50 protein-coding genes and 1 pseudogene (2 of these 51 only partly in view) are annotated in these 57,671 nt (G+C 61.2%); 26 read left to right on the top strand and 25 right to left on the bottom strand.

Annotated features, from left to right (window positions below):
• The 9 genes from ACVC7O_RS04930 to ACVC7O_RS04970 all read right to left on the bottom strand — a co-directional run.
• A protein-coding gene (locus ACVC7O_RS04930) for an L-rhamnonate dehydratase (protein WP_458324974.1) crosses the window boundary here: on the bottom strand, nt 1-150 show its start. It extends 1,026 nt beyond the left edge of the window; the window shows 150 of its 1,176 coding nt (coding positions 1-150); it begins with the start codon at nt 148-150; its stop codon lies beyond the left edge, outside the window.
• A 3-nt stretch (nt 151-153) separates the two neighbouring features.
• Nucleotides 154-1,650: a tripartite tricarboxylate transporter permease gene (locus ACVC7O_RS04935; RefSeq protein ID WP_458324975.1), complete on the bottom strand. Its 1,497-nt coding sequence runs from the start codon at nt 1,648-1,650 to the stop codon at nt 154-156.
• Nucleotides 1,651-1,656: 6 nt separating this feature from the next.
• The gene (locus ACVC7O_RS04940) at nt 1,657-2,097 is read right to left on the bottom strand and encodes a tripartite tricarboxylate transporter TctB family protein (RefSeq protein WP_458324976.1); all 441 of its coding nucleotides are present in this window, start codon (nt 2,095-2,097) and stop codon (nt 1,657-1,659) included.
• Nucleotides 2,098-2,170: 73 nt separating this feature from the next.
• Nucleotides 2,171-3,115 (bottom strand): Bug family tripartite tricarboxylate transporter substrate binding protein, encoded by a 945-nt coding sequence (locus ACVC7O_RS04945; RefSeq protein ID WP_458324977.1) that lies wholly within the window; start codon nt 3,113-3,115, stop codon nt 2,171-2,173.
• Nucleotides 3,116-3,360: 245 nt separating this feature from the next.
• A complete protein-coding gene (locus ACVC7O_RS04950; RefSeq protein WP_458324978.1) occupies nt 3,361-4,842 on the bottom strand; it encodes an L-lactate permease in 1,482 nt (493 codons plus the stop codon).
• A gap of 3 nt (nt 4,843-4,845) precedes the next feature.
• Nucleotides 4,846-5,847, bottom strand: a complete 1,002-nt coding sequence (locus ACVC7O_RS04955; protein WP_458324979.1) for a 2-hydroxyacid dehydrogenase — start codon at nt 5,845-5,847, stop codon at nt 4,846-4,848.
• Between the two features lie 76 nt (nt 5,848-5,923).
• Nucleotides 5,924-6,136, bottom strand: a complete 213-nt coding sequence (locus tag ACVC7O_RS04960; RefSeq protein ID WP_458324980.1) for a hypothetical protein — start codon at nt 6,134-6,136, stop codon at nt 5,924-5,926.
• A 185-nt stretch (nt 6,137-6,321) separates the two neighbouring features.
• Nucleotides 6,322-7,626 (bottom strand): NADH:flavin oxidoreductase/NADH oxidase, encoded by a 1,305-nt coding sequence (locus tag ACVC7O_RS04965; protein ID WP_458324981.1) that lies wholly within the window; start codon nt 7,624-7,626, stop codon nt 6,322-6,324.
• Nucleotides 7,627-7,985: 359 nt separating this feature from the next.
• Nucleotides 7,986-10,187, bottom strand: a complete 2,202-nt coding sequence (locus ACVC7O_RS04970; RefSeq protein WP_458324982.1) for a hypothetical protein — start codon at nt 10,185-10,187, stop codon at nt 7,986-7,988.
• Between the two features lie 69 nt (nt 10,188-10,256).
• Here ACVC7O_RS04970 and ACVC7O_RS04975 point away from each other — a divergent pair, with 69 nt between their 5' ends.
• Nucleotides 10,257-11,294 (top strand): substrate-binding periplasmic protein, encoded by a 1,038-nt coding sequence (locus ACVC7O_RS04975; RefSeq protein ID WP_458324983.1) that lies wholly within the window; start codon nt 10,257-10,259, stop codon nt 11,292-11,294.
• Between the two features lie 145 nt (nt 11,295-11,439).
• On the opposite strand, the gene ACVC7O_RS04980 is transcribed toward ACVC7O_RS04975, so the two are convergent.
• A complete protein-coding gene (locus ACVC7O_RS04980) occupies nt 11,440-12,321 on the bottom strand; it encodes a LysR family transcriptional regulator (protein WP_458324984.1) in 882 nt (293 codons plus the stop codon).
• 71 nt (nt 12,322-12,392) lie between these two features.
• Between ACVC7O_RS04980 and ACVC7O_RS04985 the strand changes: the two genes are divergently transcribed.
• Complete coding sequence (locus tag ACVC7O_RS04985; RefSeq protein WP_458324985.1) at nt 12,393-13,721, top strand: YncE family protein; 1,329 nt, start codon at nt 12,393-12,395, stop codon at nt 13,719-13,721.
• A gap of 294 nt (nt 13,722-14,015) precedes the next feature.
• On the opposite strand, the gene ACVC7O_RS04990 is transcribed toward ACVC7O_RS04985, so the two are convergent.
• Nucleotides 14,016-14,567: a fasciclin domain-containing protein gene (locus ACVC7O_RS04990; RefSeq protein WP_458324986.1), complete on the bottom strand. Its 552-nt coding sequence runs from the start codon at nt 14,565-14,567 to the stop codon at nt 14,016-14,018.
• A 161-nt stretch (nt 14,568-14,728) separates the two neighbouring features.
• Here ACVC7O_RS04990 and ACVC7O_RS04995 point away from each other — a divergent pair, with 161 nt between their 5' ends.
• The 5 genes from ACVC7O_RS04995 to ACVC7O_RS05015 all read left to right on the top strand — a co-directional run bounded on the left by ACVC7O_RS04995 (nt 14,729) and on the right by ACVC7O_RS05015 (nt 18,027).
• A complete protein-coding gene (locus ACVC7O_RS04995) occupies nt 14,729-15,442 on the top strand; it encodes a cytochrome b/b6 domain-containing protein (protein ID WP_458324987.1) in 714 nt (237 codons plus the stop codon).
• A 1-nt stretch (nt 15,443) separates the two neighbouring features.
• Nucleotides 15,444-16,235, top strand: coding sequence for a molybdopterin-dependent oxidoreductase (locus tag ACVC7O_RS05000; protein ID WP_458324988.1), 792 nt, complete (start codon nt 15,444-15,446; stop codon nt 16,233-16,235).
• A 98-nt stretch (nt 16,236-16,333) separates the two neighbouring features.
• Nucleotides 16,334-16,867, top strand: a complete 534-nt coding sequence (locus ACVC7O_RS05005) for a hypothetical protein (RefSeq protein WP_458324989.1) — start codon at nt 16,334-16,336, stop codon at nt 16,865-16,867.
• Between the two features lie 48 nt (nt 16,868-16,915).
• The gene (locus ACVC7O_RS05010) at nt 16,916-17,515 is read left to right on the top strand and encodes an RNA polymerase sigma factor (RefSeq protein ID WP_458324990.1); all 600 of its coding nucleotides are present in this window, start codon (nt 16,916-16,918) and stop codon (nt 17,513-17,515) included.
• Complete coding sequence (locus tag ACVC7O_RS05015; RefSeq protein ID WP_458324991.1) at nt 17,512-18,027, top strand: cupin domain-containing protein; 516 nt, start codon at nt 17,512-17,514, stop codon at nt 18,025-18,027. The genes ACVC7O_RS05010 and ACVC7O_RS05015 overlap by 4 nt, the downstream gene beginning before the upstream one ends.
• Here the strand turns inward: ACVC7O_RS05015 and ACVC7O_RS05020 are convergent.
• The gene (locus tag ACVC7O_RS05020) at nt 18,024-18,470 is read right to left on the bottom strand and encodes a prepilin peptidase (RefSeq protein ID WP_458324992.1); all 447 of its coding nucleotides are present in this window, start codon (nt 18,468-18,470) and stop codon (nt 18,024-18,026) included. The genes ACVC7O_RS05015 and ACVC7O_RS05020 overlap by 4 nt on opposite strands.
• A 235-nt stretch (nt 18,471-18,705) precedes the next feature.
• Between ACVC7O_RS05020 and ACVC7O_RS05025 the strand changes: the two genes are divergently transcribed.
• Together ACVC7O_RS05025 and ACVC7O_RS05030 are read left to right on the top strand one after the other, a co-directional pair.
• A complete protein-coding gene (locus ACVC7O_RS05025; RefSeq protein WP_458324993.1) occupies nt 18,706-20,313 on the top strand; it encodes a DUF4331 domain-containing protein in 1,608 nt (535 codons plus the stop codon).
• 25 nt (nt 20,314-20,338) lie between these two features.
• A complete protein-coding gene (locus tag ACVC7O_RS05030) occupies nt 20,339-20,560 on the top strand; it encodes a hypothetical protein (RefSeq protein ID WP_458324994.1) in 222 nt (73 codons plus the stop codon).
• 55 nt (nt 20,561-20,615) lie between these two features.
• On the opposite strand, the gene gspK is transcribed toward ACVC7O_RS05030, so the two are convergent.
• From gspK to gspL, 7 genes are all read right to left on the bottom strand, one after another.
• Nucleotides 20,616-21,449, bottom strand: coding sequence for a type II secretion system minor pseudopilin GspK (gene gspK / locus ACVC7O_RS05035; protein ID WP_458324995.1), 834 nt, complete (start codon nt 21,447-21,449; stop codon nt 20,616-20,618).
• Nucleotides 21,446-21,946, bottom strand: coding sequence for a PulJ/GspJ family protein (locus ACVC7O_RS05040; RefSeq protein ID WP_458324996.1), 501 nt, complete (start codon nt 21,944-21,946; stop codon nt 21,446-21,448). The genes gspK and ACVC7O_RS05040 overlap by 4 nt, the downstream gene beginning before the upstream one ends.
• Nucleotides 21,943-22,929 carry a penicillin-binding protein activator gene (locus tag ACVC7O_RS05045; protein WP_458324997.1) on the bottom strand — a complete coding sequence of 329 codons (987 nt, stop codon included), beginning with the start codon at nt 22,927-22,929 and terminating at the stop codon, nt 21,943-21,945. The genes ACVC7O_RS05040 and ACVC7O_RS05045 overlap by 4 nt, the downstream gene beginning before the upstream one ends.
• Nucleotides 22,930-23,043: 114 nt before the next feature.
• The gene (locus ACVC7O_RS05050) at nt 23,044-24,078 is read right to left on the bottom strand and encodes a type II secretion system F family protein (RefSeq protein ID WP_458324998.1); all 1,035 of its coding nucleotides are present in this window, start codon (nt 24,076-24,078) and stop codon (nt 23,044-23,046) included.
• A 158-nt stretch (nt 24,079-24,236) separates the two neighbouring features.
• Nucleotides 24,237-25,691 carry a GspE/PulE family protein gene (locus ACVC7O_RS05055; RefSeq protein ID WP_458324999.1) on the bottom strand — a complete coding sequence of 485 codons (1,455 nt, stop codon included), beginning with the start codon at nt 25,689-25,691 and terminating at the stop codon, nt 24,237-24,239.
• On the bottom strand, nt 25,688-26,128 hold the full coding sequence (gspM, locus tag ACVC7O_RS05060; protein WP_458325000.1) for a type II secretion system protein GspM: 441 nt from the start codon (nt 26,126-26,128) through the stop codon (nt 25,688-25,690). The genes ACVC7O_RS05055 and gspM overlap by 4 nt, the downstream gene beginning before the upstream one ends.
• A complete protein-coding gene (gene gspL / locus ACVC7O_RS05065) occupies nt 26,125-27,294 on the bottom strand; it encodes a type II secretion system protein GspL (protein ID WP_458325001.1) in 1,170 nt (389 codons plus the stop codon). The genes gspM and gspL overlap by 4 nt, the downstream gene beginning before the upstream one ends.
• A gap of 86 nt (nt 27,295-27,380) precedes the next feature.
• Between gspL and gspG the strand changes: the two genes are divergently transcribed.
• The 10 genes from gspG (at nt 27,381) to ACVC7O_RS05115 (ending at nt 34,980) form a co-directional block, all read left to right on the top strand.
• Complete coding sequence (gspG, locus tag ACVC7O_RS05070; protein ID WP_458325002.1) at nt 27,381-27,854, top strand: type II secretion system major pseudopilin GspG; 474 nt, start codon at nt 27,381-27,383, stop codon at nt 27,852-27,854.
• Nucleotides 27,851-28,324, top strand: a complete 474-nt coding sequence (locus ACVC7O_RS05075; RefSeq protein WP_458325003.1) for a prepilin-type N-terminal cleavage/methylation domain-containing protein — start codon at nt 27,851-27,853, stop codon at nt 28,322-28,324. Before gspG ends, ACVC7O_RS05075 begins: the two co-directional genes overlap by 4 nt.
• Before the next feature lie 5 nt (nt 28,325-28,329).
• On the top strand, nt 28,330-28,704 hold the full coding sequence (gene gspI, locus ACVC7O_RS05080) for a type II secretion system minor pseudopilin GspI (RefSeq protein WP_458325004.1): 375 nt from the start codon (nt 28,330-28,332) through the stop codon (nt 28,702-28,704).
• Nucleotides 28,701-29,564, top strand: coding sequence for a type II secretion system protein N (locus ACVC7O_RS05085; protein WP_458325005.1), 864 nt, complete (start codon nt 28,701-28,703; stop codon nt 29,562-29,564). The genes gspI and ACVC7O_RS05085 overlap by 4 nt, the downstream gene beginning before the upstream one ends.
• Before the next feature lie 5 nt (nt 29,565-29,569).
• Nucleotides 29,570-31,468, top strand: coding sequence for a type II secretion system secretin GspD (gene gspD, locus ACVC7O_RS05090; protein ID WP_458325006.1), 1,899 nt, complete (start codon nt 29,570-29,572; stop codon nt 31,466-31,468).
• The gene (locus tag ACVC7O_RS05095) at nt 31,468-32,067 is read left to right on the top strand and encodes a sigma-70 family RNA polymerase sigma factor (protein WP_458325007.1); all 600 of its coding nucleotides are present in this window, start codon (nt 31,468-31,470) and stop codon (nt 32,065-32,067) included. Before gspD ends, ACVC7O_RS05095 begins: the two co-directional genes overlap by 1 nt.
• Nucleotides 32,064-32,723: an anti-sigma factor gene (locus tag ACVC7O_RS05100; RefSeq protein WP_458325008.1), complete on the top strand. Its 660-nt coding sequence runs from the start codon at nt 32,064-32,066 to the stop codon at nt 32,721-32,723. Before ACVC7O_RS05095 ends, ACVC7O_RS05100 begins: the two co-directional genes overlap by 4 nt.
• Entirely contained in the window at nt 32,716-33,477 is a 762-nt protein-coding gene (locus ACVC7O_RS05105; RefSeq protein ID WP_458325009.1) for a hypothetical protein, read from the top strand. The genes ACVC7O_RS05100 and ACVC7O_RS05105 overlap by 8 nt, the downstream gene beginning before the upstream one ends.
• Nucleotides 33,478-34,265: 788 nt before the next feature.
• Nucleotides 34,266-34,661 (top strand): hypothetical protein, encoded by a 396-nt coding sequence (locus ACVC7O_RS05110; RefSeq protein ID WP_458325010.1) that lies wholly within the window; start codon nt 34,266-34,268, stop codon nt 34,659-34,661.
• A gap of 73 nt (nt 34,662-34,734) precedes the next feature.
• Entirely contained in the window at nt 34,735-34,980 is a 246-nt protein-coding gene (locus ACVC7O_RS05115) for a transposase (protein WP_458325011.1), read from the top strand.
• A 31-nt stretch (nt 34,981-35,011) separates the two neighbouring features.
• On the opposite strand, the pseudogene ACVC7O_RS05120 reads toward ACVC7O_RS05115, so the two are convergent.
• Nucleotides 35,012-35,961, bottom strand: a pseudogene (locus ACVC7O_RS05120) (IS3 family transposase).
• A gap of 478 nt (nt 35,962-36,439) precedes the next feature.
• Here ACVC7O_RS05120 and ACVC7O_RS05125 point away from each other — a divergent pair.
• The 5 genes from ACVC7O_RS05125 (at nt 36,440) to ACVC7O_RS05145 (ending at nt 43,000) form a co-directional block, all read left to right on the top strand.
• Entirely contained in the window at nt 36,440-37,375 is a 936-nt protein-coding gene (locus ACVC7O_RS05125; RefSeq protein ID WP_458325012.1) for a ParB/RepB/Spo0J family partition protein, read from the top strand.
• 455 nt (nt 37,376-37,830) lie between these two features.
• Nucleotides 37,831-39,480: a type I secretion system permease/ATPase gene (locus ACVC7O_RS05130; RefSeq protein ID WP_458325013.1), complete on the top strand. Its 1,650-nt coding sequence runs from the start codon at nt 37,831-37,833 to the stop codon at nt 39,478-39,480.
• Nucleotides 39,477-40,784 (top strand): HlyD family type I secretion periplasmic adaptor subunit, encoded by a 1,308-nt coding sequence (locus ACVC7O_RS05135; protein ID WP_458325014.1) that lies wholly within the window; start codon nt 39,477-39,479, stop codon nt 40,782-40,784. The genes ACVC7O_RS05130 and ACVC7O_RS05135 overlap by 4 nt, the downstream gene beginning before the upstream one ends.
• Nucleotides 40,785-40,788: 4 nt before the next feature.
• Nucleotides 40,789-41,586: a metallophosphoesterase gene (locus tag ACVC7O_RS05140; RefSeq protein ID WP_458325015.1), complete on the top strand. Its 798-nt coding sequence runs from the start codon at nt 40,789-40,791 to the stop codon at nt 41,584-41,586.
• A gap of 97 nt (nt 41,587-41,683) precedes the next feature.
• Nucleotides 41,684-43,000: a polysaccharide biosynthesis/export family protein gene (locus ACVC7O_RS05145; RefSeq protein WP_458325016.1), complete on the top strand. Its 1,317-nt coding sequence runs from the start codon at nt 41,684-41,686 to the stop codon at nt 42,998-43,000.
• 2 nt (nt 43,001-43,002) lie between these two features.
• Here the strand turns inward: ACVC7O_RS05145 and ACVC7O_RS05150 are convergent, their stop codons facing one another.
• On the bottom strand, nt 43,003-45,135 hold the full coding sequence (locus ACVC7O_RS05150; protein WP_458325017.1) for an AAA family ATPase: 2,133 nt from the start codon (nt 45,133-45,135) through the stop codon (nt 43,003-43,005).
• Between the two features lie 420 nt (nt 45,136-45,555).
• Between ACVC7O_RS05150 and ACVC7O_RS05155 the strand changes: the two genes are divergently transcribed.
• Entirely contained in the window at nt 45,556-46,203 is a 648-nt protein-coding gene (locus tag ACVC7O_RS05155; protein WP_458325018.1) for a sugar transferase, read from the top strand.
• Here ACVC7O_RS05155 and ACVC7O_RS05160 read toward each other — a convergent pair.
• Genes ACVC7O_RS05160 through ACVC7O_RS05175 form a run of 4 tightly spaced genes read right to left on the bottom strand, consistent with a single transcriptional unit; the run spans nt 46,200 to nt 50,650 of the window.
• The gene (locus ACVC7O_RS05160) at nt 46,200-47,369 is read right to left on the bottom strand and encodes a polysaccharide pyruvyl transferase family protein (RefSeq protein ID WP_458325019.1); all 1,170 of its coding nucleotides are present in this window, start codon (nt 47,367-47,369) and stop codon (nt 46,200-46,202) included. The genes ACVC7O_RS05155 and ACVC7O_RS05160 overlap by 4 nt on opposite strands.
• Nucleotides 47,366-48,211, bottom strand: a complete 846-nt coding sequence (locus ACVC7O_RS05165) for a sulfotransferase domain-containing protein (RefSeq protein ID WP_458325020.1) — start codon at nt 48,209-48,211, stop codon at nt 47,366-47,368. Before ACVC7O_RS05165 ends, ACVC7O_RS05160 begins: the two co-directional genes overlap by 4 nt.
• Nucleotides 48,204-49,514, bottom strand: coding sequence for a lipopolysaccharide biosynthesis protein (locus tag ACVC7O_RS05170; protein WP_458325021.1), 1,311 nt, complete (start codon nt 49,512-49,514; stop codon nt 48,204-48,206). Before ACVC7O_RS05170 ends, ACVC7O_RS05165 begins: the two co-directional genes overlap by 8 nt.
• Nucleotides 49,511-50,650: a glycosyltransferase gene (locus ACVC7O_RS05175; protein ID WP_458325022.1), complete on the bottom strand. Its 1,140-nt coding sequence runs from the start codon at nt 50,648-50,650 to the stop codon at nt 49,511-49,513. The genes ACVC7O_RS05170 and ACVC7O_RS05175 overlap by 4 nt, the downstream gene beginning before the upstream one ends.
• 873 nt (nt 50,651-51,523) lie before the next feature.
• Here ACVC7O_RS05175 and ACVC7O_RS05180 point away from each other — a divergent pair.
• On the top strand, nt 51,524-57,671 hold the start of the coding sequence (locus ACVC7O_RS05180) for a malectin domain-containing carbohydrate-binding protein (protein WP_458325023.1). Its footprint extends 11,645 nt past the window's final position; only the first 6,148 of its 17,793 coding nucleotides appear in the window; it begins with the start codon at nt 51,524-51,526; its stop codon lies beyond the right edge, outside the window.

Here is a 57,671-nt window from a genome sequence, read left to right on the forward strand (position 1 = left end):
GGTGAGCCACTGGTGAAACCGGAAGGAGGCCATCGCATCGCCCGCCATGCCCAGTGCATCCGACGCATTTGTGCAGAAGTTGCCCTGAGGCGGGACGGTGGGCCCTGTCCAGTTCCAGACGCGTGTGCGGACAGATTTGATCCTGGTCATGATTTACTCTCCGGTCGAAGTCAGCGGATCGCGTTGTTTGAACAGACGTAAGACGAACGGTCCGAACAAGGCGAGGATGGTCAGCATAAAGAACAACAGCGTGAGCGGGCGGGTGAACATCAGCCACCACTGATCGTCGAGCATGATCAGGGACTGGCCGAGCCTCTTCTCGAGCATCCCGCCGAGGATGAGCCCGATCGCCAGCGGCACCACCGAATAGCCGAAGCGGCGCATGAAGTAGCCGATCACGCCGGAAGCCAGGGCGATGTAGACATCAAGCATCGACTGATCGAGCGCGTAGGCGCCGACAATCGAGAAGGTGAAGACAATGGGCCAGAGGATCTGCACCGGTACGAAGGTCACCCGGGCAAAGAGTTTGGCACCAAAGAGGCCCACGAAGATGAACATCACATTCACCAGCAGCATCGCCCAGAAGATCGCATAGGCGAACTCGGCCTGTTCGGTGAACATCGTAGGCCCGGGCTGGAGCCCATGCACCATGAGACCCGCGAGGATGACGGCTGCCGTCGGGCTACCCGGGATGCCGAGCGCCAGGGTGGGAACCATCGCGCCGCCGGTGGCGGAGTTGTTGGCCGCTTCGGAGCCGGCAATGCCCTCGACCGAGCCTTTGCCGAATTCTTCCGGCGTTTTCGACCAGCGCCGTGCCTCGTTGTAGCCGATCATCGACGCAACCGTGGCGCCTTCGGCGGGCAGGATGCCGATGAAGGTGCCGATGCCGGAGCTGCGCAGGATGGTCTTCCAGACCTTGCGGTAGTCAGCGCGCGAGGGCAGCTTGATCGCCTTCATGAAGACCTGTTTGCGTTCGACGTTCAGCCGCTCGGCCTGCACCAGCAGTTCGGAGATGCCAAAGATACCGATCATCACGGGCACGAAACCGATGCCCTCGGACAGCTCGTTAAAGCCGAAGGTAAAGCGCTCGACGGTGGTCAGAAGGTCCTTGCCCACGGTGGCGAGCAGCACGCCCAGCGCCCCGGCGATGATGTTCTTGAGCGGTGTGCCGTCCCCGATGGTCGCCAGCATGGAGATGCCAAAGACCGTGAGCGCGAAGTATTCCGGCGGGGCAAAGTTGTAAGCCATGCGCGCCATCAAGGGGGCCGCCATCATCAGGCAGACCACCGAGATGATCCCGCCGATGGTCGAGGATACGGTGGCCATGCCCAGGGCGCGACCCGCCTCGCCCCGCTGCGCCAGCGGAAAGCCGTCAAGGCAGGTCGTGGCGCTGGCCGAGGTGCCCGGCGTGTTGATCAGGATCGCCGTGATCGCCCCGGCAAAGGTCGCCGCGCAATAGATGGTCGTCAGGATCGCGATGGCCGGGACCGGGTCCATCGTGATGGTGAAGGGCAGCAGCAGTGCGGCCCCGGTTGTCGCATTCAGCCCCGGCAGGGCGCCGATGATCACACCGCCCAGCGTGGCCGCGAAGAGCAGCACCAGTAGCCCGGGTTCCAGAAGGACGGTGAGACCTGAAAAGAGCGCTTCCATGAGGTTTTACCCGTACCAGAGGTTGGTCAGGAGGCCGCGGGGGAAGCGGATCCTGAACACACTGTCAAAGAGCAGGAAGATGAGACCGGGGCTGAGGATGCTGACCAGCCCGATGCCCCAGAGGCGTCGCTCGCCCCAGAGCCAGGCCAGCGCGCCCGCAAAAACGCCGAGGCCGAGGAAGAGATCGATCTGCGCCAGCGCGGAAAACACGACGAAGAGGCCAATGCTGGTCCAGACATTGAGCCCGATGGGATCGTGTTCGATGGGACGGTCGAAGATCATGACCAGAACGGAGAGGGCAATGATCAGCAGCAGGACCATCTGGGGGAAATCCGACGGCTGCATTCCGCGCAGCAGGATCGGCGGGACCCGGTCGAATTGTGTGCTGAACCAGTAGGCCAGCAGGCAAAAGGCAATCGTGCCGCAGGGGACCGCATAGCGTGTCATCGCATCTGCTCTCAAAGAAAGAGGGTGGGGACCGATCCGCAGCCAAATCTGCGAATCGGTTTTAATGCTTGGCTTATTCGATGAAGCCCAGTTCGCGCAGGGCGGCATCCATATCCGCCTGCATTGAGGTCAGCTGGTTGCCCCAGACCTCCGACCCGGCGACGGAGCTCGCATCCAGGCCCACCGAGGTCAGGAAACCCTGATAGACGGTGTGGTTCATTGCGTTGACCAGCGCCCCTTCGATCTTCGCGGCCACGTCATCGGGCGTGTCGGCGTGTACCACGAAGCCGCGCACGGTGGAGAAGTTGGCATCAATGCCAAGTTCCTGCGCCGTGGAGACATCGGGCAGGCCGCTCATGCGCTCTGGTGCCAGCACCACGATGGGACAGATGTCCCCCGCATCAATCTGCGATCCAGCTTCGGCGAGGTTCAGAACCGCGACGTCGACCGCACCGGCGACAAGCTGTGTCGCGAGTTCGCCACCGCCTTCAAACGGCACGATTTTCGGTGTGGCCAGCTCACCGCGGCGGGCAAACATGAAGGCCGAGACGTCGTCGATACCACCCAGATGCGTGGTGCCATAGGTCAACGGCTCGTCCTTCTGCGCGGCCACGAAGGCCTCGGCCGACTCGTAAACGCCGCAGCGTGTCATCAGGATTTGGGGATCATCCGTGCCGCGTGCAATCGGCCGCACGTCGTCCAGCGTCATGTCCGTTTTGCCAAGCGCCACCGTTGCGGAGTGACCGATTGTGAAGGTCAGGATGCTGTGACCATCGGCCTCCTGCGTCAGATAATAATCCATGGCCGAGGCGCCGCCGCCCCCGCGCTTGTTCACGACGACCATGTCTGTGTCGAGTTCGCGCCGCGCGCGGATCATCATCATCCTTGTGGTGACGTCGGTGCCGCCGCCATTCCCGGCGTGGGTTACAACCTCGATGGTTTTTGATGGGTATTCCTCGGCGACGACATCCCCGCCGATCACCGCAGCAGCTGCTGCAAGAGCCAAAAACTTTTTCATAGTGTCCTCCCTTTCACTCAGCGCCTCCCGCGCTTGGCGAATCAAGTATCATGGTATTTGGTATTTTGGAATACCAAATACTGTTTGGGATATCGGTCACGGATTTCTGCCTGCCACAGTCGGTTTACTTAGTGAGGGGATCGCGCTGACAAGCATCGCGCTGCCCGGCCAGATGATGGGACCAATCAGGCGTCAATGACGGCGAAAGCCTCAGCAGTTTCGCAAGGGTGCGCCCCTTTGCACAGTCAGAGGAGGTGCAGACCGAGATAGGTGATCACGCCACCAAGAAGAGCGTAGAGAACACAGGGTATCAAAGTACGTGCCAGGATCTCGCCCTCCCGCCCTGTCAGGCCGACGGTGGCGCCTCCTGCAATGATGTTGTGCGGTGCGACGATATTCCCGATGGCTGCGCCAAAGCCTTGCGCAGCGGCAAGCGGCGGTGCGGAATACGCAAGCTGCGCCGCCGTTGTGACCTGAAGCTGAGTGAACAGGATGTTTGACGCCGTTGCGGATCCCGTGATGAAGGTGCCCAGAACGCCGACAATCGGTGCGAGGAGGGGCCAGGCGGGGCCAACACTCGACGCCGCAGAGGCTAAGGCGCCGATCATGCCTGCGTGAACCATCAGCCGTGACAGCGTCAGCATGATTAGCAGGGCGAGTGCCACCGGAAGCAAACGCTGGAGCGCTGCGATGAGTGCGGCAGGCAACGCGCGTTGCTCACCCGATGCCATTGCGCCAAGAATGAGCCCGATGAAGAGCGCCGTGCCCGGATGATAAAGGGGCTGGAACGCGCCGGTGTAGATGTCATCAAGGGCCCATTCGAGCGACAGCGCGCTTAGACTGTCCTGTACCGGCTCAATCAGTCGCGTGAGCAAGACCAACACAACGATCAGCAGATAAGGGGCGAGGTCTGACAGGATTTGGCGCGGATCGAATGACCTTGGAGACCGGCGCGGCAGGCACAACACAAAGGTCACCGCTCCGATCAGCGCGCCGCCAAGCGTGGGCAGTTCCGGCCCGATCACCGATGCCAGCACAAGCGAGGGGACAACAAAGCACAGCGCGGCGAGCGCGGTCCAGCCAAGATCATACCGCGACAAAGTCGCTCCGGCGGCCAGTCGCACCATGGCCAACAGAAGGAGCGGACCGCAGATGGCATGCAGGGCGGCGGTATTCCTCGCGATGTCTTGCGCGTTCAGACCGGAAGCGGAGACCTGGGCCAGAACCGGCGTGCCGACAGCACCGAAGGACACACCCGCCGCATGGCCCAGCAGCGCCAGAACAACAGCCCTCACCGGGGAAAACCCGAGCCCGACGAGGAGCGGCGCTGCAAGCGCGACAGGCGTTCCGAAGCCCGCTGCGCCTTCCATGAACAATCCGAAAAACCACGCGATCAGGATCGCCTGAAGTCGTCGGTCCTTGGTCAGCGACGCCAGTGTGTCGCGAATGCGGGCAATTGCACCGGTCCGCCTCTGATATTCGAAGATCGCCAGCGCTGGCAGGATGATCCAAAGAATTGTCATCGTCGAATGTGCAGCTTCTGCTGCGATGCCACGCACGAAGCGCATACTCCCAGACCCTTCCGCGGCACTGGGTAGAAACACGGTGAGTGCAAGAAGCAGCGCCAGAGCGAGCCCTGCGGATCCCGCAACAACCGCGGAACGGCGCAGCAGTCCCATTCCGATCAGGATCACGGCAAGCGGCGTGGCCGCCAAAAACGCAGACACCGATCAGGCGCCTGCAGTTGCCAGAACCGGGTGGACCGGCGCGCCGTCCCGCTCGAAAGCAGAGATATTGGCGATGGTCGTCTCTGCGATGGCGGTTACCGCTTCATGTGTAAAGAACGCTTGGTGGCCGGTGATCAAGACGTTGGGAAAGGTCAGCAGGCGGGCAAAGACATCATCAGGAATGAACGTCTGGGACAGGTCGTTGAAGAAGAGGTCCGCTTCCTCTTCGTAGACATCGAGCCCGACACTGCCGATCTGCCCGTCCTTGAGACCGGCGATCAGGGCAGAGGTGTCCACGACCGCACCGCGGCTCGTGTTGATCAGCATGACGCCCGGCTTCATCTTCGCAATCGCATCCGCATCGATCAAATGATGTGTTTGCGGCATGAGCGGGCATTGCAACGTGATGACATCGCTTTGCCGGAACAAATCGTCGAGGTCGGTGTAGTGCACACCGAGCGCAGTGCAGGTGGGATTCTCGACCGGATCGTATGCCAGTAAGGCGCATCCAAAGCCTTTCAAAATCCGGGCCACAAGCGCACCGATCTTGCCGGTGCCGACAATACCGATCGTCTTGCCGTGAAGATCGAAGCCAAGCAGCCCATCCAGGGCAAAATTCCCTTCCCGAACACGGTTATAGGCCCGGTGCATTTTGCGGTTGAGCGTCAGGATCAGAGCAATCGTGTGTTCGGCCACCGCATGCGGGGAATAGGCCGGGACACGTGCGACGGTGATGCCAGCGTCCGCTGCGGCGGCCAGATCAACATGGTTGAACCCGGCAGAGCGCAGAGCAATCATTCGGATGCCCGCGCCCGCGAGTTCCGAAATCGTTTCCGCATTCAGGTCATCATTCACGAAGGCGCAGACAACATCGAACCCATGCGCTAGGGAGGCCGTCTCCAGTGATAGGCGCACGTCCAGAAATGTCAGTTCGTGGGCTCCTTGGTTCGCTGCTGTGATGTAGCTTTGGTCGAATGGTTTCGTGCTGAATACGACGATCTTCATTTTCGGCCGCGCCTCCGGTTTGGTTGATGTCGCCTGATCTGGTCTCGCGGCCTTGGACGTGGGCTCAAGCGCGAGATCACAACCGCACATTGCATTCCGGAGTAAAATCGTCAACATTATCTCGAAGGCTTGCGACGACGGCATTGACGACCACCTCAACCGCGCTTTTTGCCAACCAAGTATCGTGGTCAACCGGCAGCGCCGCCGTGTACCCATATTGGGCTCCGGCGCAGCAGTTCATATCGTGGTCATTCGTTACGACGACCGAGCCGTGGGCGTTCTTCTTCAAGGCAATATCTGGCTCGCGAATGCCGGTAACTGGCCAAATAGTATCTGACCTAACGACCTGCGAGGCGGTCTTAACATCACCGCCGCGCGCATCTCTGAGGGTGACCAGCCTTTTCAATCAAGATGAAAGCCGCTGTCGCGTTGCGTCGGAGAAAGAGGGGGCGATGAACCCCCCAGCCCGTCATCTTACCGGAGGCCAAGCTTCCCAAGCAGGCGTTGTCGCTTCTCGAGCCACCAACCGGCCTCGATCGGCCATGCATCGAAGTCGGCGGACTGAGTGATGTCCCGCAAGGCGCGATGCGGCCAGTTGGGATCGTCCAACAGCTCCCGAGCAATGGCAATCATATCAGATTGCCCGTTCCTGATCACGGCATCGCACAGCGCGGCATCCCACAGGAAACCGACCGCCATGGTCGGCATATCAGCTCCGGTCCGAATGGCTTCGGCGAATGGCACCTGGAAGCCCTGTTCGATCTTCATGCGCTGTGGCCGGTCCTTACCGCCAATCCCGCCCGAGGAGCAGTCGATCAAATCTACTCCGACCTCTTTGAGGCGCTTTGCAATGATCACGACATCTTCGATCTCTAGCCCCCCCTCAATCCAGTCGGTTCCGGAGAGGCGGAACGCCAGGGGATAATCCTCTGGCCAGTTGGCGCGAACGATCCGAGCCACTTCAACTGCAAATCGGGCCCTGTTCTCTAAAGACCCGCCCCACTTGTCTGTCCTTGCATTGGCTATGGGTGACAGGAACTGGTGCACCAGAAACCCATGTGCTGCGTAGATCTCGATCATCTTGAACCCGGCCTCATACGCGCGCCGCGTCGCCTGCCCAAAGGACTGGATTACGTCGTCGATGTCTGCAGATGACATCTTCCGAGGGATCGGCCAGCCGTCTGCATAGGGGATCGCGGAGGGTGCAATGGCGGGCCATGCTGTCTCACCGCGATCTGCTTCGTCCGTCGCATCAATGGGTGTTTCGCCATGCCATGGCCGTCGCTCCGATGCCTTTCTTCCGGCATGGCTGAGCTGCACACCGGCGATGGCCCCTTCGCTATGAATGAAATCAGTTATGCGCTTGAGGGGTAAGATCTGGCTGTCGTCCCACAGCCCCAAATCCCCCGGAGTGCGTTTGCCGCGGTCTTCAACAGCCGTCGCTTCGGCAAAGACCAAGCCCGCACCCCCCAAGGCGAAACGGCCCAGATGCACAAGGTGCCAATCATTCGCATGGCCCTCTTTTGCGCGATATTGACTCATTGGAGACACGGCGATGCGGTTCTTGAAAGTGAGCCCTCGCAGAGAAAACGGTGAAAACAGTGATGGCATGGTTGGCGGCAATCCCCAATGGTACGCGTGGCTTGAAGATAGACAGCTTGGGCTGCAATGACAGGCTCGCTGGCTTGAATGTGTGGACGTCAGATCCACTCGTGTAAAGCGACCGCGGGCGAGTAGCCGAGCCATTCGCGTTATCAGTGGGCATTCGACCCCTGTCATAGTGGCCTACTTCGCTGGGCCAACCATCGAACAAGCCGCCAGCCCAAATACTAAATGGTGCCCAATTCCCGATCTCTTCGAGATAGATAGAGCGTCTTCTCACGGACAGAGCACCCATACGTCACCACGCACTGTGCCATATCCTCCTCGGCAAAAGCCCGCGAGATGCCGCCAATCTTTCACCGACCTACAGCAGCGCAAAGACTGATGTCACCAACGGGAAGCGTTGGATTTGCAACGCCGCTCTGACCTTCAGTAGTAAGACACACTTTTTGCCTTCCGCCTCAAACAGTGGCAAAAAAGGGCTTGGCGCCTGAACCCGAAAACTATGCTCCGAAAACAGCGCTTAGGGCTGCCTGTCAATTTCGAGCTTTGTCGGGTTTGTTTACATCAACAGACCACTGAGCGCCGGCGAGAACGGCGAAGGTTAACACTGTTGCGAGCCCAAAAACTGCTCCCCAAGGTGTTTCTTCGCCAAGGCCGGATCCCGTTAGAAACCCAAATACCAGACCCGAGGACAACAGGCAGAGAGCTGGGAAGATAATCCACTCATTCAGCGAGATCACGCGCTCATGATTAAGAGAAGCGCAAAGAGTTACACGCGCGCAAAGAACCGACCAAATCGAGGCGACGGCGGAGAAGGGCCATGCGTTCTGAAAAATGTCGTGCGCTTCCGCGCTGCTGTTACCCATCGTCGTGTTAAATGCGAACGATAAGCACAGAAGATAGACGCCAATGATTAGAAAAGCCTTGGAGAAAAGGAACGCGAAGAGACCGTGGAGCAGGTTAAAGCTGCCTATAATTGATTTGTCTCGATATGACGCTTCGGTCACGATGGCGCGTTGGTTTTCGATTGCGACGCTTGCGAGTGCCGCGCCGTGCACACAACCATAAACGATAGATCCCGCGATGAATAAGGTTCCGAAAAGGAACCAAATCGCAAACTGGAAGCCATCGCCGGGATTCTGAACGGCCATGGCAATTATGTAGAAAAAAAAGATTGCCAAGGGAGCAGCGACTAACATCAGTGCTCTTTCAAAGCGGAACCTGACATATCCGAGCGTTGGGTTAAGGCCAAAGGCCTGGTAAAATTTCCGATCCGGCGTGGTGTATGCAGAGAGCCCCGCGCACACGATTACCCCAAGAAAGCTATTGCCCAAAGTGACCAATTCTCGATTGTCGGATTCCATTTTTTCGTCGAGAGCTTTTAATCGGTCGACTGAAACCGGCACCAGCGACTGCTGAACAGCTGCGATCTGTTTGCGCAGGGTGTCAAGGCGTGTTGCCAGCCTCTGATAATCATCTGCTAGGTGATAGTCATCTGACTGCCCGCTGTGGTCGGTGAATACTGCCGGTGCCTCTTGCATGGATTGGATCGCCGTTGCGCAGCGAAAGATTTGATTCAATGATGATTTGTCCATCATCGCTTGCGCCTCGTTGTAGCGCCCAAGCCTTGCGCCGAGGGAATTGAGTTCTGCAATCAGAGCCAGAGCGATATTATCGAGGCGCGACACCGGCAACATGCCGTTCTCGAGGATGTCAACTGTCAGATCGGCGTTTGCTGCAACACTGGCCCGCACGTCCAGCGATCTGGCGATGTCTTCTGTGGCGTCAGCACTGAGATTTCTGGCTTCCGCAATTGCAGACTCGAGCTCAATCAGGCCGTTCAACACCGAAACCAGTTGTTCTCTGCATGCCATCGCCTTTCTCTCGAAAGCTTCAACCGCGTGCGCCATCCGCTCGAACTCTCTCGCGTTCTGACGCATGGCGGCAAAGCCCGCATGTTGCGGCAGCAATCGCTTGATTTGCCAACACATGAAGGCGATACGCGGCAACAACTCCATACGTTTGTCTGCCTGCTGAACACGATTGACGTTGAACTCAAAATCGAAATACGTCGGTGTTCTGGGGTCTTCCGCCTGCTGATCTAAAAACAGCTCTAGGTCGTGATCTGGCGGTCGATAATCAAAGATTGTGTGTGTGAGTTCTTGGTATATCCTTCGCGCTTCTTCCGGGATCAGCGCGCGTCGTTGGAAAAAGCGCCGTAGTCTGCCTTCCCAAACTGACCTGGCAAAGAGCGCGGCCATCGCTACTCCAGCCAAAAGCCCACCGCCTCCTATTTGAAAATCGAAAATTGCGTTTTGTCCGAGTATAAGGGCGAGAGCTTGTTGCAGTTCGTTCGCAACTGCGGGAAAGAACACAACGATCAGAAATCCGGTAGCGACAAACAACCCATACAAAATAGACCACAACCAAAAACGCAGCGATGTTGTGAACGCACGAGTCTGAAGCAGCCTTTGCAAGTCGTCGATTGTATCGCTGGGAATGCCGCTGCGGTGTTCGTCGCTCTTCGCGCCCGCCTCGGACCATTGCCCGAATTCACGACCGAACCAAAGCCCAACACAGATGGCCACCCCAAAACTGAGAGCGATTTGCCAATCGGCTGCTTCGTTTGTGGCGTCCGACCCCATCTGAAACATTTGCACACCGGTTTCGGGTGCTGCTGCAAGGACGAGGACTGATGCGACGAGGACGGCAAGACTAGAAAAGATCCAAACCATTGTCTCTAAAAATGCGCTATGATTAAAATTGAATTAATCATCATAATACACGCATGAATGGATTCGTTAATGAATTTCTTTAGATTGATGTCGCTCATGGCTGCACATGCTGTAGCGATTGCGCTTGTTTGGGATACGACGGGCGCGCGTGCCGAAGGACTGGGTGACTATTGTGGCGAGACGATTAGAGTTGGTGTGCGCAATGACGCGCCTCCCTTTTCGTTCCGTCCGTCGAGCCTGCTTGTCAGTCCAGAAAAAGATTCGACGGTACAGAGTTGCGGCCCCGCGACCCCCAACTTTCCGGAACACGCCGGCTTTACGGTTGCCCTGTGCGACGCTTTCTTGGTCCATTTGAACGAAAGCTGCGCAGCCCACGGTGCGGAAAGCGTGAATGTCGAGGTGATACCGCTGACCGCTGCGGAGCGTGTCGCTTCGCTTCTGGGAACCTCCGAAAAAGAGATTGATCTGCTTTGCGGTGCAACCACCGCCACGGTCTGGATGTCTGGCAGGCTGCCGCGCTCGCCTCATACGTTTGTCACCCCCTCCCGAGCCATGCTCCCTGCGAGGTTCGGTGAGGGAGAGGACGCGCAATGTCGGATTGGTGTCGTCGGCGGGACCACTTCCAGCCAAAGGCGCGCCGACAAGACGATGCTACCGGGTTGGGATCGCTTTGTTTCGTCAAATTCATTTTGTGGAACCGTTGGCGACGCGCCCCTCGTTGCACATGAGTACGCGGACTATCCCGAGGCGCTTGCAAACCTTCTGAGTGGCCCGGACGAAGCAAAAAGCGATCTGTTGATAGCCGATCATCATATTCTGCGGTGGTATCAGGAGAACTTGTCGTCACTGAAGATCAATGAAGCAGGTCAGTTGAGCGCACCACAGGTGGATCAGCGGTCTTTCACGCTTGAGCCTTACGCGATTTTCGGCGGACATGACGATCAGCCCCTTGTGGCGCAGCTTAGTCTGTATCTGGCCGAACAGCAGCGTGATGGCAGCTTCGAGGCGCGGGTAACGGATTGCTTCGGACGCCGTATCGACGAAAGCCTTCTTCGTCTGCTGGAAATTCAGAAGCGTACGCCTTTGGGGGATCCAGATGCGGAGTAGGTGAGGTCTAATGCGTTCAGCAATGGCGTCACTCTATTCTCTATTTTTGCTCAATCACCTTGGCTCACACCAGTCTCTAGCGAGTGGCTCGAATTCCTCTTCACTTTCGTTTCGTACTGACCCTTCCAAGTCGGTTTGAAAAGCTTCAAGAGAACGCTGACTGTTGTCGACAGGTTTCGATCAGATTCCGGACGGTCGAACGCCGGTCGGTGCTGCGCCAAACGAGGCTGGTGTGAAGCCTCATGTCAAGAGGCGTGGCAACACTGTCGGCGTGTTGTTCTGCGATGCTCCATGTGTCTTCAGCAACCACGCAGGGACCGTATCCGGCCTCCGACAACAAAAGTGCTCCGAGGGCGGTGTCCGCCTCGGCCGCAGGCGGCGCCAGATGAGCTGTTGGATAGCGACGGTGATATTCGCTCAGCAGTACTGGTGCGTCACCGCGGGGGTATTCGATCGGCGGGTGATCGACGCCCGATGATGACCCATGATCGATGCGTAGGATCCTGCAGGAATGCAAATGGAGTTCTGACAGCCCGTTGGAATGTATCGGAGGATGTAGCAGCGCGGCATCCAGCCGATCCTGTGCGACCAGAGCCTCCAGTTGCACCGTGGTCGCTTCGCGCAATCGCACGCGCATCATCGGATAAATCTCGCGGAAGCGCTTCAGGATAGGCAACAAGGTCACTCTCGCAGAAATCTGTGTATAGCCAATCCGCAGGCTCTGTCCTGTGCCATGCTCCGCGCCCTGTGCTGCTGTTGCCGCTTCATCGGCAAGAGCAACTATACGCTCCGCGGCTTCCGCAAAGGCACTTCCAGCGGCGGTCACGCGCGCACCATGCCGGCCCCGGTCAAAAAGCTTCACATCCAGGTCCTGTTCCAAACGACGTATGCGCGCCGTGAGTGCAGGTTGAGAGATACCGAGCGCCACAGCCGCTCGTGCAAAGTTGCGCTCTTGGCGAAGAGCCAGAACACAGCGGTAATCGAGGATCGCAGGCATTTCATAACCAAAGCTGATTGAATAACTCAAAAGCTAAGGTTTTTGAGCGGCGCGTCCAAACCATTTAGGTGTGCATAGCCAAACCGATTGGGAGCACCAACATGATGATTTCAGCCGTTCGACTTCTGGCCACTGCCTGCGTTCTGACCATCAGCACTTTGGGTGCAAGGGCCGAACAGTTACCCCCAGCCTTTCAAGGCCGTTACATTGCTGCGATTGCCGATGGGGATATGCGCGCATTCGCCTACATCGACGGGGACCTTGGCGTTCAGCGCGGACCCGACACACTGAATATCGTCACGCTTCCCTTGACCAAGGAGCCGCAGGTTTCGGCCATCGAAGTGCCAAATACGGTGATAAACCCGGTTTATTCGATCGCACACAGCCCGGACGGTGCCACCATCTTCGTCGCGGAAACCCATACGCAACGCGAAGAGGGCGACCGGACCATCATGGACTTGCAGCCTGGCACAACGCTTCGAGCAATTGATGTGACGAATCCGGCAGCCCCGACAGTCATTGATACGATTGAAGTAGGTGTTGGACCACAAGGCGTCTCTGTCAGCGCAGACGGAAAAACGCTCGTTTTGGCGACCAAGGCTGCACCAGAGCCTCTCGTGTTTGTGCCATGGCAGAATGGTTCTTTCGGAGAGGTGCAGCGGTTCGGGTTAGGCCAAGTTGCACCCATGCCTGAGCTCCCCGATCAGGGGCTGCTTCCGCACCATGCCGAATGGCATCCAAACGCTGACATTGTCGCGGTGACGCTCCAGCTGCGCGGTCAGGTGCGATTTTTTCAGGTTCGACGATCCCCTGATGGTGCAGTCTCGGCGCTCACGCCTTGGGGCAACCCGGTGACCCCAAGCAAATGGCCCATGTCTGGCAAGTTCTCCCGCGATGGACGCTTCTTCGTCACGAATGATCTGCAATGGGGACCTGATGTGCGAGGGTTTTACCTGAACGCACCACCCTCCCAACTGACGTCCATTGAACTTGCGCCTCTGGAATCAGAGAGCCCGCGTCATTTTGTGGTTGGTGGGGTTTCGCTTCCGCGTCACGCGGAAAGTCTTGCGTTCTCCAACGCCGGTGATCTGATCGCGACCGTCAACATTGGGCAAACCTGGCCCGGTGATGAAACCATGGAAGCCACACGCTCTACCGTTTCGCTGGTCGAATTTGACGCCGCGACTGGCCAACAATCTGTCTTGGGCTCATGGGAGTTCGACGGGGATTTGCCCGAAGGGGTGGCCTTCGATGCTTCTGATCGTTTCATTGTATTCGGCGTTTTTGAGTATGCGGGGCCAGAACCACGCGCGAGTGATCTCCAAATCTGGGAGGTTAAGGCCGACGCCGACGGCGCGCGTGAATTGAGCGATACGGGCTATCGCATTCCCACTGGGCCGGGCGCGCACTCCCTGGTGGTCGTCAACTGAGGCCATGCTTCGTTGCTGATAAACCTCACTGATGCGTCGGTGAGGTTGCCGCAGAACACACTCTTGCAGCGCAGGCAAAGCCAGATGTCCGCCAAATGCGCTCCTAAGTCTCAGTGAGAACCAACACTGGCAGCGGCGGGGTTCCGCTGTAAGGGCGATGCCACCAAAAGACCGAAGCAGACCATGACTGCAGAACGAGATGATGTCCGGACTTGAACAGGTAATGCGTTTACTCCCTGCGCGCCGTTGGAGAGAAGCCTGCAGGTGCTCTTCTCTCCAACGTGGACGCGTCGCCTATTTGGGCAAAAGGACCGTGTCGACAACATGGATGACGCCATTCGATTGGTTCACATCCGCGATCGTGACACGCCCTGCGTTTCCGCTTTCGTCATAGATGTAGAGCGCCCCGGATTTTACTTGCGCCGACAGCGCGTCTCCGGACAACGTCTCGAGATGAAAAAATCCATCGGCACTGTTGCGCGCCTTCGTCATCAGCTCTGCGCCAGACAGCTTGCCTGCGATCACATGAGCGGTGAGGACCTTCGTCAAGGTGTTCTTGTTCTCGGGCTGGAGCAGGGTTTCGACAGTGCCGTCCGGCAGCGCCGCAAAGGCATCGTTCACGGGCGCGAAGACAGTGAACGGCCCGTCGCTCATAAGCGCGTCAACAAGCCCCGCGGCCTGCACGGCTGCGACCAGCGTTGTGTGATCGGCCGAATTCACCGCGTTTTCGACGATATTCTTGTCGGCAAACATGGGGGCTCCGCCCACATCCGGGTTTGCAGCGAAGGCAACACCACCCAGCAAAAGCGCGGCAACGGTTGTTGAGAATTGAAATCTACGGATCATCTGAAGTCCTTTCGTGTTCCAAGTTCATCCCGCTTGTTCGGGACTGTCTGAAAGACGAGGCATTGCCCGCGAAAGTTTCAAAATTCTGCCAGCAACACGACTGAAACTCCCAGCGGCGCTGGCCCGTATCTTGAGCAGAGAGCAATGGAACGGTGAGGCAGATGCAGACAGATCAATTGAATGACCGGCTTATCAAGCGGCATACGCTGACGACCCGGATAACACATTGGGGATGGGCCGTGTCCTTGGTCTTCTTGCTTGGCTCCGGATTGCAGATTTTCAACGCGCACCCAGTGCTTTACATCGGCGATCAGTCCGGTTTCGCCTTTGACAACGTGCTTCTCTCTTTCGGTGAAGGAGAGCGCGTCTTTCCAGGGTGGGCGACGATTCCAAGCGGTACCGATCTTGCCACCGGACGGGTCGTTCACTTCTTTTTCGCCTGGATCCTGGTGTGTGTGCTATTGTTCTGGCTGCTCGGAGCGCTTTTCTCGGGCCACCTGAAGCGCAACTTGCTGCCCACGGTGCAGGATCTGCGCGATTTGAAAGCCGACCTCCGTGCGCATGTTCGGTTTCAGTTTTCCCACCGGCGCACTTATGGGCCGCTGCAAAAACTCAGCTATGCGGTTGTGCTCTTTGTTCTCTTTCCGCTGATTGTCGCGACGGGGCTGGCGATGTCACCTGCCATGAATGCGGTTCTGCCTTGGCTGCCGGAGGTGCTTGGAGGCCGCCAGACAGCGCGCACCTTGCATTTCTTTTTGGCGTCCGCGTTCGTTGGCTTTTTCATGCTGCACATTGTGATGGTCCTGCTTGCGGGCCCAGTCAACGAAATGCGTGCCATGGTGACAGGCTGGTACCGCACCGATGACGGAGCGTGACATGGTTGCAAACCTGATGACACGCCGCCGCGCGCTTCGACTTGGTGCTTCGGGTCTGATGGCAACCACGATCGGTGGGTGCAAACCCATCGACCGGCTTGCGGACCTCGATAACCCTATGCGCCGCTACATGGAACGTGCGAACAGCCTGACCATGGCCGCACAACGCGGCCTGCTGGATCGGGATGCCTTGGCCCAGGAGTTTCGATGGTATGACATTCGGCAACCACAGCGCCCGAACGGCGTCACAGATCCGCAGGATACCGACTACCTGGCGCATGTCGCCGAAGACTTCGCCAGCTATCGGCTTTCGGTCTCCGGTCTCGTGAAGAGGCCGCTGAGCCTCTCTCTGAGCGACCTTCAGAGCATGCCAACCCGCCGCCAAATTACGCGGCATGATTGCGTCGAAGGTTGGAGCTGTATTGCACAATGGACGGGTGTGCCGCTCGCCGCTGTGCTGGAGCGTGCCGGGCTGCGTCCGGGCGCGCGCTTCGTGCTGATCCGCTGTTTCGATACCATCGAACGCAGTCTCTCGGGCGCCGTCAAATACTACGAAACGATTGATATGATCGATGCCATGCATCCACAGACGATCCTCGCCTTCGGGATGAACGGAGCGCGACTTCCTGTTCCGAACGGTGCGCCTCTGCGGCTGCGCGTCGAGCGCCAGTTGGGATACAAGATGGCGAAGTACATTCGCGCCATCGAGATCGTCGAGAGCTTTGCCGACGTCGGGCGTGGGAGGGGCGGATACTGGGAGGATCGTGGTTATGAATGGTACGCGGGCATCTGAGGCTTAGGATGACGCAACGTCACCTGCAACCATCGGTTACCACGTCCCGTCCTGTTCTGACGTTACCCCCGCAACACCTCCAACAACGACGCTGGACCATGAAACTCAGATTCCAAAACCTGTTTTCCCCTTGGGGACGCGATGAATGTGCAGCTTCGGCGCTCCGTTCTGAGGACCTGTTTTTGCTTGCGCCGCTGTCAGAGATGCTGGAAGAACGCCGACCCGAGCAAGGGCTTCTGAGTGAGATTGAGGCGGAACTCGATGCGAGCGAGGAAGCTACGCCAGCACGAAACAGAAACCAGCGCGACCTGCGAAAGCCGGTCCTATCGTTTTTGCTTGGAGTTGGTCTGGCCGCCTCAGTCGCATTTGCATTGACCTCAGGACCCCCGACGCCAATCTCTGTTCGCGCATCGCTGAACCAAAGCTGGTTACAGCTTGGTCACGTGGCGCTGCAAGGAAAGGCCCTGCGCAGTTTCGTGGCGGTAAAATGCGAGGGGCAGTCTCATCTGGTGATTGAGCTAAGCGGTTACACGGTAGAGAAAAATACCGATCTTCCAGCGGCCGGGGATGTCATCCCTGTGCGACCTCTGCTGCAGCCTGACGAAAAAATATTGATGGAGTGCAACTTTTGAGCCGCGGCTCCCGTCCTTGCTAGATGCCAACAGAACGGGGAGACTGCCGTGGGAGTAACCAAGCTGGTGCCCGCATCCGAAGCTGAGAAGAGCAAGGCCAAGAAGATGGCAGCAACAGAGCAATGCCGACAATTGGCCCATCTGCTCGCCGCCTGCGCGGAGGGCGACAGGGCCGCGTTTCGACGGTTTTACGATCTCAGCGCACGCTATGTTTATGGGGTGATCCTGTCGATCATGCGCGACCAGGATCTGGCCAAGGAGGTCGCCCAAGAGGCCTTTGTCCGCATCTGGAAACGCGCGCATCAGTATCATCCGGACAGTGGCAACCCGCTGTCGTGGATCGGGACAATCGCGCGCAACTGCGCGATAGACCGGCTCAGGTCCGAGCGCACGCGCGGATTTGTCGAATTCACTGACGATGTGCCCGAGCTTTCCGACCCGAGCGATCCGGCCGCCCACACGCTGGACAGCCTGGTGATACGGCGCCTCCTCGCAGATCTTCGCCCGGAACATCGCAAGGCGCTGATGCTTTGCTATTTTCAGGGCTACACCTACATCGAGCTCGCAAGTGTGATGGAGATTCCCGTCGGTACAGCAAAGAGTTGGGTCCGACGCGGGCTGGAAGCTTTGCGCGAGGCAATGGAATGACACAGGATATCGAGAAAGTAATGCGTTCACTGGACAAACTGGTTAGCAATCTCAACACGATCCCCGCAATTCCGGGCACGATGCCTCAGCTGGGTGCTGACGACGACCTGCTTGTCGGGCTCGCGCCGCTGGCGCAATCACTTCCCGAGGCCGATCCGCCCGCGGATCTGCTGGACATGATCGAGCAAGAACTCGACAGCGAGCCTGCGCAGCCGACGCGCGTACAGCGGGCCGACGATGGCGTTTGGGAAAAGCGCTCAGACCTGGTGTGGAAGAAGGTGCTCACCCTCGATCCGGACACCGGGCGGACCATGTATCTTTTGCGCTGTCTACCCGGCGCGCGGATCAAGCCGCATGTGCATGAGCGATCCGAGCATCTGTTCATCATCGAAGGTGAGTTCTGGATGAATGGCAAACTCTACACGGCCGGGGACGCGCAATGTTCGCTCCCAGGCACCGAACACCATGAAATCACGATGCCGAACGGCTGCCTTGTGCTCGTCTGCGCTTAAACCACAAAGAGCCAATGCAACAGGAGGCTGGCCGAGAGCCACGGCCCGAACGCCAGCCTCCGACACTTCATGACCAGCGCATAGACAAGCGCCGAGACCGCTGCCACGGCGATGAGGCTCGGTAAGGCGTTTAGGCCCAGCCAGGCCCCAGCCCCGCCAAGTAGCTTGGCATCTCCAAGGCCCAATCCGTCCTCGCCGGTTCGGTGAAAATAGGCCGCGCCGATCGCTGCAAAAAGGCTGTATCCCACAAGCGCTCCGGTCAGGCTTGCGATGGGCCAGCCACTGGCCGTCAACGCCGCGACGGACACACCTGATACCGCCAGAGCAGCATTCGCAAGATTGGGAATGCGCAGATGCTTCAGGTCCCAAAGACTGATCCACAGCAGCACCGTCGCCAACCAGATGGTCGCCCATGGCTCAAAGCTTTCTGGCACAAGCTGCACGCGATTTCCTCTTGAGTTCAACGGTCTATACCAAGCAGTACGGTCGGCCATGGGAAATTGTTGCACCGCCTGAAACTTAATCTGCGCACCCCCCGTTTTAGTGAATACAGCTTGACCAATCCCATAGCGGAGACCCCGCGACAGGACCGAACTGCTGTCGCGTAGAGCGCAGGCAAAGACACCGTTCTTTGCCAACGGAGACGCTTTGCGTGGAACAAGAACATGAGGAAAACAGATGACTATCAAACACCCCCTTGCCATGAGCAGTCTGCTCGCCGCTGCCATCCTGGCCGCGGCGGCACCGCTGGGCGCCTCGTCGCACCGCGAAGCGCCCGCGATCACCGAACACCCCAAAGTCGACGGAACCGACTTCTACGTCTTCCGCAGTTACGAGCCGGGCCGTGAGGACTACGTCACCTTCTTGGCCAACTACCAGCCGCTGCAGGTCAACTATGGTGGGCCGAGCTACTATACGATGGATGCGGACGCGCTCTATGAGATCCACATCGACAACGACGGCGATGCGATTGAGGACCTGACGTTTCAGTTCGAATTCGACAATCAACTGGCCAACAATGGCGCAGGCATCGGCCTCGACATCGGCGGCGAGCAGGTGGCCATTCCGCTGAAAATCGCCGGGATGATCCTGCCGAATGACCAGTCTCTGCTGAACGAATCCGAAAGCTACGGGATTACGCTGGTTGAAGGCGACCGGCGCAGCGGCACGCGCAGCGTTGTGACACAAGCAGGCTCGTCCAGCGCGACCTTCGTCAAGCCGCTCGATCATATCGGTGTCAAAACGCTGCCGGATTACGACGGTTATGCGGATCAGTTCATCTATGACATCGACGTGCCGGGCTGCGACACACCCGGTCGGGTCTTTGTGGGCCAGCGGTCTGACGGTTTTGCGCTGAACCTCGGGGAGATCTTTGACCTGGTGAACCTCGTGCCCATCGAAGGCGACAGCGCGCCGGGTGCGGGCGACGGCGGCGGTCGGGACGGCGGCATCACGCAAAACCGCGACAACGACGACGTCTTTGGCAAGGTCAACGTGTCGACCATCGCGCTAGAGATGCCGATCTCCTGCCTGACCACGGGCGATGAGACCGTGATCGGCGGATGGACGACCTCCAGTCTTGCGCAGGCCGAGCTGGAAGACGCCACGCCTGGCTATGAGGCGACATCGCGGATCGGCGGTGCGTGGGTGCAGCAGTCGCGCATCTCGACCCCGCTGGTGAACGAAGTGGTAATCGGCATTCCGGACAAGGATCGCTTCAACGGGTCCGAGCCCATCGATGACGTGGATCTGGCGACCTATGTGACAAACCCGTCCTTCCCGGCCCTGGTGGACCTGCTGTTCCGCACGCCGCTTGGTGCGTCGGAGAACATCGCGCCTTCGAACTTCCCGCGGCAGGATCTGGTGACCACCTTCCTGACAGGCTTCCCGGGCCTGAACCAGCCCGCCAATGTGCAACAGGCCGAAATGCTGCGGCTCAACACCGCCATCGCTCCGACACCGCGTGCAGATCAGCACACGCTGGGCGTTGTGGGTGAGGACCTTGCCGGGTTCCCGAACGGTCGTCGCCCCGGTGACGACATCATCGACGTGACGCTGCGCGTGGCGATGGGTGCGCTTTGCCACCCGGTCCCGCTGGGCGCCGAGCTTGGTGTCGATGGCGCTGTCGAAGATGAGGCCAGCGATCTGATCAACCTTGGTCTCTGTGCGGAAGCGGATGCGCCGGTTGGGGCCGTTGCCTTTACGGATGGTGCGCCGATTGCAGCGACGGAGTTGCAGAACCGCTTCCCCTATCTGAACTCGCCGATCCCCGGATCGCCGAACTGATCGACCAGAAGAAAGGAGTATCGCTATGAGAACCTTCTCGTTTCGGATCATCTGTTCACTGGGTCTGGCCACCGCACTGGTCGCTTGCGATGACAGCGACGGGCCTGTCGACGGGCTGACAACAGCGCTGCAAGCCTTGGGCAGCGACTTTCAGACCGCCTTCAATCAGGGGCGAAACGACACGCCGATCAATGTTGATGTGGCGCGCCTGACCCTGAACCGCACCGCCGAACCGTTCGAGTTCTGATCCCCTCAAGACTCGCCTCGAACGGAAGACGCCGCCGGATCATATCCGGCGGCGTCTATTGCGTTTGGTTTGCCTCACCGGGCATGTCAATGAGTGTTCCGGTTTCTGGATCCCGCACCACTCTGCGGCTGTATCGCACGGTCATATCGCCGACGCTCGCCGTGACGATCACGTCATAGATTTCTGACCGCCACCCTGTGAGAACAGGCTGCAAAAGGCCGAGATCAGCCAGATCCTCGGAGGTCAGAAATCCCATGGCGTTGCGCCGCTTTGCAAGGCTGCGCGCCACGACAGGATTGCCGAAAACGGCCTGCAACACCGGCTCGGGCGCCGTGTTCAGATTGATGGTCGCAGGTGCGGGGAGCGTGGTGACGAAGGGTGCCAGCTTTTCCAGCACCAACTGATCAATCCCGAGGGTGCGCAAATCGTTCGGAGATGTCAGAGGCTGCTTGTCATAAACCAGATCAGCGATCTGCGCACCGACCTCCGCGGGCAGTTGTAGTGCCGCGAGCAAGCCCGCAAAAATGCGCTGCTGTGCAATCGCTGTCGGGCCGAGACTATTGAGATCGAACCGGCCCTGCGCGTCCTGCAACTCGACAGCGTAGCTGCCAAAGTCGAACATGACCTCCTCCTGGGCGACCTGGGCCCAGGGTTCTCCAAGGTGATCGCTCTCCGGCCCGCTCACAAGATCGCGCCGCAGCGCGGCCCTGAGCGACGCAACACCACCTTTGGCCAGCGCAAAGGCCTGCGTTCTGTCCGACGCCTTTCGGGTTTCGGATATGGCCGTCTCTTCGGCGCTCAGCATGGCCTGAACCAAGGTTGCGGCGATAGCCATGACCAGCAACACATTGATCAGCGCGACCCCGGTATCGTCTTGGCGGTCGGTCATTGGCCGTCTGGCGCTTTAGGCGGAAGCGGCAAAAGTTTGCGCAGGGTGGCCTCCCTGTCACCTTCTGGCAGCAAAACGAACTCGATCGCGTCCTGCTGGCTGGCCGCATTCTCCCCTACGCGCCCAACAAGGTGCCAGGATGCAACGGCCGGTGCTGGTAGAACCTGCTGCTCAAACGGGTCAAGATCCTCGCGCTCGATGATCCGGATCACACCGCCCGGTTTCTGGGCATAGGTCACGCGGTGATCGCCGGACAGAAGTGAGACCTGGTCCGGGCTCACCGATGGGGTGCCCCGCGCGCGCAGCAGGTCCACTTCGAAGAGGCGAAAGGCCGTCTCGATCCTCGCGAGCGCGTCGAGGCGTCCTTTGCTCTGGCTGTCCGTACGCACAATCGTGTCAAGCACCGCGAAACTGGCGAGACCAATCAGAGAGAAGACCGAGAGCGCCACCAGCATCTCGATCAGCGTCACGCCGGAAGAGGCGCCTCGTTTGGTCATGCCACTTTCACGACCTGTCCCTCTTTGACCTGAAGGACCGAGAGATCGCGGGCACATGTACGGTCTTTCCGAAAGGCACAAGGCCCTAGCAGCCCATTCATTGCCGGACCTCCGGTCATCTGGATCTGACCGTTCCGACTTCGGGGCAGGCTGTTGGCAAACAGCACGGCATCGACCGCAAGTCCGGATATGATGCCCATCTCTTCCCCCAAGGCGCTGCGATAGCTGGCCGAGAGGTTTGCGAACAGAGTCGGATCTGGACCGGTGAAGCTAACGTTACCGAGGGCGCTTAGGGTGCCTGGAGGGACATCAGCCCATTGTACGGACCCGATCACAGGAATGCCCGCCGCGCTGGCCTTCTGAGCGACACGGCGACTGCTAGGATCGGCTGCCGGCAGGTAGAGGCTGTTGGGGCTGCCCGCCGCCTCGGTCGCGGCCAAGCTCTGCAAAACGGTTTCGGGCGCTTTGGCAGGTAATGATCGCAGCACCTTCAGACCGCTCGCCTTTGCGGCGGCGGTCAAGGCGAAGGCGGAACGTGCCCCAAACTCTCCGCCTGGCTGGACCAATGTGATCGTCTTGGCTCCACTTTGAGCCGCAAATCTCGTCGCTGCCTGCGCCGAGTGCGCAGGGGTTACACCAAAGACCCAGGCACCCGCATCCGCCAGTTGATCGTTATTGGACAAGGTGATGAGCTGCGCCTTTGATGCGGATTTCAGAACAGCCGCCGTGTGATCTGAAAAGAGCGGTCCGACAAGAACCTCCGCCCCAGCCGCCTGCGCCTGTTGGGCGGCGGCAACCGCGCCCTCAGGGGATGGCCCGGTATCGAAAACCGCCGCCCGTTGCAGCAGCCCCTGACGATCTTCCGCAAACCACACCGCCTTGGCCATTGTCTGCCCGAGACCGGCCTGCGGCCCGGATAGCGGCACCAGAAGCGCGGTTTGCGCGGGCCGCGACGCTACTGAGCCCCCGGGTCGCGGCGACATTGCGCACCCCGCAACCAGTGGCAGAGCCCCGGCGCCGATGAGATGAGAGAGGACCTTTCGTCTGGAACAGGCTGTTGGCATTCTGGGGTCTCCTACATTTGCGAGGTCAGCGGATCAGCTGACCAGAGTGTTGAGATTGACGATCGGCAGCAGGATCGCGAGCACCAGCAGCATGACGATCCCGCCCATCACCAGCAGCACCAGCGGCTCGACGAGACCGACCAAGGCCTTGACGGCGGCATTAAGCGTATGGGCTGTCTCCTCGGCGTGGCGCGCCAGCGCAGCTGGCAAAGAGCCACCAGCCTCTCCGCTGGCGACTATCGTGATCATCACCGGCGGAAAGGCGCTGTGCTGCGCCATGGCCTGCGACAAGGCCGCGCCATCGCGCACGGCTGTTGAGACCTGCTCGACGATCGCCCGGTATGCGAGGTTGCCGACCGTCCGCGCAGCTGCGGCGAGGGCGTCGTCAAGGGCCACCCCGCTTTGCGTGAGTGTCGCGAGCGTGCCCGCAAACTGGAGCGCGGCCCCCTGACGGACCAGCGGCACGCGCAGAAGTGTCTGATGCCATGTCAGGCGCGCCGCCGGGCGGCGCAGCATGTGCGACGCCGCCGTCCCTATCACGGCGAGCGACGCTAACATCCAGGGCCACCAAAGCAGGAGGCCGTCACTCACCGCGATCAGGCCACGTGTGAGGGTCGGCAGATCCGCACCGCGGCTGGCAAAGACGCGCACGATATCTGGCACGACAAAGACCAGGAGCGCGATAACAACCGCGACGGATACCAGTGCAAGGATCGCCGGGTAGATCAGCGCTAGTTGAACACTGTTCCTGTTGCGGGATCGCGTTTCAACATGCGCGGCCAAATGTGCCATCACCGCGCTCAGCCGTCCGGCCGTTTCGCCGGCCCTGACGGAGGACACATAGAAGACGTCAAAGACACGAGGATGCTTGACCAGGGCGGAGGCGAGGCTGCGGCCCTCCAGAATGGTTGTGCGCAGCTCAGTTGTGAGCGCGGCAAGCCGACCGCCTGATTGTCGCCCGACCGCTGCGAGCGCGTCCTCGATCCGTACCCCGCTGCCCAAGAGCGTGGCCAACTGACGGGTCAGCACAGCCAGTTCGGATGGTTTGAGCGTTTGACGTCCTGGCAAGGACGGCGACCATCTGGGACCCACGGGTCGGATATCCAATGGCAGCAGACCCTGCGCACGTAAGGATCGGCCAGCCGCCCGTGCATCTGTCGCGCTGAGTGTCCCCTCTTGTTTCCGGCCGGTGGCCGTTGTTGCGACATATCGAAAGCTGGCCATGCTCAGCCCTCAGCGCCATGTGTGACGCGCAGCACCTCTTGCGGTGTGGTCAGGCCGGCCCGGATCTTCTCCAGCCCGTCACGTGTGAGGCTCTGGGCCCGTTTCGATGCGATGGCTTGCAGATCCGCATCCGGCAGCCCGTCAGCAATGGCCCGCTCGAACTCAGCGCTGCTTTCGATAACTTCGTAGAGCGCGACCCGACCGCGATAGCCCGCATTGCCACAGGCCCCGCACCCGGAGCCTTTTCGAAAGGTCTCCTGCGCTTCTGCTCCGAGAGAGGCCGCTGCGGCCGCACCAAAGGGTTGCTCGGTTGCGCAGTCGGGGCATACCCGTCGCACCAGCCTCTGAGCAATCAGCCCACGCACCATAGGGGCCAGCAAGAACCGTTGAACCCCGAGGTCGACAAGGCGCCCGACGCTGCCGATCGCCGTGTTGGTGTGCAGCGTCGACAGCACCAGGTGACCGGTCATGGCACTCTCGACAGCGATGCGGGCCGTCTCACCGTCGCGGATTTCGCCGACCATGATCACATCAGGGTCCTGGCGCAGAATGGCGCGGAGCCCGCGCGCAAAGGTGAGGTCGGTCGCGGTATTCACCTGCATCTGACCGACGCCGTCGAGCGCGTATTCAATTGGATCCTCAATCGTCATGATGTTGCGCTTGCGGTCATTCAGCGCATCAAGCGCGGCGTAGAGAGTGGTTGTTTTGCCCGATCCCGTCGGACCTGTCACAAGAACGATACCATCGGGCCTTGCCAGCATGCGTTTGAACGCCTGTTGCGCATCTCGGCCCATGCCGAGACTGCTGACACCCGTGCGGGTCTGCCCCCGGTCCAGCAGCCGCAGAACCACGCGCTCGCCGTACTGTGCAGGTAGGGTCGAGATCCGCACGTCGAGTTCGTACTCGCCCACGCGCAAGGAGACGCGCCCGTCCTGCGGCACCCGCTTTTCCGAAATGTCGAGCTTGCCCATCACCTTGATGCGGCTGCACAAGAGCGGCGCAATGGTGCGGGCGGGTTCAAGCACCTCGCGCAGCACACCGTCAATGCGAAATCGGACGACAAGGCGCTTCTCTTCCACCTCGATATGCACATCCGAGGCGTTCTCGCGCACGGCCTCGAGAAGCAAGGCATTGATCAGGCGCACGACCGGTGCGTCGTTGCTTTGATCCAACAGATCGTCAATGGCTGCCGCAGTATCAGCCAGCTCGCTCAGGTCGGGATCTCCAGCCCCTGCTTCAGCTGCGGCATCCTCTGCGCTGTCCCGGTAAACGCTCTCAATCCGGCTGGCCAGCTCGTCCGACAGGACCTTGCGCAACCGCAGCAGACCGGGCTGGTGCCGTTGTGCCTCGACCACCGCAGTGATTTGCGTCTTGTCCGTGAAAAGACAGGTCTCACCATCCTCCAGAACCATGAGCCCATGGTCCCGGACGAAAGCATATGGCAGTCGCGCGCTCACGGAGCTGCCTCCAAAACCATGCGCGCCGAAACCATGCCGGGGGCCGTGAGGCGCGCCATCTCAAGAGACGCCACGCGCAGCCCATCTTCGCCCGCAAGCGTAGCGATCCAGCCGATCACCGCGTGGTAGGGCGTGTCGCCCAAGGTGACTGAAATCGCGCCCTCTGATGGATCGAGACGACGAATTGAGATGTTTGTAGCAGCGGCGCGCCTGGTCAGAAGCGTTGCGAGCGGCTCCGCAGCTGCGGCGGGCGATTTCAGGTCCGCCGATGTTGCAAGGAGCGTTGAGATCGCATCAGCCTTCGCGATGCGCGCGATGCTGTCGGCCCTGCTGTTGAGCAGAGGCAGGATCAGCAGCCCACCTACGACCCAAGCGACCATAAGCGCTCCGCAGAGCATCAGCAAACGTCGCTCGCGGGGGAGCAGAGGACGCCTCACTGGCCCCTCCTGACCTGTAGCAGGACCTCGGCGCCAGCCTCGGTGGTGTGCGCCGTCCCGCTCGTGACACGCAAGCCAGCTTCGATAAGTGCAGCTTCGGCGCGTTGCAGGGGGCCAAAGTCTCGGCCCTGAATGAGCAGGGTCATGACGCCGTCCCGCGCGCCATAGCGCAATTCGCGAAAGGTGATCTGCGCGGCCTGAGCCGTCAGCGCTTCAGATACATAGGAGAATAACGTCATGAACGGGTCCTGTTCTTTCGGGGTGGAGCTGCGAGCAAACCGCGCTTCGATCAGTGACAGCGGCTGGTCCGCCGTCAGGCTGGGCATCCGCGTGGCAAGCTGCGCATCCACGCCCGCGATGTGGTCGTCAGCGATGCGGGCCAGGGCCCGCGCGTCTGCCGCGAGAAGCGCCAGATGGCCCATAGCGGCGACAACTGTCGCAGCGATCGCGCTGCGCACGAACCGACGTGGCAGCCTCTTGCGGTGCCTGAATGCGCCGTGACGCAGGTCAAGCTGCAGGTCGGTTGGGTCAACGGCTGGCGGATTTTGCGAGATATCCACAACAGGAGGCCCACCCGCGATGGGGCCGGTGAGGGATGTGAGCTTGGGCTTGCCAGCGACGGCCCAGAAGCTCGCCAGTTCCTCGCCGCGGCAGACGAACCCGGTGCCGTCCGATGACCGAACATAAATGGCTCCCCCGTCACGCCACAGGTGCCATGTCGGATCCGCTGTCCGCGGACGGGGCACGCCCAACACATCCGGGATTGCGATGCCGGGCCGGTCGATGCCATCAAGCGCAACGGCCAGAGCAGCGTCATCGCAGACGGCCACCAGATACTGGTCAGGCCCGATCTGAGGCCCCAACGTCAGGTGGTCGGCGGGAGAAGTGGTGCAGAGCTGCCCATCCAGCGCGTAGTCTAGAGCGCTAACCCTCTGACGACGTGTCTTCAGAGGCAGCGGCACTGCAAAAAGCGTGACACTTGCCCCCGCAATGACAATGGGATCGGGCTGTTTTGCCGCGCGTGCGGCGTCGGTCAACCGGGCGGCGAGCGCATCGCATGCAGCAGGCGAGAACGCCGGTTGCGCGCATGCCACGAGCGCATTCTGACCCGCCTCATCACCTGCGCCACGATCAGGACGGCAGCCGGTGCCACATTGTGTAAACATTTGTTTTTCCACAATAAAAATACTTCCCAGCACGGGTTTTTGTGCCTATGTACTCAGGATTACGAGACTCAGAAGGAAAAGGTTTCATGACCCAAAACGCTTTGAAACACGCGTCCCGGCCCGGCGACGCAGGTGTGACCCTGATCGAGATGATGGTGGTTCTGGTGATGATCTCGGTGGTCGCGGCCATCATTGTGCCCAATGTCATTGGCCGTCCCGATGAAGCCCGAGCCAGCGTCGCCCAGACCGATTTGCGCTCCATCGCCAGCGCGCTGGAACTCTATCGCCTGGACAACAGAGCCTATCCCACCACCGGCCAGGGGCTTGCGGCTCTGGTCGAACAGCCTGTCAGCCCGCCGGTTCCCCGAAACTGGGCGCAGGGCGGGTATCTGACGACGGTCCCGCAGGACCCTTGGGGGAACCCGTATGTGTACAGATCACCGGGCGCGGATGGCGCCTTTGATCTGGTATCCTTGGGAGCCGATGGTGCACCAGGTGGAGAAGGTACCGCCGCAGACATCCCATTGGGTGGCCGTCAGGCGACGCTGCAAACGAGATGAAGCGCCGATCCACAACCGCTGGCGTCACACTTGTGGAAATGCTGGTTGTACTGGTTCTGATCGGTGTCTTGTCCGGCGCCGCCGCGCTCTCTCTGAACAGGCCGTCAGGCGATCAGGCGGAGCTGGCCGCGCTGAAACTGACGGCTCACCTGGATCGGGCGGTGCGCTATGCGCTTGATCATCAGATCGGCTTCGGTTTGGAGGCCGACCATGGCGGGTACAGTTTTTGGGTGCCCATGGGCGAGGAATGGCACCCGCATCCCGACCCCACGCTGAACGCGGTGAAACTTTTTCCGCGCAACCTGCGTATCTCGGTGCAGGACCACGATGGTGTGGTCTTCAGCGTGTCGCGGACCCTGGTTCCGAAGGGCAACAGGCCGTGGCACGCGACATTGGGGCAGGGGGCATCCGCGCGTGAGGTGATCTTTGACGGGATCACGGCGCGGATTGTCCCGGCAGGCGGAGGCTAGACAGGATGCACAGAGCTCAGGACGCGGGATTTACCCTCATCGAAGCGCTTGTGGCTCTTGGCGTCCTGTCGACCGCCGCTGTTTTTCTTCTGGCGGCCACGCAGTCTCATGTCACGCGCATCGGCACGATCACGGACAGGAAAGCCGCCCTGTGGGTGGCCGAAAACCGGCTTGTCGAGCTGGAGCTTGGCATCCCTGATCTGCCATCGGAGGTCGAAGCCCTTGGGCATCTGTGGCACATCAGCATCGAGCGTCAGGATACCTCCGACCCGGATCTCGCTCGCGTCGATATTAGGGTCAGCCCCGACGGCGCTCGGTCGGAAACGGCCGCGGCCCTGCTGACAGGCTTCGTGGATATGGGCACGGCGGGCGGGTCATGAGGGCTGATCTTTGGACTGTCGCGCAGTGGGGGATCTTGCTGTCCGCTTTTGCCTCCCTAGCGGTGGCCGCCCCCCCCGTCGTTCGGCATGCGTTTGGTATCGTGGTGATCGAGCAAAGGGCGCTGTCGCAGCCGCGCCCGCTCAACACCGACGTGCGACCACTGGACCTGACCGCAGCTTTGGAGCTCGCGCCATTCGGACGTGCGGCTGCCGCTCCATCTGAGCAAATCGCCGCTTCCGCGGACGGATACCCCGAGATGCAGCTCAAAGGTGTTTTCTCTGCGCCGGATGGCAAGGCGTCATCTGCGCTGATCGCACTGGCCGATGTACAGGGGTTCTACCATGTCGGTGACCCGATTTCGGCGGGCCTAAGTCTACAAACGGTTGCCCTAGATCACGTCATTATCGCGGCTCCAGATGGCACTCTCACGCTGCACTTCGATCAGACGGAGACTAATCTGGCAGCGCGAGCCCCGGCGGTCGAGACCGACGCGATCAATACGCGCCTTCGGGCCGCTGCCGTCGTCGCTGATCGAAACCAGCGGGCTGGTGCACCCAAGACCACCGAGGACTACATCAGTTACTGGCGCCGCAAGATCCAAAAGAACCCGCAGGCCGTGTTGGAGACGATTGGTCTCGAACCATCAGACGAGGGCTACAGGATCGCGCAAAAGCATAATCGCGGTGTGCGTCTTGCGGGGCTTCAGGCTGGCGATGTGGTGCGCAGCGTGAATGGCAGTGCGGTTGGCAACCCAGATGAAGATCGTGACGCCTATGACAAGATTGCCGCCTCTGGACAGGCGCGACTGGAGGTCCAGCGCGGCGACAAGATCCTCACCTTTTCCTTTCCGCTACGGTGAGAGCCATGCTGCGCTTTACATGCCTCCTTAGTGCTCTCCTGTTGATCGCGGTCCCTCTGTTTGGCCAAGAGACATCGGAGACCTTCGTGATCAACCTGCGTGACACGGATGTCACGGTGCTTGCTGAGCAAGTGGCGGACATCACTGAACGCACCCTTGTGGTGCATCCGGATCTGCGCGGTGACATCACGGTGGTCTCTGCCGAGCCGCTTGATGCGGAGGGCGCTTGGGAGCTCTTTCAATCCATCCTCCGGGTGCGCGGATTTCAGGCGGTGCAAAGTGGCGCGGTCTGGCAGGTGCTGCCGCTTGATGCGGCCCGAACTGCGGCCCGCGTGAGCGGTGCGCAAAAGCCCGGAAGCCAGGACTTCGTGACCCGTCTTGTCACCCTCGACCGCGTGCCTGCAGCGGAGGCTGTGCGCGTGCTGCGCCCGCTCGTCGCCGCCTCGGGCTCAATCGAGGCGCTGGAAGACCCGAATGCGTTGGTCATCACGGACACATTCGAGAGCACAGCGCGCCTTATGCAGCTGGCCGCCGATCTGGACCAGGAAGACACCCGGCAGTCGCGCGTGCTGCGTTTCAAGCACACGCAGGCCGCCGTGATCGGTGCCGCCATCGTCGAGGTGCTGGGCCCTGACCCGAATGGTGCTCGGCTGTCGGTTGACCCGGGCTCGAACACGCTTGTGGTCCGCGGATCGGCCAAGGATCTGGAGGAGATTGAAGCGCTGGCACAGTCAATGGACCTGCCGCCAGAAGAAAATCCGCAGGTTGCGCTGAATACGCAGGTCATTCGCCTCAAGTTCGGTGAGGCAACACAAGTGGCCGAGCTGGTGCGCGCAACCTTGTCCGGGTCGGCCGGGCTGACCAACCCGGTGGCTGAGAGCCTCGACGCGGAGGGGCTGCAAAGCACGGCAGCAGATGGTGATGCGCCCGAGATTTCCGTTCAGGCGTCAACCGAACTCAATGCTGTCGTGGTCCGTGGGACGGCAGCCCAGGTGCGCGAAGTGGCCGCGCTGGTCGGCCAGTTGGACCAGCGCCGCGCGCAGGTTCTGATCGAAGCCGCGATCGTCGAGGTGTCGGGTGACGTTGCACAGCGTCTAAGCGCGCAGCTCGGCTTTGGAGATCTTTCGCCGCCCAGCGGCTTGGCCGCCACATCGTTCAGCAACGGCGGTGTGTCGCTCGGCGCCGTGCTGTCGGCCATTGGCGTGCCGAACGCCAGCCTGGCCCCGCCCGGTGGGACATTCAGCATTGGAACCGACAATTTCGGTTTGCTCTTGCAGGCGCTGAACCAAACCAGCAAGGCCAACCTGCTCTCCACGCCCTCGCTCACCACGCTGGACAATCAATCCGCCTCGATCGTTGTTGGGCAGAATGTGCCCTTCCGCACAGGATCGTTTGCGACCGATGGCAACACCGTGCAGCCCTTCACGACCATCGAGCGGCGCGATGTCGGCATCACCATGAACGTGCTGCCCCGCGTGAACGCAGGCGACGTCGTGCGGCTTGATATCAGCCAGGAAGTCTCCTCGCTGGTCAATGCGAACCTCGAAGGCGCAGCCGACTTGATCACCAATCGGCGGTCTATCGAGACAAGCGTGCTGGCCGACGATGGGGCGACGATTGTCCTTGGCGGTCTGATCACGCGGGACGATCTGGAAAGCCTGCAGAAGGTCCCCGGGGCGGGGGATATTCCGGTCTTGGGTAATCTCTTCAAATCCCGCAGCACGACCAGCAATCGGCGCACGCTCTTCGTGTTCCTGAAGCCCACCATCCTGCGGTCAGCACCGGATATCCGGAAAACATACGATGAAAGATTGAAAGCGCTCAGCCGCGCGCGCACCGCACAAAATCCGCAGGGCGGGGACCGGCGCGCACCTGTCCGACTTGAGATTGGGGGACTGTATTGATGACCAACCTGACCACAGCGCAACCTGCAGCGGCGCCGGCCCCTCCGGCGGATGGTGAGGTCGAATTGTCGGATCTCATCTGCCGGATCGCCCTGCAGGATCGACGCGCCTTTGATCGGCTGTATTCAGCGACCTGCCGCAAGCTCTTTGGGGTGGCGCTTCGGATGTTGCGCGACCCAACCGAGGCCGAAGAGGCGGTACAGGAGGTCTATGTGCGCATCTGGCAAAAGGCGGGCCGGTTCCATCCCGGGCACGCGCATCCTATGTCCTGGTTGATCGCCATCGCCCGCAACCTCTGCATTGATCGGCTCCGGCAGCGAAAGGCCCCGGCGGTCCCGATCACCGATGCGATGGAGGTGCCAGACCCCGCACCCGGCCCTGAAGCGACAACGGCACAGTCCCAGCAACGCAGCCAGTTGGACAGCTGCCTCGCCAAGCTCAGCCCCCGCAAGGCCGAGGCGGTGAGATCGGCCTATGTGGAAGGCTACAGCTATCAGGATCTGGCCGACCGCTTTGAGATACCGCTCAACACAGTGCGCACATGGTTGCGCCGCAGCCTGCTCTCCCTGCGCGACTGCCTGAAGGAGAGCTCCCTGTGACCGATAGAGATGAAGATGATGCTCAGGCCGCTGAATATGTCATTGGCCTGATGCCAGTGGCCGATCGCAATGTGTTTGAAGGCCGCTTGCGGACCGACGCAGCCCTGACTGCCCAGGTGTCTGCCTGGCAGGAGCGTCTTGCACCGTTCAATGCGGATTACCCGCACGGCGCGCCGCCCGCTCGGGTGAAGGCGGCGATTGACCGGCGGCTGTTCGAACGGGCCACGACCAAAGGACATTGGTGGCCGCGGCTGACCGCGAAATGGGCCGCCGCGGGCGCTGCGCTCGCCGCAGTGGTCTTGGCGCTCGGTCTGCAGAGCTTCCAGGCAGAGCCTGAGTTAGTGGCTCAATTGGACCCGGTTGAAATGGGGTACCGGTTCGCTGCGACATACAACCAGGACACCGGCGTTCTGACTCTCGCGACGCTCGAAGCGGTTGAGATCCCCGATCGGGTGCTGGAGCTTTGGGCGATTGGCGAGGCCCGTGTCCCGACGTCCCTTGGGGTGGTGACATCCCCGGAGCAGGTGGTGCTGACCACCTCCGTCGCGCTGGATCGCGGGACAACGCTGGCCGTGAGCCTTGAGCCCCTTGGCGGCTCACCAACCGGCGCACCGACAGGTCCCGTCTTGTCCGCCGGGGTGTTGAACGATGTTTAAGAAGCTGCTTTTTGCGGTGTTGTGTATGGCTCCGGCAAGTGCTCCGGCTCATGAGTTTTGGCTGCAACCCAGTTCTTTCCTCTTGGCACCCGACGAATTGCTCTCGGTCACGGTCCGTATTGGCGAAGATCTGGACGGTACAGCCTTCCGGTTCGACCCTCGAGCCTACAGGTCCGCCAAGTGGTCCGGCTCGGATCAGGCGGTTGAGTTGAGCGCTTTGCCGTCACGCGCTGATTTCGAAGGGCTGCCTGCCTACGGCACAGGTCTTCATAGCCTGACGGTCTCGTCGTTCGAGCAGAAACTGACCTACCGTAGTCAGAACGAACTGCGACGCTTCCTGACGTCAGTTGGGCAGCAGGATCTGCTGGAGACTCCCGCAGGGCGACGTTTGCCTCAGACACAGGTCCAAGAACGCTACACCCGATCATCAAAACTGCTCGTCCACTTTGGAGCTGTCGAAGGCGCTGATGCCGGGACGACTGATCGGCGGGAGTGGGTCGCGTTGGAGGATAGCTTCGTCTTGTTCGATCGCGACGGTGTGGCCGCAAACCAGCCGGTGCAGATCTATTGCAAGACACAGGCGGAGCCCAACGTCGTCGCCCGGCGAGACTCGCGGACAGGCCATGGTGGGCGCATATCGCCAAAGCTTCCGTCGAATGCGACGTGCTTGCTCAACGCGGTTTTCGTTGAACTTAGTGAGTCAGCGGGCGATTTGACCAGCGACTGGGTTTCGCTGTTCTTTCGAACGCGCTAGCGGTCGAATATGGCGGTCCTGGATGGCCATAAGTGCTTACCTTGGAAATGTGAGCAGCGCTTCCCTGTGGCCTGATGATCGCATCGACTGTCATCCGCATTGTCTAAACGGGAATGTCTGGTTCCTCAGAGCGTACAAGCGGCGCTGTTTCAAAATCGGTTGATCGCTCTCCGACTTGGGCGAAGAATCCACTGTCGTCGGACCTTGTGTATGGCGGCAGTTCTCGGACTAGAACCGGTGAACTACTCGCGCTAAGCGCCAGTCACCGCTCCTCTAAATCCGCGAAATTGTATGTTCTCCGTATCCTTTTTCAAGTGCGCTAACCACGAGAGAGCGAAGCGCAGACATCTAGGGCTTTTGGCGGAGCAAAACCAGTCACAAGCAAGATGACAGTTTCCTGCGGGCAATTCATGTCCCAAGCCGGCAGTCTTTACGGGTAGGAGTTCGAGGCGCATTGCCGCCATCCAACAGCTAGTCGCGATGCTGCGGTCAGTTCCGCTTATCTTATGGGGTGGATGGCCCTTGCTCCAAGAGGCGTCGCCATGCGCCACAATTCAGGTGTCTGAGTCAGCCTATGAAAGGAGCCACCCCACGCAGTTTACCATGATCGGCTTGGATCTGACCAAGAACGTTTTCAGCTTTATGGAATTTCTGAGAATGAAGCTGTCGTCTGCAATTGTCCGTTGCGGCGTGCTCGGGTTCTGCCCTTCTTTGTCAAATTGGAGCCCTGTCTAATCGGCGTGGTGTCCTGCCGCAGTGCTCATAATTGAGCCCGCGAACTGACCGCCTTGGGTCATGACGCCCGTCTGATCCCGCCAATGTACGTGAAGCAATACCTCAAGCGCGGAAAGTCTGATGCCATTAATGCCGAAGCGATATGCGAAGCCGTAACCCATCCAACCAAGCGCTTCGTTGCGATCAAGACTGCAGAGCAACAATCCTCACTTTCAATTCATCGAACCCGAGACCTCTTGGTTCCGCAGCGCACCCAGCTCATAAATTGTTTGCGCGGTCTGGTCGCCGAGTTCGGCATCTATATTCCCAGAAGGTTGGCACGTATGATTGGGTTTGCCGAAGAAATCATCTTTGGTGAAGTGCTCGCTCTGCCGAACATCACCAACGATGTGATACGCGACCCAGTCAGAACCGATCACGGCTCTTCACAGACGGATCCGCTGGTATGAGGAACGCCTGAAGCAAGTTGCAAAGGAAGATGAACGAGTTAAGCTGCTGTGCACGATCCCCGGTGTTGGCGCTGTGACCGCCTCCGCGATTATCGCTAGTATCGGAGACGCGCACCAGTTCAATACTGGTCGGGAGTTTGCTCTCTGGCTCGGCCTGGCACCCGCGAAAAAGTCCAGCGGCGGAAAAGAAAAACTGTTGCGTATCAAGAAAATGGGCGATCAATACCTGAGGCAACTTCTAGTTGTCGGCATGATATCAATCGTCCGGCAGACCCGATCCCATCCGCAGCACGCGAGCAAATGGCTGAAGTCATTGTGAGCAGCCCGATCTGACTAGTTCATGTTGAGTGTTAGCGCAGAACTGCCCTCTGATCTATTAAGATGACGGTTTCAGGCGCCGGTGATCGATAGCCAAGCGCACTGTGTGGCCTGGCTGTGTTGTAATGGCGACGCCATGTCTCGATGATGATCTGGGCCTCTCGTAGCGATTAGAAGATCTCTCTGTTGAACAGTTCATCGCGGAGCCGGGCATTGAAGCTCTCGACATAGCCGTTCTCCCAAGGTGATCCCGGCTCGATGTACGCCGTCGTGGCGCGCCGACGGCGGCGATCCAGTCTCTCACCGCCTTGGCGGCGAACTCTGGGCCCTTTTCGAACCTCATGAAGCCCGACACACCACGAAGGATGAACGGGTCGCTCAGTGCGCCGATGACGTTGTTTGCGTTGAGTCTCCGATCGACCTTGATTGCCAGGCACGCCCGGTTGAACTCGTCGAGGATGTTCCGCATCCGGAAGGCCTTGCGGTCATCGGTCTGACAATGAACGAAGTCATAGCTCCAGACATGGTCAGGGTGCTCGGGCCAGAGACGAACACATGACCCGTCGTTCAGCCAGATCCGGTTCTTCCTAGGTTGCTTAGAAGACACCTTTAGCCCCTACGTCGCCATAGCCTCTCGACACGGCCATCACTGACCTGCCAGCCAGCATCCCGAAGTACCGCAGCGATCCGCCGGCAGCCGTAGCGGCCGCATTGCCGGGCCAGCTCAACCATGTCCGTCACCAAGCGGTCTTCGTCCGCTCGCCTCTGCGACCGACGCGGCTGTGTCGATCAACGCTGGCCGAGGACGCGTCAGATGCGCCGTTCCCATCCCGCCATACTGTCGCTTCCAGCGTTAGTACGTCTGCTCCGCTATGCGCATCTCACGGATCGCATCCACCCGCGCCATGCATCGCCCAACGAGCACGTCAACCTGCCGCAGCTTCGTGACAATCTGCTCAGGCTTGTGTCGCTTGTTCGCCATTCTTGGTCCTCCGTCTGCTAACCATAGCGGCGGACCAATTCAGTTGGCGAGGCTCGTGGAGCTGATTTTTTGGTCCAGCAGGATTTGGGCAAGCGATACGCTCCAAGCCGTCTGATTGAAGCAGCGCCGTTCTATTCGGTTCAGCGCCCCCCTTGAAGCGCTGGCTCGATCTGTTTGCCTAGTGTCATGTCAGCTCGGAGCCTGCGCAAGTTACCACAACAAACTTGCCGAGCCGAAGAGCGCATGGTCGAAACCTCATTCCGTCACGTGGGCTCTGCGCTTCCGAGCATCTTTCTGAAGCGTTTTGTATTCCAAGGCGGCAAATCGAAATACCGGCCGATCTCATAATCGTTTAGACCATAGTCGACCATCGCGCGCAGGGATTGCACGGGAAAAGGCCCAAGCCGATCCAGGATGTCGCCCAATACCATGTCTCCGCTTCCTGCGGTCAAGGCGTGTTCCTCGTGTACCGAAGTATGTGCGGGAGAAACGGATTAGGCAGCTGGCCGATGCGGCGGCCTTGGACGAGGCCAAGGGGCAGGGGCGGTTGATCGAGAACATCCCGCTCGACGTCATCCTGGCCGATGCGATGGTGCGCGACCGGACGGTGATCGACCCGAACGAGATGTCCGAACTGAAGGCCTCGATTGCCGCGCATGGGCTGCGGCTGCCGATCGAGGTATTTCGGCGGACGGAGGGTGACGAGCCATACGGGCTCCTTTCGGGGTATCGACGGCTCTGGGCGGTGCGGGAGCTGCTCGGGCTTACAGGCGACGAGAAGTACAAGACCATCAAGGCGCTGGTGCGCGACCCGGACGCGCTGGGGGGCAGCTTTGCGGCGATGGTTGAGGAAAACGAGGTGCGCGCCTCGCTGTCCCATTACGAGCGGGGGCGCATCGCGGTGGTGGCCGCGCAGCAGGGGGCATTCGTCAGCACCGAGGAGGCGGTGGCGAGCCTCTTCAGCGTGGCGAGCAGGGCCAAGCGATCAAAGATCCGGTCGTTCTCGCTGATCTTCGAAGAGCTGGGCGATTTGCTGGAATTTCCTGAGAACCTGAAAGAGCGCGATGGGTTGCGACTGTCGACGGCCTTGCGCAACGGGGCGGAGCCCGAGTTGCGCGACGCGCTGGCCAAGGCGCAACCCGCGACGGCGGAGGCGGAATGGGCCTGCATGGTGCCGGTGATCGATGCCTTCGAGCTGACCGGCAGCACCGAAGGGCGGGGCGGGCGCCCGAAGAAACAGCCGCCGAAAGTGGGCTGGTCGGGGCGCGACACGGTGCATCTGTCGAGCGGTGTGACGCTGCAGGCGAGCAGCGATAGCCAAGGCTATGTGATCCGGTTGAAGGGCAGGGGGGTCGACTCGGCACTGGTCGAGCGGGCCATGGAGCACCTGCAATACCTGTTTGAGAAAGGATAGCGGTGTGAATGCTCCAAGTATATTGCTCTAAACGGCAGATTAGAGCCATGTATTGCCGCCACAGGACCGGAGGCTGCAGATACACCCCAAAAACAGGGGGATTCGCGAATCGTTCCGAGGAAATGCTTAATTTTTAAGCGTTTATCAGAGAGCCCGCGGGGAAGCGATGCTACCCATAAGGGTGGCTGATGGCGCGCGACCGCCTAGAATTGCAAATCTCTACCATAGCTAGAATTTCCTTAAGCAATTTCAGAGGTTTACAACCACAACGCTTGATTTGCCCCCCCGCATTCTGCACCGTCAGGCCATTACGGTGAGTGCATTTTGTTTGGGGGTCGTGTGGTCCGATGGGGCCCGCGATGTGAGGTAAAGCAGTGGCGAGTATTGAAAACTCTCAGGTCAGCGAATTGGCCAAAGCGCGGAACGCCGGCGCGAATTTTATTACTGTCAGCTTCGTGTTCAGCATCTTCGTGAACCTGCTGATGCTGACCGGCCCGCTGTTCATGCTGCAAGTCTATGATCGGGTGCTGGGCTCGGGCTCGGAAGAGACGCTGGTCGCGCTCTTCGTGCTGGTGGGCTTTCTCTATGCGCTGATGGCGATGCTGGACTATGCCCGCGGGCGCATCGTGGCGCGGTTTGGGGCGCGGTTCCAGGCCCTGCTCGACCGGCGCATCTTTGGCGCGACGCTGGAATTGTCTGGCAAGCGCCGACCCTCTGAGATCACCGGGCTGCGCGACGTGGAGGCGATCCAGTCGGTGTTCAGCTCGCCCGTCTTTCTGGCGCTGATGGATATGCCGTGGTCACCGCTCTTTATCGCGGCGATCTTCATTTTCCACCCGATGCTGGGCTGGCTGGCGGTGGCGGGCGCGCTGGCGCTGACCACGCTGGCCATTGTGAACCAGATTATGACGCACAAGAAGGTGGCCCGAGCGCAAGGCGCCTCGAACGGAGCGCAGGCTTTTGCGGATCAGGCGCAGATCGCCCATGAGGTGGTGCAGGCCCAGGGCATGCGTGGCGCCGTCACCGACCGCTGGCTGATGCAGCGCAACGAGGCGCTGAAGGAGAAGATCTCCTCGAACGACTGGACCGGCAGCTTCACCGCCGTGACCAAATCGTTCCGCCTGTTCCTGCAGTCGGCCATGCTGGCGGTGGGCGCCTATTATGTGCTGCAGGGCGAGATGACGGCGGGGGCGATGATTGCGGGCACCATCCTGCTCGGGCGGGCGCTGGCACCGATCGAGCAATCGCTGGGCCAGTGGTCGATGCTGCAGCGCGCCCGCATGGCGTGGCATTCGCTGGGGGAGCTTCTGTCCGAGATCCCGCAGCCCGGGCGCTATGTGAACCTGCCGGAGCCGGAGGCGAGCCTGACCACGCGCAACCTCACGCTGATCCCGCCGGGCGGGCAGGTGGCGACGCTGAAGAATGTGACGCTGCAGGTCAAACCCGGGTCGGCCATTGGGCTCATTGGCAAGAGCGGGTCGGGCAAATCGACGCTGGCCAAGGCAATCATGGGTTTGTGGAAGCCCGCGGCGGGCGAGGTGCGTCTGGGCGGTGTGGAGCTGGGCCATTACGATCCGGACCGGTTGGGCGATTACATCGGGTATTTGCCGCAGACGGTGTCGCTCTTGCCGGGCACGATTGCGGAGAACATCGCGCGCATGGCGGTGCAGCCGGATGATGCGCGTGTGGTTGAGGCCGCGAAGAAGGCCAATGCGCACGAGATGATCATTCAGCTGCCCGATGGCTACAACACCTTCATTGACGGCAATGACAACATCCTGTCGGGCGGTCAGCGGCAGCGCGTGGCCCTGGCCCGGGCAGTCTTTGGGGCGCCGGTGCTTCTGGTGCTGGATGAGCCGAATTCGGCCCTCGATGTGGAGGGCTCGAATGCGTTGAACGAGGCGGTGCGGCAGCTGAAGGCGGAGGGCAAGTCGGTGATCATCATGACGCACCGGCCGATGGCGATTTCCGAGTGTGACGAGTTGGTGGTGATGGACAAGGGTATGATTGTGGATGCCGGACCGCGGGACGAGATCCTGCGCAAGCAGTTGAAGAATGCGGATCAGATCAAGCGGGTGATCCAGCCCGTGGGAGCGGCGTCATGATGATGGCAGCTCCGCCGCCGCCGCCGCCCTGGCGGGCCCGGTTCCCGATGATCGTGGGCGCGGTGGCGCTGGTCATCCTGGTGGGGGGCTTGGGCTATTGGGCCGTGACCGCGCAGCTGGCCGGGGCTGTGATTTCCTCGGGCAAGCTGGAGGTCGAGACCAAGCGGCAGGTCATTCAGCACCCTGATGGCGGGGTGGTCGGCGCGATCATGGCGCGCAATGGCGATGTGGTCGAGGCGGGGCAGGTGCTGGTGCAGTTCGACGCGACGCTCTTGAATTCCGAAGTGGCCATCGTGCGTGGTCAGCTCAACGATATTGCGGCGCGGAAGGCGCGGCTGGAGGCCGAGCGGGATGATGCGGCAGAGGTCGCCTTCCCCGAGTGGCTGGCGGTGCAGGAGGCCGAGGATGTGCAGGAGGCGATCCGCGGGCAACAGCAGCTCTTTGACGCGCGGCTGGTGTCGCTGGAGCGCGAGAGCGAGCAGCTGGCCGAGCGGCGCAGCCAGTACGAGTTCGAGATCGAGGGGATTGGCGCGCAGCTGGAGGCGTTGAACACGCAACAGGTGCTGATCGCCGAGGAGCTGCGCGACCAGATGAGCCTGCTGGAGAAGGGTCTGACGCAGGCCACGCGGGTTTCCACACTGCGGCGCGAAGAGGCGCGTCTGCTGGGGGACATCGGGGGGCTGAAGGCTTCGGCGGCGCAGCTGCGCGGGTCCGTGGCGGAGGTGAACATCGAGCTCATCAAGCTGAAGACCACGCGGCGCGAGGAGGCGATCACCACCCTGCGCGAGCTCGACTTCCGCGAGATTGAGCTGACCGAACGCCTGTTGGGGCTGACCGAGCGGATGTCGCGGCTGAGCGTGAAGTCTCCGGTGAACGGCGTGATCTATGGCAGCGAGGTCTTTGCGCTGCAGTCGGTCGTGCAGGCGGGCGCGCCGATGATGTATGTGGTGCCGCAGGATCAGCCGATGGTGATCGAAGCGCGCATCGATCCGACCAATGTGGACCAGATCTATCGCGGGCAGGAGGCGGGACTGCGCTTTACCGCCTTCGAGGCCCGCACCACGCCCGAACTGATCGGCGCGGTGGTTGATTTCTCGGCCGACGCCTTCACCGATGAGGTCACGGGCCAGCCATACTATGCGGTGTCGGTGCTGCCGGCGGAAGGCGAGCTGGAGAAGCTGGGAGACAACACGCTGATCCCGGGTATGCCGGTGGAAGTCTTTATCAAGACCAACGAGCGCTCGCCGCTCGACTACCTGACCAAGCCGCTGACCGACTACTTCACCCGGTCGATGCGCGGGTGATCGCATGAGCCTGCCGTTGCCATATCACTTCATCGAACGGCAGATGCAGCGTGTGGGCCTTCTGGGCGACACGAGCCGCAGCGATTTCGCGCCGCTTAGGCCCGCGGCACCGTTCTGGGTGGTGGGCGACATCCATGGGCGCCGCGATCTGCTTGACCGGCTGCTGCCGAAGCTGATCAGCGACCCGGTCGTCTTCGTGGGTGACATGGTTGATCGCGGCCCCGACAGCCGTGCGGTGCTGGAGCGGGTCTTTGACCTTTGTGATCGCAGGCCCGAGATGTTCCGCGCGCTCAAGGGCAATCACGAGCAACTGTTGCTCGACTTCCTGAATGACCCCGAAGGCGTGGGCCCCGCGTGGATGCGGATCGGCGGGCTGCAGACCTTGGCGAGCTTTGGCATTTCGCTGAGCACCGAGGTACAGTCAGAGGCCGCATATCGCAGCGCGCGCGATAGGCTCTATGCCGCGATGGGTGGGCCGATGGTCGCCTGGCTGACCGGCCTGCCGTTCATCTGGTCGACCGGCAATGTGCATGTGGTGCACGCGGGGGCAGACCCCGAGCGCCCGATGACAGACCAGGACCCGAATGTCCTCACCTGGGGCCATCGCGACTTTGGACGCACCGCGCGCTGTGACGGACAATGGGTCGTGCATGGCCATGTGATCGTCCGGCAGGCGACCCGCACAGAGGGGCGCATCGCCATCGATACAGGCGCCTACGCCACCGGCATTCTGACCGCGGCGCATGTCTCTTTGGGGGCGGTTGACTATGTCACCACGGCTGATCCGGGCCGTGATCAATAGACAACAGCTTTTTTTCTTAGAAATTTGTCAGCTTTTGTCAGGTATTTCACCGACGTAAGAACGAAGAAAAGCAGTTTTGCAAGAGAGGCAGCAGGCCATGCGATTTCTGGTACCACTTGCGCTGAGCGGAGTTTTGTCCGCCTGTGGCGTCGTCTATGTCACCCCACAGGTGTCCCAGACCTCCCAATCTGGATTGCAGGTTGAGGTCGTGCCGATGACGGTGAGCAACATCGCCGCCGCCAACGCACAGCCTTACACACCGCGTGCGCTGCCCGCCGTGTTCAACACGCGGGCGGGTGTGGGTGCGGCCCCGGCAGGCGGGGGCGCCACCCCGACGCAGACCCTGTCGGAACAGGTGCGGCCCGAGAATATCCAGACCCTGCTGCCCGATCCGCAGCCGCAACAGCCCTATCTGATCGGCGTCGGTGATATCGTGGCGCTGTCCTCGCCGCAGCTGAGCAGCCCCAGCGTTGATGATGGTGCAGCGCAGGCGTCCCAGCAGCGCTACACGGTGCAGGATGACGGCGCCATCGCGATTGCCAACGTCGGCCGCGTGGTGATTGCCGGGCAGACGCTGGAAGCGGCGGAGACCGAGCTGTTTCAGCGCTTTGTCGAAAACCAGATCGACCCGGCCTTCAGCCTCGAGATCCTGGAATTCAAATCGCAAAGCGTGAATGTCGGCGGCGCGGTCGAGACGCCCAGCGTGCTGCCCATTCAGTTCGTGCCACTCTACCTCGATGACGCGCTGACGCTGGCGGGCGGGGCCAATGCCTCGGCGCCCGAGTTCACCACCGTGCGGCTTTACCGCGAGGGGACGCTCTTCCAGGTGCCGCTGAACGATGTGCGGGACCAGCGGGTGCAATTGCAGGACGGCGACAGCATCTTCGTGGATGCGGAGTATGATTTCGAGCGCGCGCAGGCGTTCTTTGAAGAGCAGATCGCGATTGCGAACCTGCAGCAGGATCGCCAGCAGCAGGCGCTGGACCGGCTGCGCACCGAGGTGCTTTTGCGCCAGGCCGAGCTGCGCGATGCGCGCGCGGCCTTCCAAGAACAGCTGGAGCTGGGCGCGGTGGATCGCGACTACGTCTACCTGATGGGTGAGCTGGAAGAGCAGGGGCGGTACCCGCTGCCCTTCGCGCAGCAGGCGGTTCTGGCGGATGCGATTGCCGAGAATGGCGGCATCCCGAACGAGACCGGCAACGCGAGCCAGATCTACGTGCTGCGCACCGCGGCCGATGACACGCAGGTGAACGCTTGGCGGCTGGATGGGCGCAATGCGGCGAACCTGGTGCTGGCGACGCGGTTCGAGCTGCGGCCCAACGACATCGTCTTTGTCGCGGAGCAGCCGATCACGCGTTGGGACCGGGTTGTGGATCAGCTGATCCCGTCGCTGTTCTCGGCCAGCATCGACTAGGCTCAGTTCTTGAAATAGCTGGTGCCGTAGGCGGCGTAGGGCCCGTAGGTGTTGCCATAGCCGTAGCGGCGCATGCCTTTCGGATCGACCTGGGTCAACACCAGGCCCGAGACGCGGTGGCCGAGGCTTTCGAACTTGTTGATGCCGTCGAGGACCTGCTCGTGCGAGGTGCTGTCCCAGCGTACGGCAAAGAGGATGGCATCGGCGACCCGCGCGAGGATGCGCGCATCGCTGACCAGCAGCACCGGTGCGGTGTCGATCACGATCATGTCGTAGTCGTCGAGCGCGCTGGTGGTGAGATCCGACAGCGCATCATCGGCGAAGAGGTCGGGCGCGTTCTTCTTGTGCCGCCCGCCGGGGATGGCATCGAGGCCGGGCACGATCTCGGGCAGCACGGCGCTGCGCCAGTCTGCGTCTGGCTGCAGCGCATCGGTCAGGGTCAGGCCCTTGTGCTTGAGGTTGATGTAATCGGGCAGGCTGCCTTGGCGGGTGTCGGCCTCGATCAGCAGCACCTTCTTGCCCAGATCGGCGAGCTGTTTGGCGAGCGACAGGCTGACGGCGGTCTTGCCCTCGCCGCCAAGCGCCGAGCTGACCATCACGATGCGGGGTGATTGGTCCGGTGTCGACATCATCACCGAGGTGCGCAGGTTGCGCAGAGCTTCGGCCAGCGCCGAGACCGGTTTGGTGGTCACATAGGTGAAATAGGCCTTGCGGTCGCGCGCGCGTACAATCGGGATTTCGCCGAAGACGGGTTTGCCGGTGGTCTTCTCGAGGTCTTGTGCTGTGCGGAAGCCGAACCCCGAGACCGCGGCGCGGCGCAGCTCGATCGCCATGCCGAACAGCGCACCGAGCAGCGCTGCAACGGCGAGCACCAGCGGGATGCGGGGCAGGGCGGGGGTGATCGGTGCGACGGCGCTGGACAGGATGCGGCTGTCGGCCTGCTGGATGCCCTGCTGCGCCGAGGTCTCCTTGAGGCGGTTGAGGAAATATTCATAGAGCAGCCCGCTGGCCTCGGCCTCGCGGGTGAGCTGCTCGAGTGTGATGAGGTCTTTCGACTGGGCGCTGATCTGCGCCTCGAGGTCGCGGAGCGAGGCGGCCAGCGCCTCGGTGCGATTGGTGGCGCGCTCGGTTTCGAGCGCGGCGCGGGCCCTGATCTGATCCACCCGGTTGTCGATGTTCTGCTGCTGCGCGGCGGTTGGCGCGGCGCCGTTGGCCGGCAAGAGCCGCCGCAAGACCGCATCACCGGTGAGCGTGAGCAGCCCTGCGGCGCTGTCCTGCGCGGTGATCTCGGCCTCGGCCAGCTGTGTCGTCGTCAGGTCGGCACGCGCGGTCTGCAGCCGCTCGCGGATGTCCTTCATCTGGCGGTCGAGCACGGCCAGCGTTTCAGCGTCGATCAGGTTGGTGGAGGACTGGAAGTCCTTGACCGCGGCCTCGCTGCTCTCCAGCTCGGTCTTGAGCTCGGCCACCCGTTCGGTCAGCCAGACGGTGGCCTGGCGCGTGGCATCGTATTTCACCTGTAGCTGATCGAGGATGTAGGCCTCGGCGAAGGTGTTGGCGATCAGCGCAGCCTTGTCCGGAGAGGTGCTGGCGGCGCCGAGCTGGAAGACCAAGCTGTCGCCGATGTTGTGCACGGTGACGTTCTCGAGCAGCTCGTGCACCACGCCGGCCATCTGTTGCTCGGGGGTGAGCGGGGCGGAGGCGGGCGCGGCGAAGGCCGGCACGTAGGATGCGAGCAGATCGCGGGCGTGATCGACGGGGGAGGGCGGGAACAGCTCGGGGTTGAATTCGGGGTCGGAGATCAGACCAAGCTCGTCGACCACCTTTTCGGCCAGACCCCGGCTGCGCAGCACCTCGACCTCGGTCTCAACCACGGAGGCGTCGGCGGAGAGGCCGCTGATCACACCCTCCAGATCGATGACCTGTTCTTCGCGCGTCTCCAGCACCAGGAAGACGTCGGCCTTGAAGATCGGCGTTGCAATCGCGAAGACATAGCCCGAGCCAAGCCCGGCGGCGATGAGGGTGGTCAGGAGCACGCGCCACTTTCCGCGCCAGATCGTAGAGGCGATCGAGGCAAGCTGCGCCACACCGTCCTCGGCGAAGTCGCCCTGCGAGAAGGCTCTGTCCTGCGTGTTCATCTGCTCTCAACCTCTTCAAACCCCATCTCGCCGAAGAGGCGACATGGATCAAAATCGTACATACGGCCACGTCTGGACCCAAACAGCGGACGTAACCTTCAAATGCCCCAATATCATAGAGTGCCGCGGGCCAATTACAAAGAAACAACGGCTTTTTTGGGTCAGATCGCCAAAGTTGCACAAATTATTTGGCACACCTCTTTAAGCTGTTCTCGGAATGGTAGAAATCATCCATAATTCCCGAAATAGTAGAATTTTTTACCAGTGTATTCCTATTTATTAATCACAAACCCAGTTAATCCCCGAAGCGCTAACTGTTTTCTCAGATTCTGCCTTGTTTGGTATTAACAAGTTGTTAACATTTTAGAAATTTTTGGAATCGCTTTTCGGGTTTAAGTAATGAGTAATCAGGACATTGAATTGGACCTGACGAGCCCCAGTCTCGTCATCGGGCCGTTCAGTTATCGAGAACGGGTCAAACGGCTTCTTGATATTGCCCTCGTGGTGATGTCGCTTCCGGTCAGTTTTCCTTTGATCTTAGGGCTTTGGCTGCTTGTCCGGTTGGATGGTGGCAATGGGTTTTTCGGTCACGAGCGCATTGGGCGCGCCGGCCGGCCTTTCAAATGCTGGAAAATTCGCACAATGGTGCCGAATGCTGAGAAAATTTTGCATCACCATCTGGAAAATGACGAAGATTTGGCACGTGAATGGGCGGAGACATTCAAGCTGGAAAACGACCCCCGGGTGACTCGTCTGGGCGCGCTTTTGCGCAAGACGAGCCTCGATGAATTGCCGCAACTCTGGAACGTCTTGCGAGGCGAGATGAGCCTCGTTGGCCCCCGCCCGGTGCCGCTTGAAGAGATGGAAAACTACGCCGACCACCAGTGGGCCTACAAGCGCATGCGGCCGGGGTTGACGGGCATGTGGCAGGTGCATGGTCGGGGGATCTGCACCTATGAGGAACGTGTTGAAATGGACGTGCACTATGCGCGCACGGTGGGCCCGTTTCTGGACATGAAGATCATCTTCAAAACCTTCGGTGTGGTCCTGCGCAAGACCGGGGTCTAGCTGTCGCGGGCCATCGCGGATACGGCGGCGGCAATCCCGGCGCGGGCGTTGGCCAGCACCTGTGCGTGCCGCGCCTTGTCCAGCGGGGGGCCGGAGAGCCGCTCCAACAGGGCCTCGGGCTTGGGTTGCAGGTCTGACATCAGATCGTCCGGCCGCTGGATCAGATCGAAGAACCCTTCCAGCTTTCTGTCCCACGGCAGCCCGACGGGCGGCACGCCCGCGCTATAGGCCACGATACCGGCATGTAGCCGGTGCGAGATGACCGCATCGAACCCTGCGATGCGGTGCACCAGATCGACCGGCCGCCTGGGGCGCGGTGCCAGCATCAGGGCGTGGGAGTCAATATCCTGCAGATGCTGCGCCACCTCGCGCAGGCAGGCCTCATCCTCGAACGCACCATTGGTGAAGAGCGTGACGGTCAGCCCCTGTGAGAGGGCAGTGCGCGCCATATGCGCATACCACGCGGGCCAGTTCTGGGCCGTCGCGCCGTCGCCGTGCAGGCGCAGCGCGGTGGGATGGGTGATGCCCAATCCGATGTGGCGGGGCGGGGTCTGAGCAGCGGGCACAAGGTCGGGGGCGAGAAGGGGCGCGCTCAGCACGCCGGGGTCGGGGAACACTCGCGGGGCCAGATGCTCCAGCCCCATCCGGGCCAGATGCGCTGTGAGATTGGTCCTGGATGCCGCATCGCGGACGGAGAGAAACCGCAGATTGGGGTGCCCCAACACGTCGCGAAAGAGCGCTTCGGCCCGCGGCGACCAGCTTGCTGCCACGCCCACCGCGTGGATGCCGATGGGGCGGGGGCCCGCCGCACGGACCAGCCGGTGCAGCTTCAGCGGAAAGTTCATATTGGCATCGGCGAGGAGCTGGCCGCCGCCGATCAGAATGCCGTCGGTCTCGGCCAGCGCGGCATCGAGGCGCGGGGCGAGCTTGCGCCGGATCTGCGCCTTGACGAGCTGTTCCGCGATGCGGTCGGAAAGGGGGGCGGGCAGGCGGCTGAGCCCTGTCAGAATACGCTGGCGCAGGGGAGCCTCGGTCTCGGCATAGGTGGTGCGCCCGGCCAGATCGAGGAAGGCGATATCGGTCGGCGCGACGGCGCGGATGCACTCGGCTATGACGCCGTCGCCGATGTTCGGACTGTGCATGACGGCGGCGAGCAGCGTGGTCATGGTTGGTCGAAGGTCCAGTCGGGCACCGTGCCGATCAGCGCCTTGAGCTGCTGGTGATCGGCCCGGAAGCGCTCGAGATAAGGTGTAAGTGCGGCGCGTTCGGCCTTGTCATCGGGGGCTTTGGCTTCGGTGAAGAGAAGGCGCTGGACAAGCGCGTTTGACTTTACCTGTCCAACAACGCGATGCGCGCCGAGATGGCGCAGCCCCCACCCGGCAGAGCGCAGCAGGCGGGTGAGCTGCGGGGCGCGGGAGCGCGCCGCGCCCAGAACGCGGGTGTCGTAAGGCAGCTCGGGCAGGAAGCGCAGGTCGAGTGCGGTGCAGACCTGCTGTCCGAAACCCGGGGGATCGCGTGCGAGATCATCGTGGAACAGGATGCGCAGCCGGTCCTCGCCGATATGGGTGAGGGCCTGTTCAATGTACGGGGCATAGAGCGAATGGCCAATGAGGCCCGGGTGCGTGTCGAGCGTTTCGGCAAGCGGGGCCGCAGTGGTGCCGATTTTCAGCAGGTAGCGATAATGCGACAGCGTGCGCTCGACCGGGTGGCGCAGGACGATCAGGCACCGTGCCTCGGCGGGCAGGGCAGTGCCGATGCGGGCCAGGGCCACGTCGGAGTAGAGGTAGTCGTGGCAGAGCTCGCCCGTGCGCAGGGCCGTGTCAGCGGTCGGGAACTGGCGGTCGTACCATGCGAAGCCCCGGTCGAAGAAGCGGTCGAAGAAGAACAGCTCTTTGCTATTTGCGAGGCAGACATCGGGGTGCTGGCGCAGGATGAAGTCGAGCCAGGTGGAGCCGCATTTGTCGCCGCCGAGAAAGAGGAAATTCACGCGCGTTGGGCTGTCAGTCATGGTCTGCGCCCCCGCGGTGACGGGCGAATATGCCCGGGGCGATGTGCAGAGTGCGCAGGATGAAGCGGTAACACAGCCCGCGGCTGATCACCATGTTGGCGCTGATCATCAGAGCGGCGCCGATCATGTCGGCGAGCAGGATCGCGACGGGCATCAGGGCAAGCACGCTGCAAGTGGTGACGGTCAGAATGCGCAGGTAGTGCCGCTCGTGCCCGGTGGTTTCCATGACCTGGACGGTCGGGCCCATGAAGGTGCTGAGCAGGTAGCCGGCGCTGAGGATGACGAGCGGGAGGAAGGCGCTGTCGAAGCTGTCGCCGAAGAGCCGCAGCAGGTCCTTGCCCATGATGAGAAAGGCCAGAAAGCAGAGTGCGGTCGGGATGGATGTGAGCCGGGCGACGGAGGTGCAGATGCGCTGCAGCAGGGCGCGGTCTCTGGCGGCGTAGCTGCGCGCGATGAGCGACCCGCCTGCCATGTTTGCGGCTATCAGGAACAGTGACAGGACCATGGCGATGCGCAGGGCGCTGAAGAAGGGGCCTGTCTCATCCGGAGTGGTGAAGAGGCCGAGGATGACGACAGCGAGATTGGGCCCGGCAGTTTGCACGAAGGAGGTGCCCCAGAGGCCGACGGAGGCGTGGCGCCACTCGCTCCGGGTGGTGTCGGGCACGGGTGCGGAGGTGCGGATCAGGCGGCGCATGGGTGCGTAGAAAAACAGCTGTGCAGCGGAGATCAGCAGGAGCGTGGCGGCCATGAGGGCGAGCGCGGTTTGCGCGGTGGTCATCTGCAGCAGGCCGTCCATCGCGGCCAACGCAATGAGGATCACAAGCACGCGCCACCCGATGTCGCGCGGGGCCAGTGCGAGGGCCATGTTGCCGTAGGCGCGAAGGAAATGAGCCTGATACTCGGCGATGGATAGCGCCAGTGCCAGGGGGCCCACGGCGATCAGATACGGGTTGCCCATCATCGCGCCGACAATTGCAACAGCGACGCAGGCGAGCACGCCGAGGCCGAGGATGAAGGCGAAGCCGAAGCGCAGCAGGCCCGCGAGAGCGGGGACATCATCGTTGCCGAGGTAGATGGAGGCGTATTTCAGCGCGAGGCCGCGTTGCCCGAAACTTGCGAGCACAGAGAGCAATGTGGCGAGCGCAAAGGCGAAACCGAATTGGCCATAAGCATCGGCGGGCAGCGCCTGTGCCAATGCCAGGAACATCAGGAACGAGGTGCCCGCCGCGCCGACCTTGATGACGAGGGCCATGAAGCTCTGGCGGAAGAGCAGGGTGAGCGGGGAGGGGGCCGGGGCGGTCATTCCGGCGCCCAGTCAATGCCGAAGGTGGCCAGCCGCTCTGCGATGCCGGACTGAAAGGCGGCCTTGCTGAACCGAGCGGCATGTGTGCGCAGATCGGCGGGGTCGCGGGTATCAAGCCCCTCGGCCTCGAAGCGCGCGACGGCAGCGATCAGACCATCGACAGAGGCCTCGGGATAGAGGAGCCCGGTCTCGCCATCGACCACGGTTTCGCAGGCGCCACCGCGACCATAGGCGATCACGGGCCGACCGCGGCCCATGACTTCGACCGGGATCATGCCGAAGTCTTCCTCGCCCGGAAACACAAGCGCGCGGCAGGTGGCCATCAACGTGTGCAGGGTTGCGTCATCTACCCGCCCGCGGAAAGAAACCGTCGGGCCCGCGATCTTGCGCAACTGCTTTTCGGCCTTCTCCGGGCCGCCGACGATGACAAGCTTCTTGCCCATCCGGGTGAAGGCGGCCACGGCGAGATCGGGGCGCTTGTAGCTGGCGAGCTCGCCTGCGAGCAGATAGAAATCGCCAGGCGGCTGGGGGGCAAACTTCGCCGGAAGATCGACAGGTGGATGCACCACCTTGGCGGGGCGCCGCCAGTAGGCCTCGATCCGCTTGGCCACATGCGCGGAGTTTGCGACGAAGTCGTCGACCCGGGCGGCAGAGGTCACATCCCACATCCGCAAACGGTGCGCGAGATGCGGCATGACCAGCCGGGTCAGGGCACCGGCGCCGTCGCGATAGACGTGATACTGGTCCCAGATATAGCGCATCGGCGAGTGGCAGTAACAGAGGTGCGGCACCCCGGGTGGTGCGATCACGCCCTTGGCCGGGCCGGACTCGCTTGACAGCACCAGATCGTAGCCGCTGAGGTCGATCTCCTCCAGAGCGCGCGGCATGAACGGCAGGTAGGATTGATAGAGGCGCGTGGCAAAAGGCAGGCGCCCCACACGGGTCAGCACGATCTTGTGTTTGAGCAAGGCGGGGCTGATCCGGTCGCGGTCGAGCGCGTGGGTGTAGATCGTCGCCTGCGGGAACATCTCGCAAAGCGCTTCGAGCACCTTTTCGCCGCCACGCATACCGACCAGCCAATAGTGGACAATGGCCACATTCAGGGGGCGCGTTTGGGAAGAAGAAAGATGCGACATCCAAACGTCCCGTGGATCTGCTTCTCTGGTTGCAGTGTGACTTGTTACCCTTGCGCAAAGCCGGGGTACCGGTGCGCGCGCTGCGACGGTGGTACCAGCCAGCGACCTGTGGGGAAACAGATTTTTCCGTTTGGCCCGCTGTTTCGCGGGGCCATGGTTAATCCGCGACAGGTGACCCCGGCGCGTCCCGGCAAGAGCGTGAGGCCGCCGGGATATCTGCACACTCTCTCTTACATGAAGAAATCAAACTCTCCTTAAAATTGTGTTAACAAGAGGTTAACGCGCGACGCGGGTGATCAGACTGCCTTATGCATGGCCTCTGCGCGGTTCCACGCCCGATGGTTGCGACCTGACGGCGAAATCCTGCCCGATCGACGGTTGGCACCTCCGCTCTGATATGGGTCGCGGACCACGGCCAGATCAATGACGCTAAAGCGCGACTCACCCGATTGTGAGGGGTCTGTGCATGCGCAGACATTCGAAAAAGATAATAGTTTTGTGTAAATGCTCAAAATTTAGGCGGATTGCCTATATGATCAAATGTCGGTTTTGCCACTTTTGGTAGATCGAATTTGGCGGTCTACTCACCCACACGGGAAGAACTCACTACCTCTAGGTGAGTTTGTCAGGATTGCCATAAAATCGGCAAATATCGGCCAATTTTCGCTTGCCTGACCCTCACCGACCGTCCCACGATATTAATAATTTCATAGGAAGGCTCTTCCGTGCGCAGGTTTGGTAACGCGTAAAGCGCTACTGGTTGAAGGACGTTTTCAACCATAGGTAGTTTTTTGTCTCACGTTCTCCAGACTCTTGAATTTTGCTCGATGCAAGGCGCGCGGGCGTGCATCAATTTATCTGGAGGACGGACCCGTGGCCGTAACGAACACCTTTTCTGCAAGCACACTTGATCTCAATGGCGTTGTTGGGCTGTCGCAGCCAACCTCGTTGGTCTGGGGCCCCGATGGCCGGCTTTATGTGACGGAGGTCGATGGGGACGTGAAGGTCCTCACCATTGCATTTGGCGACCCGGATCTGACCGATGATGATCAGACGGCCCAGTTTTATGTGACCGACGCGGTGCTCGTCACCGACGTCAAAAACATCCCGAATTTCAATGACAACGGCACCACGGCGCCGCAGAACCAGCGCCAGGTGACCGGCATCGACGTGACCGCGCAATATGATGCGAACGGTGATCCGATGACGCTGCCGGATGGCACGCCGATGGTGACAATGTATGTGACCTCCTCGGACAACCGGATCGGGGCAGGGGGCTCGGGCAACGATGCGGGCCTCGATACGAACTCCGGCGTGATCACCAAGCTGACGCAGACGGGTCCGGACAGCTGGGATGCGGTGGACATCGTCCGCGGCCTCGCGCGGTCGGAAGAGAACCATGCGGTCAACGGCCTGGAGGTGATCCAGGAGTTTGACGAGGTCACCGGCCAACTCATCAGCGAGCGCATGATCGTCTCGAACGGCGGCAACGCGAACACGGGGGCGCCGTCGAACAACTTTGCTGGCCAGCAGGAGCAGCCCTATAGCGGCGCGCTGCTCGAAGTGGACCTCGATGCGATCAACGCCCTGACTCCGTTTGTTGATCCGATCACCGGACGCACGGTTGTCTATGATCTGCCGACGCTGAACGACCCGCTGCGCGCGGGGGAAGATGACAACAACGATCCCTTTGGCGGCAACGATGGTCTGAACTCGGCGAAGCTGACCCAGGACAGCCCGGTGCAGATCTACTCCTCGGGGTATCGCAACGCCTATGACGTGGAAGTCACCGATGACGGTCGCGTCTTCACTTATGACAACGGTGCGAACAACAACTGGGGCGGGCGCCCGATTGGCGAGCCCAACTTCCTCGACAGTCTTTACATCGCGCTGAACCTGAACAACGGCGACGGCAACGCGAATGACGACATCAATGATGCGGCGTTCAACCCGTCGAACAATGACTCGCTGCACGAGGCGACGCGGTCCGACGATCTGGACGGTCGTGAGCTCTCCGCAGGTAAGGGCGGCGCGCAGACCTATGACTGGGATTATGGCGATGGCCAGGGCACGCTGCAGCTCGTCTATGGCGGCCACCCGAACCCGACGCGGGCGGAAGGTGCGCGCGCGGGTCTGCTGTTCTCGCCGGAAGCGGGTACAGACAACGCGTTCCTGATGGTCGCGAACACGGACAACTTCGGCAACGACGGTGTCAGCGATTATGATGAGGTCATCGCCTGGCTGACCGAGGTCGAGAACAACAATGCCGACTATCCGTCGGTGGGTGTCTATGGCGCCGATACCGGTGATCTGACCAAGAAGGTTATCGCAATGACGCCGGGCGTCGCCTATGACATCTACCTGATGCCGGATGGCAGTGCGGAGATCCGCCCCGAGGGCACCACCACCGGTCTGCCGGTGAACGGCACCTACATCGGCACCTCCGGGCTGCCCGAGGACATCGGCGAGATCGTGTATCAGACCAATTCGATCGAGGGCGATTACCTCGAGGCCGGGTCGGAAGACGGCTCGCTCGACTTCGGCAAGGGCTCGGTCAACGGTTTGACCGAGTACACCTCGACCATTCTGGATGATGGCGACACCAAGATGTCCGGCGCGCTGCTGGCCACCTCGCTGAACCAGGGCCAGATCTATGTGATCGGCCGGGATGAGAATGGCGTGGTTCAGACCGATGACAGCGGCACCTTCACGCAAGCCGCGGATCGGACAACGCTGCAGGCGGGCGGTGGCCCCCTGGGGATTGCGACGCTGGGCGATGACGTCGCGCAGGACGGTCTGGCCTTTGCCTTCACCGGTTCGATCTGGGTGGCGACATTCAACCAGAACGGCCCGCTGATCGAGGTGTTCCAGCCCGAAGGTGTGGGCCTGCCGCTGGCGGGTGCGGACATCGTGGACGAGGAAGACAACGACCTCGACGGTGTGAAGGACATCGACGATCCGTTCGAGTACAGCCCCGAGAACGGCTATCAGCTGGGCGCGGGCGAGACGATCGAGATCGACTTCAACCCGCAGAACACCAACTTCCCGATCTCGCTCTCGGGTACCGGCCTGCTGGGTGCGGCGCTGGATGGCGTGACGGCGAACCAGGACGCGCGCACGCTCGAAGAGGGCATCAGCGGCGACCAGCTGCAGGACGGGCTCTTTGATAACGGCGGGAACATCCTGCCGGGCGGCAACGCGCCGATCCTGAAGATCAAGACCGTCGTGGACGGCACCGTGGTTGGCTCGGGCAACACCGCCCGCGACGTGATGCACACCGGCTTCCGCCCCGACCCGGAGGTGGACCGTATCGCGCTGACCATGTCGACCGCGAACTGGATCCCCGCGCGGCTGAACGACCCGCTGGAAGGCCAACTGTCGGGCATGATTTTCGGTGACGGCACGCAGTTCAACTTTGTGCGCGTGGTCTATGGTGGCGTTGAGGGCGGCATCGGCTTCGAGGTTGGTGTCGAGATTGGTGACACCGGCTACACAAAGCTGGCAACCTTGCTGGTGCCGGAGCTGGATATCCTCGACAACGATGTGGTCGATATCCAGATGATCATCGACCAGGGCAACAACTATGCGGTCGAGGTCGGGTTCCGCTTTGGATCGGACGGCGACTTCACATCCATCCCGCTAAACAATGGTGCAGGTTACAACCTGCCCACAGGCGTGCTGCAGAACGTGCTGAACGGCACGCACACCATTCAATCGGAGGGCGGCCCAGAGCTGCCTTCGGGCGCTGCCGTGGGCTTCCTCGCCGAAGACGTGCCGGGGGGCGATCTGACCGATGTGGACTTCTTCGGTCTGACCATCGAGAGCCTGCCCAACGAGCTGGTTGCGAATGATGCCGCCAGCGTCGGCCAACAAGGCACCGACGGCGCGGATGTCATCATCTACGATGGGACCGACACCGAGCTTGGTGCGCTCGACGCCTCCGTCGAGGATTTCGACGGGTCACAGTCCGCTGCGGACTACAACATCACCGGCAACGACGGCGACAACACCTTCAAGATGGGTGAGGGCGCCAACACCGTCACAACCGGCGAGGGTGCAGACAGCATCCAGGGCACCAAGGCGCAGCTGGATGGCGACACCATCACCGACTTCACCACCGAGGACGAGGTCATCATCAACGGTGTGACGGTCAACGACATCACCGTCGACTTCGAGGTGGGCTCGGCTGTTGTCGTGATCGATGGGGATACACGTATCACCTTCGACGGCCCTGATTTTGCGGACTTCCAGGTGGAAGATGGCAACGATATTTTCGAGTTTGAATCTGTCGCGGGCGGAGTCCGTCTTGTGACCAAGGCCCCGCTGACACCGGTGATCGCGATCAACGCCGGCGGCGATGACGTACCGGGCCAGACCCTGCGCGAGCAGACCGTCAACTTCGTATCGGACGCCCCGGACGCGCCGAAGACCGGCTTCACGGTCACGGGCGACTACAAGGCCTATTCCAGTGCGGCGTCGAATGCCTTTGACTTCCCGGGCACCGAGCTTGACGATGTTCTGCAGAACGAACGCTCCTCGGCCTCCGAGGCCAACTGGGGCTATGCGATCGACGTGCCGGATGGCAACTATCTGGTCGATCTGATCTATGCAGAGATCTTCCACGACCTGACCGCCAACAATGGTGACCCGGCGGGCAAGCGCGAATTCGATGTGTTCATCGAAGGCGACCAGGTCGAAGACAATTATGACATCATCGATGATGCGGGAGCCTCCGGGACGCAAGTGATCAAGACCTACCAGGTCACCGTCACCGATGGCTCGCTCGAGATCGAGTTCAACAAGGAAGTCGACCAGGCCAAGCTCTCCGGCCTGGTGGTCTGGGCTGTTGGCGGCAGCTTCGAGCCGCCCGCCGATGAGACCGCGCCCGAGATCGTCTCGATCATAGTGGAGAACCCGCCAAGCGTTCAGGACGGTCCGCGCGACGCGATTGTCACGCTGACGGACAACGCAGGCTTCGAGGCGGCGGATTTCGCGACCCTCGACGGCAGCGAGCTGGTCTTCACCGGCATCGAGCCTTCCTCCGTCGGTGCGCCGACTGTCGAGATCTCGCCCAATGGTCAGACCGCGACGTTGACCTATGAGCTTCTGCCGCCCTCCGACACCAATGCCTGGCCCACGGGTCAGGGTCAGGTGAGCATTGCCGCAGGCGCCTATGGCGATGCGGCGGGCAACACCACTGCGGCGGCGGATGCGGCCTTCTTCGTCGAGCCGAACCTCGACAACCTGATCGCGGGCAATCTGGCCCTCGCCATCAACGTCGGTGAGACCACCAACACCATCGATAATTCGCTGGAGGGGACCGACAAGAACACCTATGGCGGTGCGATCACCGGTGACACGATCATCAACGGCATCGACCTGCAGGCGGATGATCCGAGCTATTACACGCCGACCACCAAGACCGGCAGCAACATCGACGGCAAGTTCGGCCCGACCGGCTCGAACACTGCGCTCGATGGCTCGGCCCTGCACACCTATCGCGATGCGGCCTCGGGCTCGTTCACCGCGACCTATCCGATTGCCAATGGCATCTATGTGGTCGAGCTGTGGTTCGCAGAGCTCTTCCACTCCACCGCGGGCAACCGCCAGGGTGACTACACCATCAACGGTGAAGAGTTCGCGATGGACTTCGACGCCTTCACCGAGGCGGGGGCCGCCGACACCGCGGTCAAGATCACCAAGAACGTGATCGTGACCAACGGCGAGATTGTCATCGACGTGAATGCCGACACCGGCGAGCCCGGGTTCAACGCGATTGTGGTCTATGAGGCGATCCCCTCCGATCTGCCGCCCACGATCTCCGTGGCCGATGTGGCCACGGCAGAGGGCGAGGATGCGACCATCACCTTCAGCCGGATCGGCGATCTGAGCGAAGATGTGACGGTTGAATATACGCTGACTGACGTGGACACCGACGCAAGCGATTACGGCACGGCCACGCCGGCCACGGTCACGATCCTTGCCGGTCAGACCTCGGCCACGGTGACCCTGCCCATCGTGGATGATGAGGACGAGGAGGACGCAGAGAGCCTCACCGTGACCATCACCAGCGTGTCGAACACCTCGAACGATGCAGTGATTTCCGCAACGGCGGGCAGTGCAACCGTAACCATCGCGGCGAGCGATCCCAGCAGCGATCTGCCGGAGGGCGGCACATTGCTGGCGCTGGACTTCGAGACCGCGGGTGACCCGCTGGTGGAAGGCGGGTTCGACACCGTGCTTGGTGGCGCGACTGCGCTGGAAGCCGAGAAGATCTCGGTGGTTGATGGCAAACTGGTGGTCAATACTTCTCACGGCGATCTGTCGAACACGCCGACGGATGCCTCGAAGAACGATCTGGTCACGGCGCTTGATCTTTCGGACAGCGGTGTGAATGACATCATCATCTCGACCGCCTTCGACAACCCCTTCACCACGGCCTATCTGACGGCCATCGGGGCCACCGGCGAGACGATTCCCAACTACAAGCAGCAGGGCATCATCATCGCAACAGGCGATCCCGCGACGAACCAGAACCCGGATCAGTTCATGAAGGTCGTCTATGGCGGCGGCGGCGGGACGCAGACCCAGATGTGGTCGCAGACCTCGGTCGACCAGCCGATCAAGCTGGCGGATGTCAGCGCGGCGGCGGCCGCACCGTTCGTCAACTCCGATGTAGCGCGCATCGAGCTGGCGCTGATCATCGACAAGGCGGCAGGCACCATTGCGCAAGTCGTGACCTATCTGGATGACAGTGGCGCGATCCTAGGCGGAGTCCGTCCCGAGGCGCTGCCCGGATTTGCAACGGCCGCACCGCAGCCGATCCCGGCACCACTGCTGACCGCGATCACCAACGGGACCTCGGTGGTGGGGGTCACCTCCACCGACTTCGGCGGAGGTGCCGCGGATGCAGACAGCTTCCCCGCGACCTGGGACTTCGTGAACGTGACCTCGCCGCAGGTCGTGGATCCGGAAGGCCCCGATGCGGTGAACGGCACGCTCTATGTGGACTTCTCCGACG

Source organism: Roseobacter cerffii (assembly GCF_054226325.1).

Coding starts and splice junctions, on each gene's coding strand:
- ACVC7O_RS04995 (WP_458324987.1), top strand. CDS start 14,729: ATGCAGACAGATCAATTGAATGACCGGCTTATCAAGCGGCATACGCTG.
- gspI (WP_458325004.1), top strand. CDS start 28,330: ATGCACAGAGCTCAGGACGCGGGATTTACCCTCATCGAAGCGCTTGTG.
- ACVC7O_RS05085 (WP_458325005.1), top strand. CDS start 28,701: ATGAGGGCTGATCTTTGGACTGTCGCGCAGTGGGGGATCTTGCTGTCC.
- ACVC7O_RS04935 (WP_458324975.1), bottom strand. CDS start 1,650: ATGGAAGCGCTCTTTTCAGGTCTCACCGTCCTTCTGGAACCCGGGCTA.
- ACVC7O_RS05165 (WP_458325020.1), bottom strand. CDS start 48,211: ATGACTGACAGCCCAACGCGCGTGAATTTCCTCTTTCTCGGCGGCGAC.
- ACVC7O_RS05135 (WP_458325014.1), top strand. CDS start 39,477: ATGATGATGGCAGCTCCGCCGCCGCCGCCGCCCTGGCGGGCCCGGTTC.
- ACVC7O_RS04955 (WP_458324979.1), bottom strand. CDS start 5,847: ATGAAGATCGTCGTATTCAGCACGAAACCATTCGACCAAAGCTACATC.
- gspG (WP_458325002.1), top strand. CDS start 27,381: ATGACCCAAAACGCTTTGAAACACGCGTCCCGGCCCGGCGACGCAGGT.
- ACVC7O_RS04965 (WP_458324981.1), bottom strand. CDS start 7,626: ATGACAGGGGTCGAATGCCCACTGATAACGCGAATGGCTCGGCTACTC.
- ACVC7O_RS04975 (WP_458324983.1), top strand. CDS start 10,257: ATGAATTTCTTTAGATTGATGTCGCTCATGGCTGCACATGCTGTAGCG.
- ACVC7O_RS05005 (WP_458324989.1), top strand. CDS start 16,334: ATGAAACTCAGATTCCAAAACCTGTTTTCCCCTTGGGGACGCGATGAA.
- ACVC7O_RS05140 (WP_458325015.1), top strand. CDS start 40,789: ATGAGCCTGCCGTTGCCATATCACTTCATCGAACGGCAGATGCAGCGT.
- ACVC7O_RS04940 (WP_458324976.1), bottom strand. CDS start 2,097: ATGACACGCTATGCGGTCCCCTGCGGCACGATTGCCTTTTGCCTGCTG.
- ACVC7O_RS05095 (WP_458325007.1), top strand. CDS start 31,468: ATGACCAACCTGACCACAGCGCAACCTGCAGCGGCGCCGGCCCCTCCG.
- ACVC7O_RS05030 (WP_458324994.1), top strand. CDS start 20,339: ATGAGAACCTTCTCGTTTCGGATCATCTGTTCACTGGGTCTGGCCACC.
- ACVC7O_RS05075 (WP_458325003.1), top strand. CDS start 27,851: ATGAAGCGCCGATCCACAACCGCTGGCGTCACACTTGTGGAAATGCTG.
- ACVC7O_RS04990 (WP_458324986.1), bottom strand. CDS start 14,567: ATGATCCGTAGATTTCAATTCTCAACAACCGTTGCCGCGCTTTTGCTG.
- ACVC7O_RS05145 (WP_458325016.1), top strand. CDS start 41,684: ATGCGATTTCTGGTACCACTTGCGCTGAGCGGAGTTTTGTCCGCCTGT.
- ACVC7O_RS05015 (WP_458324991.1), top strand. CDS start 17,512: ATGACACAGGATATCGAGAAAGTAATGCGTTCACTGGACAAACTGGTT.
- ACVC7O_RS05000 (WP_458324988.1), top strand. CDS start 15,444: ATGGTTGCAAACCTGATGACACGCCGCCGCGCGCTTCGACTTGGTGCT.
- ACVC7O_RS05105 (WP_458325009.1), top strand. CDS start 32,716: ATGTTTAAGAAGCTGCTTTTTGCGGTGTTGTGTATGGCTCCGGCAAGT.
- gspK (WP_458324995.1), bottom strand. CDS start 21,449: ATGACCGACCGCCAAGACGATACCGGGGTCGCGCTGATCAATGTGTTG.
- ACVC7O_RS05170 (WP_458325021.1), bottom strand. CDS start 49,514: ATGACCGCCCCGGCCCCCTCCCCGCTCACCCTGCTCTTCCGCCAGAGC.
- ACVC7O_RS04945 (WP_458324977.1), bottom strand. CDS start 3,115: ATGAAAAAGTTTTTGGCTCTTGCAGCAGCTGCTGCGGTGATCGGCGGG.
- ACVC7O_RS05025 (WP_458324993.1), top strand. CDS start 18,706: ATGACTATCAAACACCCCCTTGCCATGAGCAGTCTGCTCGCCGCTGCC.
- ACVC7O_RS05175 (WP_458325022.1), bottom strand. CDS start 50,650: ATGTCGCATCTTTCTTCTTCCCAAACGCGCCCCCTGAATGTGGCCATT.
- gspD (WP_458325006.1), top strand. CDS start 29,570: ATGCTGCGCTTTACATGCCTCCTTAGTGCTCTCCTGTTGATCGCGGTC.
- ACVC7O_RS05160 (WP_458325019.1), bottom strand. CDS start 47,369: ATGACCACGCTGCTCGCCGCCGTCATGCACAGTCCGAACATCGGCGAC.
- gspL (WP_458325001.1), bottom strand. CDS start 27,294: ATGTTTACACAATGTGGCACCGGCTGCCGTCCTGATCGTGGCGCAGGT.
- ACVC7O_RS04970 (WP_458324982.1), bottom strand. CDS start 10,187: ATGGTTTGGATCTTTTCTAGTCTTGCCGTCCTCGTCGCATCAGTCCTC.
- ACVC7O_RS05040 (WP_458324996.1), bottom strand. CDS start 21,946: ATGACCAAACGAGGCGCCTCTTCCGGCGTGACGCTGATCGAGATGCTG.
- ACVC7O_RS04985 (WP_458324985.1), top strand. CDS start 12,393: ATGATGATTTCAGCCGTTCGACTTCTGGCCACTGCCTGCGTTCTGACC.
- ACVC7O_RS05150 (WP_458325017.1), bottom strand. CDS start 45,135: ATGAACACGCAGGACAGAGCCTTCTCGCAGGGCGACTTCGCCGAGGAC.
- ACVC7O_RS05045 (WP_458324997.1), bottom strand. CDS start 22,929: ATGTCGCCGCGACCCGGGGGCTCAGTAGCGTCGCGGCCCGCGCAAACC.